The following is a 57,671-nucleotide window of genomic DNA, read 5'->3' on the forward strand; positions in this document are numbered from 1 at the left end:
TGTTGGTTTTGCGGTGGTGATAGTGGTGGGGAAACGCCCGGTTAACCGTTCCGATCCCGGTAGCTAAGCCCATTCGCGCTGATGGTACTGCAACTTGGTGGTTGTGGGAGAGTAGGTGACTGCCGCAATATTCTTTAAGGTGAGGGGTCATTCCACTTCGGTGGGATGGCCCCTTACTTGTATTCACGAGTGGTGTGGTGGGGGAGTGTTTCCTGATTCCAATCAGGGGAGGCTCCTCCACCATTCTTCATTCACGGCTTCGAGATCTCGCAGCGCCTGCGAGCAGGAGATTCTCTCAATTCTGGGCCTGACCATCGGTTGAACTTTCCCAAATTCCTACGCGTGGTTCAGTCCACAATGATGGACTGTCTAGGTAGTGTGGTGGTCACAACACGTAGGAAGGTACCGCTCATGCTCAACCGTCTGCACGATACCCTTAGGCTCCGGACCAACCCGGCGATCTTCTTTTCGTCAGCCGCGGTCATCATTCTGTTCGTGCTCGCCACGATCTTTTTCACTGACGCTCTCGACAGTGGTGTCTCTGTCGCGTCGGACTGGCTGCTGACGAACCTCGGATGGTTCTACATCCTCGGCGTCACCGTCTTTTTGGTCTTCCTCATCTACATAGCCGCATCACGGTACGGTCGGGCCAAGCTCGGCCCGGACAACGAGGAACCGGAGCACTCGAATGGTGCCTGGTTCGCGATGTTGTTTGCCGCCGGCATCGGATCGATCCTCATGTTCTGGGGAGTCGCGGAACCGGTCAGCCACTTCGGCGACCCACCTCGGGGGTCCTTGGGCATCGAACCCGGTACGGTCGAAGCTGCCACCGACGCGATGAACTTCACCTATTATCACTTCACCCTGCATACCTGGACGATCTTCACCCTGCCGGCGTTGTGCTTCGCCTACTTCATTCACAAGAGGAACCTGCCACCGCGTGTGAGCTCCATCTTCCAGCCGATCCTCGGTGAGAAGATCCATGGTCCCATCGGCAAGTTCATTGACGTTGTCGCCATCATCGGAACGGTCTTCGGTATTGCGGTATCTATCGGTCTTGGCACATTGCAGATCAACGGTGGTCTGGCCCAGGTCATCGGCATCCCGGAGAATGCACTTTGGCAGCTCATCATCATCGGCGTGGTCTGCGGCTTGGCGACTATTTCTGTGTCAATGGGTCTGGACAAGGGCATCAAAGTGTTGTCGAACATCAACATCGTGGTAGCTGTCCTGTTGCTGATCTTCATCATCGTCCTCGGGCCCACCTTGTTCATGGCTCGCGGCATCTTCGAATCCTTGGGCACCTACATCCAGACGCTTCCGGAACTGGCACTGTGGAATGACACCTTCGCCGACACAGGCTGGCAGAACACCTGGACGGTCTTCTACTGGGCCTGGACCATCACCTGGTCGCCCTTCGTGGGTATCTTCATCGCCCGGATCTCCCGCGGTCGTACCATCAGGCAGTTCGTCATCGGAGTTCTCGCGATTCCGTCGGCCTTCTCCGTCATCTGGTTCGGAGTCTTCGGATACGCTTCCTTTGACATCGAGTTCAATCAGGGTGGTGGACTCGTCGATCGCGTCGTGGAACAGGGTGATGTCCCTGGTGCGCTGTTCGCATTCCTCGAGCATTACCCGCTAGCTGCGCCAGTGTCCGTTATCGCCATCATCTTGGTGATCATCTTCTTCGTCACCTCGGTGGACTCTGCGGCTCTCGTGGTGGACACGATGAACAACGGTCACGAAGACTTCAATCCGTTGGGGCAGCGAATATTCTGGGCTCTGGCTATTGCCGTTGTCACCGCGGCGCTGCTCGTCTTCTCCGGTTCGGGTGGACTCGAGGCACTGCAGTCGACGATCATCCTCGTCGGGCTCCCGTTCTTCATCATCGCGTACTTCCAGATCTACGCCCTCATGCGAGCGTTGCGTGAGGACGCCGGTGAACTGCCACGAGTGCGAATGCGCAAGTGGAAGAAGGTGCTCCCACCCGAAGAGGTCGAGCGCAGGGCCGATGAAGACGACGTCTTCGCTCATGAATACGACGATGAGGAAGAGGTCGTGACTGCTCCCGAAGCTGTTGAGCCGGCGCCGGAGTTCCGCGACCCCTACATCTCTGAAGATGGAAAGAAGAAGAAACGCTACGGAACGCTGGCCAGTCGAACCGGCAGCGCGAAGAACGAGCCGGATCGTCCGTCCTCATCCGAGTGATCTCTTGAGGTCCGTCTAAGACGGGCAAGGGGCTGGTCATACCTGCGTGCCGGGTGTGGCCAGTCCCTTCTCTATCCACCAACCTGAGCATCGCCGTCCGAACTCGGCTGCTTGGACTGAGGCCCTGGCGATGAGCTTCTCGCCTGACAGATGACGAGGAGGGCCCCGCTTGTCAGCGGAGCCCTCCCAGACGGTCCATCTCCTTGCGTCAGAGCACTGTTCGGTCTCGACCGCTCAGCGCCAGGAGGCGAGGTATCAGGATCCTGATTTGATCATTTCAGCGCACTTCTCACCCATCATCATCACCGTGATGTTGGGGTTGACCGTCGTGATCTCCGGCATGGCCGAAGCATCGACGACGCGGAGGCGGTTGACGCCCTTGACCCGCAGCTGGGGATCCAGCGGCGACGACTGGTCATCGGCGGCACCCATGCGTGCTGTTCCCACCGGGTGGTAGACGGTGTTGTGGGTGCGGGTGATGTAGTCCTCGATCTGCTCATCGGTCTGCACATCCTTGCCGGGGAACAGTTCCTCACCGGCCCACTCGGACATGGCGTCCTGGGCGACGATGGCCCGAGCCTTGCGGATGCCGGCGATCATGACGCGCATATCGTGGCCCTCTGGATCGGTGAAGTACCGAGGGTCGACGTGGGGCTTGTCCCGGAAGTCACGCGAGCGCAGACGCACGGTGCCGCGTGAGCGGGCATGCGTGACATTGGGCGTCAGGCAGAAGGTGTTCTCCGACGTCGGGTATCCCTGACGCAGGGTATGCATGTCGAACGGCACGGAACCGTAGTGCATCATCAGGTCAGGGCGGTCCAGGCCCTCCTCTGTGGGGGTGAAGATGCCGGCTTCCCACCACTGGGTGGAGTCGTCGACCATGGGCTTCTTAGCATCCCAGGCGATGACACCTTCGGGGTGGTCCTGCAGGTGTTCACCGACTCCCGGCGAATCGACGCGAACATCGACACCCACCTCGGCGAGGTGGTCCTTGGGTCCGATTCCGGAGAGCATCAGCAGCTGCGGGGTGTTGATCGCACCAGAGGAGACGATGACTTCCCGCTTGGCTTCGATGCGCTTGGTGTGACCGAAGGCGTTGTTGACGACGTGGACGCCGGTGCAGTTCTCCTGCTCATCGAACTCGAGGACCTTGGCCTGAGTGTCGGTGAGAATCGTGAGATTCTCACGGTCGAGGATCGGGTGCAGGTAGGACACCGAGGAGGACGAACGTGTGCCGTCGGCCTTGCGGTTGACCTGGAAGAAGTTGGCACCGTTGATGACGGTTTCGCCTTCGTTGAACTGAACGCGGGGGATGCCCTCCTGCTCACAGGCGTCGAGCAGGGCAACACCACAGGGATCGTTCGGCGGCACATTCATCAGGTGCACGGGGCCATCGTGACCGTGGTGATCACCGGGAAGCTCGTTGTTCTCCAGCTTCTTGTACAGGCCGAAGGTGTCCTTCGATCCCCACCCGGTGGCGCCGAACTTGGTCTCCCAGTCGTCGAGATCCTCACGCGGTGCCCAGAAGGCGATGCATGAGTTGTGCGAGGAGCAGCCGCCGAGGACCTTCGCCCTGGCATGCCTCATATGAGAGTTGCCGTGCTCCTGCTCCTCGATGGGGTAGTCCCAGTCGAAGCCGGACTCGAGCAGTTCCATCCAGCGGTTGAGGCTGAGGATGACGTCTTCGCCGACATCGGTCGGGCCCGCTTCCAGCAGACCGACGCTGACGTCGGGATCCTCGCTGAGGCGTGCTGCCACAGCTGCACCCGCGGAGCCTCCGCCCACGACGACATAGTCAAAGCTATGAGTTGTTTCCACGTTCCGACTCTCCTTATTTGCTGTGATCGGGGAACCAGCCGGTGACGGCGGGCTCGAGGTTCTGGTAGATGTGCTTGGCTTCCTGGTACTCGGCCAGGCCGGTCGGTCCCAGTTCACGGCCGAAGCCCGACTGCTTGTATCCGCCCCACTCGGCCTGCGGCAGGTAGGGGTGGAAGTCGTTGATCCAGATGGTTCCGTGGCGCAGGCGCTGGGCGACCAGCTGAGTCTTGCCCGCATCCTGGCTCCAGACCGCACCGGCGAGACCGTAGTAGGTGTCGTTGGCGATCTCGACGGCCTCGTCGACCGTGGAGAAGGTCTCTACGGTGACGACAGGACCGAAGGCTTCGTCGGAGACAACGGACATTCCGCGTTCGACCTGGTCGAGGATGGTGGGCAGGTAGTAGTAGCCCTTTTCCAGTTCGCCTTCGCCCCATTTGCCGCCGCAGCGCACACGAGCGCCTTCGGCGACGCCCTTGTCGACATAGGCTGTGACCTTGTCGCGGTGGGCTGCGGAGATGAGCGGTCCGGTTTCGGCGTTGTCATCGAAGGGTCCGCCGAGGCGGATCTGCTGAGCACGTTCGACGAGGCGGTCGACGAACTTCTCGGCGATCGATTCCTCGACGATGAGTCGGGCACCTGCGGAGCAGACCTGACCGGAATGGACGAATGCGGCGTTGAGCGCGTTGTCGACAGCGGCCTCGAAGTCCGCGTCGGCGAAGACGACGTTCGGGTTCTTGCCGCCGAGTTCGAGGGCGATCTTCTTCACGGTTGCTGCTGCGTTGGCAGCCAGCAGGCGTCCCGTGACCAGGCCACCGGTGAAGGAGACCATGTCGATGTCCTCATGTGTCGACAGCGGTGCTCCAGCATCTGCACCGGCGCCGAGGATCAGGTTGCCGACTCCTGCCGGCAGTCCCAGCTCTTCGAGCACCTGCATCGTCAGGATCGCTGTGTGCGGGGTGAGTTCAGCAGGCTTGAGGATGAACGTATTGCCGGCTGCAATGCAGGGAGCGATCTTCCATGCGGCCTGCAGCAGCGGGTAGTTCCACGGGGTGATGAGGGAACAGACGCCGACTGGCTCATGGACGATGCGGCTGGCGACCGTGTCGGTGCCGGCGTCGACGACGCGGCCCGCGTCGTTTGCGGCCAGTTTGCCGAAGTAGTCGAAGCAGTTGGCGATGTCGTCCATATCGATCTCGGACTCGACATAGCGCTTACCTGTGTCGAGTGACTCGGCACGAGCGAATTCTGCTTTGCGTTCCCGCAGGACCGACGCGAACTTGAGGAGAAGATCGCCCCGTTCGCTGGCGGGCACACTTGACCAGACACCCGAGTCGAAGGCGCGTCGGGCGGCAGCGATCGCGAGCTCGGTGTCGGCTGGGCTGGCTTCGTCCACCTCGGCGACGAAGCTGCCGTCGGCAGGATTATGGATCTCTCTGATCCCGCCGTTTTGGGCCGAAACCCACTGTCCATCGATGAAAAGCGTGTTGGGCACGATGTCTCCTATTCCTTGATGGTGAAAATTGCTGAGATTGAGTTTGAGGTTCTCCGTTGCACCACTGCGGGCGGGGAGTCAACGCTGTGCGCATGCCTCCTCTTTCCGCTGGTGGTGACGCTTCCGGAAGCCACGATATGCGAACAAGGGTGTCCTATGCTCAATCGAATGAATCGGATCACAGAATGGGGGCCTCATGGTACGCATATGCGGGTCTGCGCGGTGTTGGATTCCGGTATCTGTCTCCGCAATGGCGGTCCCGGAACTGTTGGCACCTTTGGTGCTGTGCCGAGCCGTCTTCTTCGGTCCTGGCTCAGAAGCCGCGGTGACAATGAGCACAATTGCAGGGAGGGCGATTGCGCAATTGAAAGAGCCGACAATCCCACTGCAATTGCCGAAGTTACGGCTGGGAACGCTGTGCGTGCGCAAGTAAATTGTAATTGCTGATGTAGTTTTGCGTGTCAATAATGCCATTGATGCGGGCGTGCACGAGGAATTGACTCTCATGCTCGAATCCTCCACGCCAGGCTTCATTAATCCCCTACTGACCGCGATGAGATGACCGTACGTCGCCGCAGGCCACTGCCAGCGGGACGTTTCGCCATGATTCTAACAGAGGCGTTGAGTGAGCCCTTGAACGATTGCTCGGCCCGGATTTCTAATAGGGGAGCGTTCCTTCTAACCATTCGCCCAGCGGTCACATGACCGCTGGAGGTTACGGAAGACCCTCAAGCAATTCGGCCTTAACTGCCCGCCTGCGGAGAAAGAGAACTTACCGCGGCCGCTGCCGCTCTTCACCCACCGTCAATACGTGTCCCCACGCACAGGACTCAACCGTTTCGAGTGCACTAGAATGGTGCGGAATCATTGAAAAGACTTTATAGGGAGAATCGTGGCCCCAGGGGATTCGCGAGACAGCCAGCAGAACCGCCGCTCAGACGGCGGGCGCCGCTCAGATCGCGACAGCAATCACAATCGTCGACAGGACTCCACCCAGTCCCGGGACGAGCGCGGGTCACGTAACTCCGATCGTCGTGACGATCGTCGTGGTGGTTACCAGGGCAATCGCGGTAACGATGGTGAGCGTCGTGGTGGTTATCAGGGTAACCGGAGTGAGGGCGGCGAACGTCGTAGCTTCGGTGGAGACCGTCGTGATGATCGTCGTGGCGGTTACCAGGGCAATCGCGGTAACGATGGTGAGCGCCGTGGCGGGTACCAAGGTAACCGGAATAACGACGGTGAGCGTCGTGGTGGTTACCAGGGTAACCGGAGCGAGGGCGGCGAACGTCGTAGCTTCGGTGGAGACCGTCGTGATGATCGTCGCGGTGGCTACCAAGGTAGTCGCAGCAACGACGGTGAACGTCGTGACGATCGCCGTGGTGGTTACCAGGGCAATCGCGGTAACGATGGTGAGCGTCGTGGCGGTTACCAGGGTAACCGCAGTGAAGGCGGCGAACGTCGTAGCTTCGGTGGAGACCGTCGTGATGATCGTCGCGGTGGCTACCAAGGTAATCGCAGCAACGACGGTGAACGTCGTGACGATCGCCGTGGTGGTTACCAGGGCAATCGCGGTAACGATGGTGAGCGTCGTGGCGGTTACCAGGGTAACCGCAGTGAAGGCGGCGAACGTCGTAGCTTCGGTGGAGACCGTCGTGATGATCGTCGCGGTGGCTACCAAGGTAATCGCAGCAACGACGGTGAACGTCGTGACGATCGCCGTGGCGGCTACCAGGGCAATCGCAGCAACGACGGTGAACGTCGCGGTGGCTATCAGGGCAACCGGAGCGAAGGCGGCGAACGCCGTAGCTTCGGTGGAGACCGTCGTGATGACCGTCGTGGTGGATACCAAGGCAACCGGCGCGATGATCGTGGAGGAAGCCGACGTCGTGACGACGGCGGGGGCGACCGCGGAGGCTTCGGTCGGAACAACAACGACCGCAGGGCCACACGATCAACGGATACCGGCGAATACGCACGCGAACAGCGTGCCCGTCGACCGCGCATCCAGGAACCGCCGATTCCCGAAGAGGTCACCGGTAAGGAACTCGACAAAGAGCTTCTTGGTCAGCTGCGTTCCCTTGATAAGGAGAACGCCGCAATGGTTGCCAAACACCTCGTCTCTGCAGGAGGGTTCCTGGACGTCGATCCGGAACGCGCCTACGAACACGCGAAGGCAGCCATGGCCCGTGCGGGTCGCGTCGGCCTGGTCCGAGAAGCCCTCGGCATTGCCGCATATCACGTGGAAAAGTACGACGAGGCAGTTCGCGAACTGCGTACTCACCGACGCATCTCCGGTTCCAACGAGAACATTGCGCTCATCGCCGATGCAGAACGCGGTCGTGAAAAGCCTCAGAAGGCCATCGAACTGTTCGAGTCGGCCGCCGAGCTCGAACTCGACAACGATGCTCGCACCGAACTCGTCATTGTTGCTGCCGGAGCCAAGTCGGACCTCGGTGATCTCAAGGGCGCACGTGCTCTGATCGAGGCGGAAGACTTCACCCAGAAGCCAAGCGGTGGACTAGTGCGACTCATGGCCGCATACTCCGACGTGCTGCGCCTGCACGGCGAAACCGAGATGGCCGATAAGTACGAAGAGCTATCACGTCGCACGGCCAAGGCCACGGGAACACTCTTCGGGGACGAGGAACCAGACCCCAACCTCGGCGTGGAAATCGAGACCGTCGAAGAGATCTCCGATGAGGAACTCATCGAGCCAGGCGATAAAGCTGCGGACGACGCAACACCTGAGTCAGACGCTGCAGCCGAAGGCCAGTCAGCTGACGAGTCAGCCGCTAAGGCAGCAGATGCCGAGGCCGTCGACGCCAGCACAGACAGCCCTGCTGCAGACGAATCCTCTGCAGACGACGCTGAAGCCGTTCAGGTTCCGGCGAAGTCGAAGACGCATGTCTCGGAGAAGGAACTGAAGAAGGTCAAGGTTTCCGAAGAGGAGATCGAAGCCGAACTCGACGAACTGCTGGAGGACGCTGAAGCGGGCGACGCTTCCAGCGCGGAGACTTCAGAAGCCCCAGAGGAATCAGACACGAGCCTCAACGCAGCTGATAACGCGGATCCAGAGGAGCCGGGCGTCTCGTACCGGCTGAGCGGTAATCAGTGACGCCAGTCGCGAACGCAACATCACCAGTCGGTCGACGTGCGCCCGAGGAATCGGGCGCACCGATCGACTGTGTGCTGTTCGACCTCGACGGCGTCGTTTACCACGGGCCTGACCCGATCTCCGGCGCAGTGGAGGGCATCAACTACCTTCACGAGCAGTCCATCCCCGTCAACTATGTGACGAACAACGCCACCCGCACCGCCGAGGTGGTGGCCGAACACATCTCCACGCTGGGAATCAGCACGACACCTACCGAGGTGACCACCTCAGCGCAGGTGCTGGCCAGTCAGCTGGCGGCAAAGTTCGGAACCGGTGCATCCATCTATTTGGTGGGCGCCACTGGCTTAGCCACAGCGCTGGAAGCCGAAGGTCTCAGCGTCACTCGCAGCATTGACGACGCCCCCGTCGCCATCGCCCAGGGCCTCGACCCGGACATCACCTACCAAACGATCGTGGCCGCCTGCGAAGCCATCACGGCAGGCATCGAATGGTGGGCGAGCAACCCCGACTACTCGATGGTCGGGACCCGGAGCCGAGTCCCCGGCAACGGCGCTTTCATCGACATGCTCTCCCAACTCACAGGTGCACAGCCGACCATCGTCGGCAAACCCTCTCCTCACATGATGGAGTTCGCCGCACACCGGATCGGTGCCACCCGCCCACTCATGGTCGGAGACCGCCTCGACACGGATATCGAGGGTGGCAACTCGGCCGGATTCGAAACCGCTCTCGTCCTCACCGGCGTCCACGACATCCATGACGCTCTGCGAGCACGTCCCGGTCTGCGCCCCACCTACATCCTGCCCAGCCTGCGCGGCCTTCCGAAGCTCATCAGGAACAGTGCGCACAGCTCGTCGGCGTGCCGAATCGTCGATGGCCAGCTGCGCCTGGACGAATCTGGCAAGGTCGGGTCCGCCGACGTCGAGGACGCTCTCCGATTAGCATGGGAGGCGATGGACCGCGGCGAGGACGCGGCTCCAGGGAATCTGCCACGGAGGATCCATGACTGAACCGATGCACGAACCACAGCAGGCTGAAGCGTCCAGCCAGGCTGCCGCACCCAGCAGACCTGCAGCGCCGGCACCGACACCGGCCTCAGTCAACGGTGATGTGCCGGTTGAAAACTGGCGTCGCGACCTGGAGCAGATCGGTGACGCCCCCAGCACCGAACGCCACGGACTTCTGTCCACACTGCTCGACGACCTCGATGCACAGGTGAGTTCATTGTGAGCAGACTCGACCGCGCACTGGTCGAACGGGAGCTGATCGCCACACGGTCCCGTGCGGCACGAGAGATCGCTGCCGGACGCGTCAGCATCAACGGCAGAACAGCCGCGAAACCCTCACAGGACGTGACCGAGGCAGACGACATCACTGTCACGGAACCCGACCCCTGGGTGGCACGCAGCGCGCACAAACTCCTCGGCGCCCTCGACTCCTTCTCCATCGCTGACTTCTCAGGCAGGACCGCGCTCGATGCCGGAGCCTCCACCGGCGGGTTCACCCAAGTCCTCCTGCAACGAGGCGCCAAAGAGGTCTGGGCCGTCGACGTCGGCCACGACCAATTCGATGCCGGACTCCGCCAGGACCCACGAGTCGAAGTCCGCGAGGGCCTCAACCTGCGTGAACTGGAGAGCTCGGACGTGCCGCAGGTCGAAGTGGTCGTCGCCGACGTTTCATTCATCTCCCTGCGCCTGCTGTTGGCACCTCTTCTGGCTGCCACACTGCCTGGCGGCGAACTGCTGCTCATGGTCAAACCCCAGTTCGAACTCGCCCGCGGGGCACTGGACAAACACGGCGTCGTGACCACCGTGAGCAAGCGGCGTCGAGCCCTTGACTCCGTCCTCGCCGGCATCGCCGAACACGACGCCCGCGTCGTCGATATCGCGGCCTCCGTGCTTCCCGGTCCCAGTGGAAACCGTGAGTACTTCCTGCGTGTTCGACCAGGCAAAACACGAACCGAGTCCGATAGGCTCAGCGAGGCGGACATCGCAACCCATCTGGACCAGATCATGAGAGGAGAGCCGTGAGCCGACACATCATGGTGCTGCTGCATCCCCAGCGCGAGGAATCAGCAGTGGCAGCAGTGAGCGTGTGGAAGGCGCTCCTCGACGACGGAATCATCCCAGTCGTCTTAGACGAAGAGGTCCTCGACTTCGCCGCACGCAGTTCCCACGCCGGCGTGCAGCAGGAGCTCCTCAGCCGCTGCGAGGTCATCGATCCGGCCGAGCTCGCGATCTGGAAGACCAAATGTGAACTCGTCATCGTCCTCGGCGGCGACGGCACGATCCTGCGCGCGGCCGAACGTTTCCACGGTTCCGGTGTCCCGCTCATGGGCGTCAACTTAGGCCATGTGGGCTTCCTCGCCGAGAGCGAACGTGAAGACCTCGCCGAGGCGGTCCATCGGGCCTCCCAGCGTGACTATCTGGTCGAGGAACGTCTGGCCCTCGACGTCACCGTCTGGCACGAAGGGGAGGCGATCTACAATGCCTGGGCCCTCAACGAAGCCACCATCGAGAAGACGTCGAAGGCACGCATGATCGACGTCGTCCTCGGCGTCGACGCCCGACCCGTATCGTCTTTCGGCTGCGATGGAGTCATCCTGGCGACTCCGACCGGTTCGACCGCGTACGCATTCTCCGCCGGCGGTCCCATCGTCTGGCCCGAGGTCGAGGCACTGCTGCTGATCCCGATCTCAGCCCACGCTCTGTTCACCGAACCGCTCGTCGTCAACCCCGACTCCCGCCTCGGCGTCGAAATCTCTCCGAGCAATCCCGACTTCTCCGCAGTCCTGTGGTGCGATGGGCGCAGAGCCTTGGAACTGCCCGCCGGGGCACGGATCGAAGCCAAGCGTTCACAATCACCGATCAAACTGGCCCGACTTCACACCGGTCCCTTCACCGATCGATTGGTGGCGAAGTTCCGACTGCCCGTCTCCGGTTGGCGGGGACCGATCGAGGAGGCGTAGATGATTTCCGAACTCAGGATCTCCCACCTCGGCGTGATCGCCGAAGCAGAGGTCGAACTCTCCACCGGCTTCACCGTCGTGACCGGTGAGACCGGTGCCGGTAAGACGATGTTCGTGTCTGCCCTGAGCCTGCTCATGGGCCGCAAGGTGGGTGCAGGCGTGGTTCGCAAAGGTGCGGAGAAGGCCGAAGTCGAAGGTATCTTCTCCTCCGTCACCGACTCCGTGCGCTCCCGCATCGAAGAAGCAGGCGGCAGCGCCGAGGACGAAGCGATCATCTCCCGCACCGTGGCGCAGAAGGGTCGCGCCCGCGCCACCGCCGGGGGACGCACCGTCCCGATCTCTGTGCTGACCGAGATCTCCGATGAGCTCATCACCCTGCACGGACAGTCCGAACAGCTGCGGCTCAAAGGCCCAGCCCAACAGCGGCAGCTCCTCGACGCCGCCGGAGGACCCGAACTCGAGGCCGTGGCCGAAAAATACCACGCAGCATTTGAGAACTGGCGCGAGACGCAGACTCGAGTGGCCCGGATCAAGGACAGCACCGCGGCCCGCCGGGAACGCATCCTGTGGCTCAACGGCTGCCTGGAGGCCATCGACAAGATCCGCCCGGTCCCAGGCGAAGACGAAGCCCTGACCGCCCAGGCCGCGAAACTCGGTGCTGCTGCCGAGATCACCCAGGCCGTCGGCAGCGCCCATGACCTGCTGCTGGGCAGCGAACTTGACGATGCCGGCGCCGCCGTCGACCACGTGCACCAGGCGATCAGTGCACTGACCGACGTGGAATCCGCGGATCCGGAGCTGGCCCGCATCAAGGCCGCCCTCAACGACGCGGTTCTGCGCCTCTCCGACTCCGCCGCAGAACTCAGTTCCTACCTGACCGGTTTCGACGAGCTGGGGGAGACCTCACTGGAAGAGACCGAAGCCAGAAGAGCCGAACTGGGATCACTGGCCGCCTACGGTCAGGACGTGGCCGAAGTTCTCGACTTCGAAACACGTTCAGCCCAGGAGCTGGCCGAACTCGAGGCCGATGACCGCGATCTTGGACAGCTTGACGCCGAACTCGACGAAGCCCGCAGCGCCATGGAAGCCGCAGGCCACGCACTGAGCGAGATCAGAACCGCGACCGCGGAGTCCTTCTCTCAGGCCGTGAGTGCAGAGCTGGCAGCCCTGTCAATGCCGAAGGCCAAGGTGACGTTCGAACTCACCGAACGGGAACCGGCATCCCATGGCTGCGATGATGTTCGCCTCACCTTCGCCCCACACGACTCTTCGGTCGGTGACGACATCGGCAAGGTCGCCAGCGGCGGTGAACTCTCCCGAGTGATGCTCGCCATCGAAGTCGTCCGCGCGGCAGAGGAAGCCATTCCCACTTACGTCTTCGACGAAGTCGACGCCGGGGTCGGTGGCAAGGCCGCCATCGAGATCGGCCGTCGCCTCGCGAAATTGGCTGAGAACGCCCAGGTCATCGTCGTCACCCACCTGCCTCAGGTTGCGGCCTGGGCCGACACTCACGTCACGATCGTCAAGGACGACGACGCCGAGACCGTGAAGTCCGGGGTCCGAGAACTCAGCGAAGATGAACGTGTCATCGAACTCTCACGGATGCTCGCCGGAATGGAGGATTCCTCCTCGGCGAAGGCCCACGCAGCCGAACTCCTCGACTCAGCACGGCAGGTCAAGACCGGCTCGGCGGCGCTGACATGAGAGAATGGGCGAACCATGAAAGCGCGTAGAACCAGGGAGAAGCCCACAGTCCCGACCAGGTCTGGCCCGGCTCCTGCCAGACTCGACCGGCGGACGAAAGACCTCACCAAACGGTTGAGCGCAGGCGATATCGCGGTCATCAAACACGGCGATATCGACCGGATCTCTGCCGAGGCGCTCGTGGCCTGCAAACCCGCCGCAGTCATCAACGCGGACAAGTCGATCTCCGGCCGCTACCCCAACCTCGGGCCGGGAATCATCATCGACGCGGGCATCCCTCTCATCGACGCCACCGGCCCTGAGATCTTCGATCTAGTTGATGAGAACTCCGAGATCAGCATCGCCGATGGCACGGTGTTCCTGGATGAGAAGGGGATCGCCACCGGCATCGTCCAAACCGCGGAGACAATCGCGGAGGACATGCACGCAGCCGAAGCCGGAATGAATTCCGTGCTCGTGGACTTCGTCGACAACACGATCGAATACATCCGCAAGGACTCAGACTTACTCTCGGCCGAACTCGTCGTCCCCGATGTGGCCACGAAGTTCGACGGTCGACACGTCCTCATCGTCGTCCGCGGCTACCACTACAAAGAGGACCTCGCGATCCTCGGCTCCTATATCCGCGAATACCGCCCCCTGCTCGTCGGAGTCGACGGTGGAGCCGACGCCATCATCGAAGCCGGATACAAACCCGACATGATCGTCGGCGACATGGACTCCGTCTCCGACACCGCACTGACTTCCGGGGCCGAGATCGTTGTCCACGCCTACCGGGATGGAAACGCACCCGGCACCGAACGCGTCCATTCCCTGGGCGTCGACTGCGTCGCCTTCGCGGCATCGGGCACCAGCGAGGACATCGCCATGCTGCTCGCCGACGACAAGGGGGCAGACCTGATCGTGGCTGTGGGCACACACGACACCGTGATGGAGTTCCTCGACAAGGGCCGCAAGGGCATGGCCTCGACATTCATCACGCGACTGCGGGTGGGCTCGAAGCTCATCGACGCCAAAGGCGTCTCGCTGCTGTACCGACAGCGGATCTCCAACCTGCAGCTGAGCGTCCTCATCATCGCCGGCCTCGTCGCCCTCGGTGTGGCACTGTTCGCGACCGCTGCCGGCCAGACCCTGATCGGACTCATCGGAGCCCAGCTCGACGGAGTCTTCGGATGGATCGGCTCCCTCTTCGGCGGCGACCCTGCTGCATCTTCACAATCTGCCAGCATCATTCAAGGACTGACCAGTGATTGATTTTCGTTACCATCTTGTCTCTCTCGTCTCGGTGTTCCTGGCCCTGGCGGTGGGAATCGTCCTGGGTGCCGGACCGCTGAAGGAACCGATCGGTGAGTCCCTGCAGAGCCAAGTCGACGCACTGCGAGCAGACCGCGATGATCTGCGTGCGAAGATCGATGCGGCCAACGGCAATATCGACAAGCAGAACGACTTCGTGACCTCTGCCGCCCCCGAACTCATCGGCGACTCACTCAAGGGCAAGGACGTCAGCATCATCGGCGCTCCGAAGGCCGACCCCGAGCAGGTCGAAGAGGTCACCAACCGGATCAAGGAAGCCGGTGGAAAGATCGGCGGCGATGTGTCCTTCGTGGACAACACGCTGTCACTGACCGACTCCGCTGATTTCCTCTCGACATTGCGCGACCTGGTGCCGGACCTGCCCAAGGACGATTCCACAGCGCTGCGATCTGCCCTTGTCATCGCATTGACCGGCAACGCCTCGATGTTGGAGAAGGGCAAGGATCGCGACGTCGCAGAGAAGAAGTCCTCGGCACTCTTCGACGCCTTCGTCGACGCGGGTCGGCTGCGCACCGACACCGACCACAAACCGACTCCGCTCTTCGTTGTCGTCGACGATGAGAACTCGAAGCTGGCAGAAGAGACCGAGCCCAGCCCCGATGCCACCGACGACAAAGCCAACCGCACCCTCATCACCGACTTCATCAATTCGCTGACCTCGGACTCGAAGTCCGTGGTCGTGGCCGGTGACGCCGGTTCGGCCCAGAACGGTCTCGTATCCATCCTGCGCACCGAGAAATCTCGGGCCAGCACCGTGGACGGACTCGGACTGGGTGCAGGCGCGGTCATCACCGTCCGCGCCCTCGCCGCTGGTGTGGCCGGGACCCACGGCCACTACGGCTTCTCCAAAGATGCCGAACAGATCATGCCAGGGAAGGACTGAGATGATCCGCTCACTCGTCAGCTCCGCCGTCGCCGGCCTTCTCGGATACACGGCGACCAAAGCAATCCTGTCCTCGAGTCTGCGCACCCACGACAAGGTCGTGCGCACGAATCACGCCGGCAACGACGTCTCACTCGTCGAAGGACCAGCTGTGACTGCTGGATTGGTTGCAGGCAGCCTCCTCATCGAAGCCCCACGACAGCGCGCGGCCACCCTCCTGGTGACCTCCGTTGCAGGAGGTCTGGGCGCGGTCGATGACTTCCTCGAATCGGGGGACTCGAAAGGACTGCGGGGCCACCTCAGCGCCCTGGCGCATGGCCAGCTCACGACCGGCGGGATCAAGGTCATCGGAATCCCCGCGGCCTCGATCGCCGCGGCGACGATTCTGCGCACCGGAAGAAGCCGCCACGGGTGGCTCTCCTCGAACCGAGCATCCGCCGACCAGACCTGGTTCGGTTCGACGCTCGACGTCGTCGTCACCGGAGGAGTCATCGCCGGGACAGCGAACCTGTTCAATCTGCTCGATCTGCGGCCCGGCCGCGCCCTCAAAGCGGGCCTGCTGACGCTGGCCTTCATGCCCCACAAACACGGTCTGACCTGGGCACCCGGGGCGGCCATCGCCGGCAGCAGCGCGGCGGCATGGCCCGATGACCTCGACGGATCGGTGATGCTCGGCGACACCGGTGCCAACGCACTCGGTGCGGTACTGGGTACGATTCTGGTCGAGAATTCGACACCCACGCAGCGTGCGCTAGTTCTTTCCGGCCTGGTGGGTCTCACCCTGCTGAGTGAGAAGGTCTCCTTCACCTCGATCATCGAATCCACCCCTGGACTGCGGGAGATCGACGCCTTCGGTCGCGAGGTCGTGTGAGTAAGCTGGTTCGGGTCTTCGCCTCTGCGGCGCTGCTCGTCTCGGTCATCACCCTGTTCACCCGACTTGTCGGGTTCCTGCGCTGGCTGGTGTTCTCACCCGCGGTGGGCGCCGGGTCGGTCGGCAATGCCTACCAGACAGCGAACCTGGTCCCCAACATCCTCTTCGAAGTCGTCGCAGGTGGTGCACTGGCAGGGGCCGTCATCCCTCTGCTCGCGATTCCGCTGGCGCGAGCGGACAAAGAGACAGCAGGACGGATCGCCTCGGCGCTGCTGACCTGGGCGGTCTCCGTGACCCTGCCGCTGAGCATCATTCTTGCCGTATTCGCACACCCGATTGCAAGGTTGCTGACCGGCACCAACGTTGACGTGCCTGCACAACTTGAGGCCACTGCTGTCTTCTTGCTCATGTTCTCCCCACAGCTCGTTCTCTACGGCATCGGGGCGGTGCTCACCGGTGTGCTTCAGGCGCATCGAAAGTTCATTTGGCCGGCCTTCGCACCGTTACTGTCCAGCCTCGTCGTCATCGGCTCGTATATTGCGTACAGCAACGCCGGTGGAACCGATGGCTCCTGGCAGACGCATATCGGTTGGTTGGGCTGGGGCACGACCATCGGCGTCGCCGCTCTCGCACTGCCCCTGGCGCTGCCGATGCGCACCACAGGATTGCGCATCAGACCCACCTGGAGTTTCCCACCCGGAGTCGCTCGTCGGGCACTGCGGCTGGCCGGAGCAGGCATGGCGGCGCTGCTGGCACAGCAGGCCGCGATGCTTGTGACCATTCTCGTGTCGAACCATTCCGGCGGCACGGGCACTTTCGTTCTCTTCAGCTACATCAACGCCGTATATCTCCTGCCCTACGGCGTCCTTGCGGTGACAGTCGCCACGGTGATCTTCCCCGCCCTGTCGTCCTGGGCCGGTCGGTCGAAGGACCCCGATGCCAGCGCCACGGATCGCGATGCGGCCGGAGTCGGACTGCGACGTCTGACCTCGACGACGACCGCACTGATCATCAGCATCGGCCTGCTGGGCACAGTCATCCTCATCAGTGCGGCAGGGCCCCTGCAGACGTTCTTCACCGCGATCGATAAAGCAGGCGAACAAGGAGACGCGCCTTTCGACTCAATGAGTCTGGCGATCATGGTCATGGCCCTCGCCGTGCCTGGCTGGTGTTTCGTCGCTTGGGGCACCAGAGTGTTCTACGCGCTGGAGCATTCGCGTCATTCAGCGGTGGCGACGACGACTGGCTGGGTGCTGGTCATCGTCGGAATGCTGTTGGCGTTCCTGGTCACCAACGCCGAGGGCGATGACGGACTGACTCTTGTAGCAATCTGCGTCGGCTATGCCATCGGCATGAGCGTCGCCGGAGGCTTCCTGCTGACCTCGATGAGGCGGGTGCTGGGTCCAACCGGGCTCCACAGAGTATTGCGCCGAGGACTTCTGTCATTGGTTGCTGCTGCCCTCGCCTCGGCAGTCGGTGCAGTGGTCTCCCATTGGCTGGCTGGGCCATTCGGCATCGATGCGCTGTCCTCTGTCGCCAACGGTGTGGTCTCCGCACTCATCGGCTGCGTGGTCTTCGCCGCGATCCTCGCCTTCGACAGGGGCTTCATCTCCGAGGTGCGGACGGTGCTCTCCAATCGCCGAGGCGGTCCTGACCTGGCAGAACAGACCGACCCCGCCGTACGGGCCGCCCAACCGACCTCCCCGACCGGGACCGAGTCTGGCGCAGCACCCGATCAAGGCACTGCACCCGAGCGTGAATCCGGCACTTCACCAGAGAATGAGGATGAGAGAGAGGATGAGAGATGAGAATCGTCTACGTGCTCGGAACATCGACAGGGGGAGTCGGCACCCATGTGCGAGCACTGGCCCGGGACGTCGCCGCTGCCGGCCACGAGCTCGGGGTCATCGGACCTGCCTCCACCGACGAACATTTCGGTTTCTCCTCACTGCCTGGAGTCCGCTTCGCCGCACTCGACATGGGCACCGGCATCGGTGTCCGAGACGCGGCTCTGATCCTCCGACTGCGCGAACTCATCGCCGGCTTCGACGCCGACATCGTCCACGCCCACGGCTTCCGTGCCGGTTTCGTGGCCCTGCTGGCGACACGGAGTCTGCGGGCGCGACCGCAGTTCATCATCAGCCTGCACAATCGGGCCAGCGGTCGGAGCCTACGCGGACGAGTCGAAGCCGGCATCGAAACGCTGCTGGCCAAGGGTGCGGACCTGACACTGGGAGCGAGCACCGACCTCGTGGCCCGTGCCCAGGACCTCGGCGCCAGAGACGCCCGGTTCCTGCCCGCTGCCGCACCAGAAGTACACGAGATTCCCGCCGAGGCGGCCGCTGCCACCCGTGCAGGCCTGGCTGAGGAGTTCGGATTCGGACCCGAGGCCGTCCTCGTGCTCGCCGTCGGGCGTGTCGCACCGCAGAAGAACTATCCGCTGCTTGTCAGAGCGTTGGGCCACCTCGCCGAATCGTCGGGGGAGACCTCCAGGACCCCTGAGCTTGTGTTCCTCATTGCGGGAGCAGCCGACCAGAACGTCCTCGACGAGGTGCGCGGACAGTACGAGAACCTCGCGGCCACCTCGGCGGTACCTGCCTTGCATTTCCTCGGCCCCAGAGACGATATCGCCGAACTCAACGCGGCCGCGGATCTCTACGTCCTCACCAGTGTCTGGGAAGCCCGTGCCCTCGTGTTGCAGGAGGCACTGATCTGCGGACAGGCCATCATCGCCACCAGCACCGGTGGCACGACGGAGCTCGTCGGTGATGCGGGCATTCTCGTCGCTGACGATGACGATATGGGCCTGGCCGCAGCCATCGGCGAACTGGCTGCGGATCCCGCTCGCCGGGCCGAGCTGGCCGCGCGAGCTCGGGCCCGCGGAGCCCAACTTCCCGATGAGAGGGAAGTAGCCAAAGAACTGGTGGGCATATACACGGAACTCATGCCCTCCCAGGTAGGGTAGAAGCAGCGTCGATCTAATGAAAAGGATGAGGAAATGAGCGAATCCGGCGAGGTCCACCCACTCAGCGCAGACACGAGAATTCTGCATGTACTCGCCGAAACTACGGGTCCCGTCGTCGAAGTCGCGAAACTCGCAGTGCTCGGGCATCTGCGCGCCGGCTTCAAGGTTGCGGTCGCCGCCCACCGTTCGCTGCTGGGCACATTCGGAGTTCCCGAGGATCTGGCGGACAACTTCCGCGAGATCGAGCTGGCAGCACGACGACGCTTCACCTTGGCAGATCCCAATACCGCATTCACTCTGCACAAGTACTACCAGCACGTGGACATCGTCCACGCCCACGGCCTGCACGCCGCGACGCTCGCCGGCCTGGCCTTCACCGGCCTCCCCGCCCGACTGCACCCGAAGATCGTCGCCACGATCGAGTCCTTCGATGCGGCCGGCGTCATCGAGAAGACCGGCGCCGAGATCGTGGGCCGCACCGCGACCGCGATTCTGGGCACCACCGAACCGGTCGTCGACTATTTCGGGGGGAAGGTTCCCGTGGTCGAACGCGCCGAACTCGTCCACCCGGACATCGACATCGACCTCACCGTCAGGACACCGCGTGCACAGGTGCGCAAGGAACTGGGCGTCGAAGAGGGCACCTGGATGGTCGCCAGCCCCATCGCCCTGCGTGACCACACTGCTCTGGCCACGATCCTCGACGCTGCCGACCAGATCAACACGAAACGACCCGGCCGACCAGTCGTCACGGTCCTCACCGGCACCGGCAAGGACCGGAGCACGATCGAGTCCGCCTTCGCCGACCGCCACGTCATCGTCGCCCCGGCCGGTGACCTCGTCGACGTGGCAGCCGCCGCGGACGTCGTCATCGCCAGTGAGACCATGACCGGGCTCAGCCACGAAGACCTGATGCAGCTGTCGAAGCCAGCGGTCTTCATCGGCAACCCACGACGCGCCGGCATCTGGGGTGCGGCGGCGAAGACCGTTGCCGCCGATGATACGGATGCACTTCTGAGTGAGATCAATCATCTTCTCGATGATCCAGCCGGACGCGGATCCCAGGCTGTAGCCGCCAAGAAGCGCGTCATTGACGTGAACAACGGGGCTGCGATCTCAGCGACCCTGCTTGATCTCTACGCCGAAGTCGCCGAATCGTCAGATTCGTGAGCCGGACTTTGATAGGATCAAATCCCGTGGTGAATCGAACTGGCCCAGGCGGCACAAATACGGCAAAGCACATCTTCGTCACGGGAGGCGTTGCCTCTTCGTTGGGCAAGGGACTGACGGCTTCGAGCCTCGGTCACCTGCTCACTCAGCGCGGACTCTCAGTAGCAATGCAGAAACTGGATCCCTATCTCAATGTGGATCCGGGAACAATGAATCCCTTCCAGCACGGCGAGGTCTTCGTCACCGAAGACGGTGCTGAGACCGACCTCGACATCGGTCATTACGAGCGCTTCCTCGACGTCAATCTGGACGGTGCGGCAAATGTCACGACCGGACAGGTCTACTCCTCGGTCATCGCCAAGGAACGTCGCGGCGCCTACCTCGGCGACACCGTTCAGGTCATCCCGCACATCACCGACGAGATCAAGTCGCGGATGCGGGCTCAGGCCGAACGTCCCATCGATGAGCGTCCCGATGTCATCATCACCGAAATCGGCGGAACCGTCGGTGACATCGAATCCCAGCCGTTCCTCGAAGCCGCACGACAGGTGCGTCACGACATCGGCCGCGACAATGTGTTCTTCATCCACGTGTCTCTGGTTCCCTACCTCGGGCCCTCGGGCGAGCTGAAGACGAAGCCGACCCAGCACTCCGTGGCGGCACTGCGCTCGATCGGCATCCAGCCCGACGCGATCGTGCTGCGCTCCGACCGGGAGCTGCCGGATTCGATCCGCACGAAGATCGCTTCCTCGTGTGACGTGGAATCCGACGCTGTCGTGTCCTGCGTCGACGCTCCCAGCATCTACGACATCCCGAAGGTCCTCCACGACGGAGGCCTCGACGTCTATGTGATCCGTCGCCTCAACCTTCCTTTCCGCGATGTCGACTGGACGAAGTGGGATTGGGTTCTCGAACGCGTCCACAACCCCAAGCACCATGTGCGCATCGGCATCGTCGGCAAATACATCGACCTGCCGGATGCGTACCTATCGGTCACCGAGGCGCTGCGAGCCGGAGGCTTCGCCAATAACGCCAAGGTCAAGGTCGAGTGGATCGCCTCCGATGACTGCGACACCGAGGCCGGTGCCCGTGAGCGTCTGTCCGGCCTCGACGCGATCTGCGTGCCCGGCGGCTTCGGCATCCGCGGTATCGACGGAAAACTCGGCGCACTCGAGTACGCTCGCACGACCGGCATCCCGACCCTGGGTCTGTGCCTGGGTCTGCAGTGCATGGTCATCGAGTATGCACGGAACGTCGCCGGCATCGATGACGCCTCATCGTCAGAGTTCGACCCCGATACACAGGTCCCCGTCATCGCGACGATGGCCGAGCAGCTCTCCATAGTCGAAGGCGAAGGCGATCTGGGCGGAACCATGCGCTTGGGCACCTACGAGGCGAAACTCGACGAAGGAAGTGTCGTCGCGGGAGTCTATGAGTCGACGCTCATCTCCGAACGTCACCGTCACCGCTACGAGGTCAACAACTCCTATCGTGACGATCTGGCCAAGGCCGGTCTGCGCTTCTCGGGCACCTCACCCAGCGGTGAGCTCGTAGAGTTCGTAGAGCTGCCGGAGTCCGTGCACCCCTACTATGTGGCGACTCAGGCTCACCCCGAGCTCAAGTCACGTCCGACCAATGCTCATCCGCTGTTCGCCGGACTCGTGGCAGCGGCACTGAAGGCTCAGAAGTAGTTAGGACTCACGTGAGCGATCTGCGCGACGAAGCCTATACGCCGAATATCACCGCATCCGACGTGGTCTACCACGGGGCAGTGTGGAACATTCGGCGTGAGACCTTCGATCTGCCTGAGGCAACCGGGTTGGTTCGCGACATGATGGCTCACACAGGTGCTGTGGCCATCGCGTGCGTGGATGAGCAGGAGCGGATCCTGCTCATCCAGCAGTACCGCCATCCCGTCCGGGCCAGGCTTTGGGAGGTCCCCGCGGGTCTCCTTGATGTGCCCGGTGAGGATCCCTTCGATGCCGCCCAGCGTGAGCTGGCTGAGGAAGCCGATCTCCGTGCGGCACGGTGGGAAGTCCTCACCGACTCCTGCCTGACCCCTGGCGGCAGCAGCGAATCCATCCGCCTGTACCTGGCCAGGGACTTCGAGCTCATCGCCGACGAGGACCGGCACGAACGCAGCGAAGAGGAAGCCGGCTTCAAATTCCGGTGGGCCAGCCTCGACGAGGCCATGGACGCGGTGTGCGCGGGCGAGATCACAAACTCGATCGCACAGCTGGCAGTCCTGCAGGTGGACCGCATCCTGCGTGCCGAAGCCGCCGGGGAACCCACCCGGACCCGCAGCGTCGATGCACCGCGCCGTCTCATCGACGGCCGTGCCGATGCAGCAGTCGCTGCGGGCACTGCCGAGGCAGACACGGCAGACACTGCCGGCGGCGCTGACCGACCGCGAGCCTGAGGGCTGACCCATGGCCCGGCACGGTGCCGAACTGCTCCCGGAACTGCCGCAGTCCCTGGCGCGTGCCTTCGAAACATACCTGAACTCGCTGCGCTTCGAGCGTGGGCTGTCACGAAACTCCATCGACGCCTATGCCCGTGACCTCGCCAGGTACGGAACCTGGCTGAACGGGCAGGGGATCGGCCGCCTCGGTGAGGTCGAACGGAGCCATGTCGAGGCCTTCGCTCTCCACCTGCACGATGAGAACCTGGCGCCACGGACCCGTGCGCGGGCACTCGTCGCGGTGCGCCGGTTCCACGGATTCGCCCTCGGCGAGGGACTGGCATCCACGGACCCGGCCTCAGAGGTCAGCCCGCCTCAGGAAGGGCTGCGTCTGCCCAAAGCCCTGTCTCTGGACGATGTCGAGGCGATGCTGGCCACGACAGGCGGTGAAGAGCCCGCACAGATTCGGGCGGCTGCACTGCTGGAGCTGCTCTATGCGACGGGCGCACGGATCTCCGAGGCGGTAGGCGTCGACCTGGACGATCTGGATCTCGAGACCAGCCTCGTGCGCCTGTACGGCAAAGGCGGGAAGGAACGGATCGTGCCCTTCGGCTCCCACGCCTCGACAGCGCTGGGCGCCTGGGTGTCACGGACTCGACCGAGCATGGCTGCGAAGGCCAGAACATCGGCCCCGGCCGGTGCCCTGTTCCTCAACGCGCGGGGGACCCGCCTGTCGCGCCAGACCGCGTGGCAGATCGTCAAGGACGCCGGGGAACTCGCCGGCCTGGAGGCCGAGGTGTCTCCGCATACGTTCCGTCACTCCTTCGCGACACACCTGCTGGAGGGCGGGGCCGATATTCGCGTCGTCCAAGAACTGCTGGGCCACGCCTCAGTCACGACCACGCAGATCTATACGAAGGTGTCAGAGGAAACATTGCGGGAAGTGTACGCGACCTCGCACCCCCGGGCACGGTAGGGTTGGAGCAGAGAGCAACGAAAGGTGGCCATCCGAGTGATGAATACGCAACAGGCATTGGATATTCCCAAGTCGAAATCCACTGCACCTGAGCAGCAGGACTTCGACGAACCAGCACCGCTGGACACTCATGGGCCTGCCCGCATCATCGCGATGGTCAACCAGAAGGGCGGGGTCGGCAAAACGACCTCGTCGATCAACCTCGGCGCCTCGCTGGCCGCCTATGGACGCAAGATGCTCCTCGTGGACTTCGACCCGCAGGGCGCCTTGTCCGTCGGTCTGGGCGTCAACCCCTACGATCTCGAAATCAGCATCTACAACCTGCTGATGAATTCGCGGATGGATCCACACGAGGTCATCGTCGGCACCGACTTCGAGAACATCGACATCCTCCCGGCCAACATCGACCTCTCCGCTGCCGAAGTCCAGCTCGTGGGCGAGGTTGCCCGTGAGCAGATCCTGTCCCGCGTGCTGTCCAAGGTCGCCGACGAATACGACGTCATCCTCATCGACTGCCAGCCCTCGCTCGGTCTGCTCACCGTCAACGCTCTGACCGCGGCACACGGTGTCATCATTCCGCTCGAAACCGAGTTCTTCGCCCTCCGCGGTGTCGCACTGCTGGTGGAGACCATCGAGAAGATCCAGGACCGGCTCAATCCCTCCCTCGTCGTCGACGGGATCCTGGCCACGATGTTCGACTCGCGCACGCTCCACTCCAAAGAGGTCATGTCGCGTGTGACGGAGGCCTTCGACGACAAGGTCTTCGACACGGTCATCAACCGCACCGTGAAATTCCCGGACGCCTCGGTCGCTGCCGAACCGATCACGAGTTTCGCCCCCAAGCACGCCGGCTCGGAAGCCTACCGCCGCCTGGCCAGGGAGCTCATCGCCCGCGGAGGCGCGCCCTGAGCGAGACCGTCAGTGAAGGGTTCCAGGTTGAGCTGGAGAACTTCTCCGGTCCCTTCGACCTGCTCCTCGGCCTGATCTCCAAACGTCGTCTCGACGTCACGGAGATCGCCCTCGCCGAGGTGACCGATGAGTTCATCGCCTACACGACCGGCCTGAGCGAACGAGCCGGTGCCAAGGTCGGTTCAAGCCTCGCCGAGATCTCCCAGTTCCTCCTGGTCGCCGCCACCCTGCTGGACCTCAAGACGGCACGTCTGCTGCCCAATGAGGACGGCGAAGAGGAACTCGACCTCGAACTGCTCGAAGCCCGCGACCTTCTCTTCGCCCGACTCCTGCAGTACCGAGCCTATAAGTCCGTGAGCAGATTCTTCGCCGAGGCTATGGCCGCCGGATCGATCAGGGCCCCGCGCAGCGTCGGACTCGAACCGGAGTTCCAGGACGTTCTGCCACCCCTTGAGATCCACATCGGCCCAGGTGAGCTGGCCGGACTCTACGCGACCGTGCTCCAACGTGACCACACGCCCCCGAGCGTCGCGGTCGACCACATCCACCTGCCCCTCGTCAGCGTCTCCGAACAGCGCGGCCACATCCTCAGCCTGCTGCGTGCCGGAGATCTCGACTTCCAGAAACTGCTTGACACCGCCGACAACACGCTGGTCGTGGTGGCCCGATTCCTGGCGCTGCTGGAACTGTTCAAGGTCGGCCTCTGCGACTTCGCCCAGGAGGAGCCCTTGGGCCCGCTGCTCATCTCGCGCACCGAGTCCACCGATGACGGCGTGGATCTGCGCACCGAGGGGGAGTGGGACGGTGATGCCGAACTCGAGGAGCCGGACGGCGCGGCTGAGGTATTGAACGCCGATGTTGAGGCGCTGGGCGACGAGGCCGATAGCGTGCACGATGAGGAAGAGGGACCTGCATGATCGACGATGAAATCCTGGCCGGGATCGAAGCGGTCCTCATGATCAGTGACTCCGCCGTCTCGGCCAATGAGCTAGCCAGCGCCCTCGGGCTCGATGAGGACACCGTCACCGATGCCATCGCCGAACTCAAGGCCGACTACGACGGTGGGGACGGCGGCAGGAGGCAGCGCGGATTCGAGATCCGACTGGTCGCCGGGGGGTTTCGAATCTTCTCTCGCGGGGACTATCACGAGATCGTCAAGGACTTCCTGACCTCGGGGCAGAGCGCGAAACTGTCCCAGGCCGCGCTCGAGACCTTGGCCGTCATCGCATACCGGCAACCGATATCGCGGCCGCGCATCGCAGCCATCCGCGGGGTCAGCGTCGACGGTGTCATCCGGACTCTGCTCCTGCGCGGACTCATCGTCGAAGCGGGGAAGGAAGAGACCACCTCGGCGCTGCTCTACACCACCACTCACCAGTTCCTCGATGCGCTGGGAATGAACAGCATCGATGACCTGCCGGAGATCGCTCCGTACCTTCCCGAGGACTCAGATGTCGCCGAATTGGGAGCTGACAACTCAGAAGTTCTGGCCTCTGTCGAAGATGAGATGGGCGATCTCGACGACGAGATGTCACGAGTTGACGATTGATTTGAGAGAATGGAGTTTATGAGTCCATACCGTGATCCCCGAGCGCCAGGCGGGCGCAACAATCGTCCGACCCGAAAACAGCGTTCCAGCACCTCATCCAAGGGGGGCAAACACGTGCCGACCGGCACGGGCGATAAGTCAGATGCCCATGTCAGCGGGGGTGTGAGACTCCAAAAGATCCTCGCCGAGGCGGGCCTAGGCTCACGTCGTGCATGTGAGCAGCTGATCCTCGACGGACGGGTCGAAGTGGACGGTTCCATCGTGACCGAACTGGGCACCCGAATCGACACCGAAACCCAGGCCGTGCACGTGGACGCAGTGAGAATTTCGACACAGACCAAGAAGGTCTACCTCGTGTTGAACAAACCGGCCGGAGTCGTCTCCACGATGAGCGATCCGGATGGTCGACCCTGCCTGGCCGATTACGTGAAGAATCACGTCGAGCGTCTCTTCCACGTCGGACGACTCGACACCGAGACCGAGGGCCTCATCCTTCTGACCAATGACGGGGAGCTGAGCAACCGACTGGCTCACCCGCGCTACGAGATCCCGAAGACCTACCTTGCTCAGGTCAGGGGACAGCTGGCCAAGGATGTGAGCTCGCGTCTGAAGGCCGGCATCGACCTCGACGACGGCTTCGTCAAGGTCGACGCGTTCAAGCTCGTGGACTCGACGCCAGGCAAGTCCGTGGTGGAACTGACCCTGCACTCGGGGCGTAACCGGATTGTGCGCCGACTCCTCAAGGAGGTCGGCAATCCCGTCGAGCGTCTGGTGCGGACCAAGTTCGGTCCCATCACGTTGGACGAACAGCGACAGGGCAAGATCCGCCCCCTGCGTTCGGACGAGATCGGCGAGCTATTCGAGGCCGTCGGCTTGTGAGAATCCACATCATCGGCACCGGTTTGCTGGGCGCAAGCCTGGGACTAGCGCTGAGTGCACAGAAGTACCAGGTCAGCCTCGAGGACACCTCACCGACGGCCCAGCAGCTGGCAGCCGACCTGGGTGCAGGGACGGTCGCCTCCGAAGTCACCGATGCCGAGGATCCGCAGATCGTCGTCATCGCCACCCCACCCGACGTTGCGGCCCACACCATCGCCACAGCGTTGGCGACCTACCCGAATGCCACCGTGACAGACGTGGCAAGCGTCAAGACCAGCCTGCTCGAATCGGTGCGCGAACTTGTCGAACGCAGCGATCTCGACCGCTACATCGGGTGTCACCCGATGGCCGGTCGGGAGAAGTCGGGAGCGATCGCCGCCCGGTCGGACCTATTCACGGCTCGACCATGGGTGATCTGCTCGGATGAGGACACACCACAGGACCGCCTCGGCGAGATCGTGGCCATGGCGGAAGCCACCGGTTCCTCGGTCATCCACCTCGATCCACGCATCCACGATGCCGCGGTCGCGAAGGTTTCCCACGTGCCGCAGGTCATCGCCTCACTGGTCGCCTCCCAGCTGCGTCATGCGCCACTGGAAGAGGTCGCACTGGCAGGGCAGGGGCTGCGTGACGTGACTCGGATCGCCGCTTCCGATCCACGGTTGTGGACGCAGATCCTGGCCGGGAATTCCGAGGAGATCCGCTCCGTACTGCTGGATCTGCGGACCGAGCTCGACGAAATCATCACGGCTTTGGAACTGGGTCCGGGATCGACCGGTGCGTTGGCCAGGGCCATTGCGTTGGGCAACGAAGGGCACGAGCGGATCCCGGGTAAGCACGGACAGGCGCCGACCAAATATGCTGTAGTTACGATCCTGGTTCCCGACACCCCGGGAACCCTGGCCACACTGTTCAAGGACATCGGTGACCTGAACATCAACGTCGAGGACTTCCGGATGGACCACGCGCCGGGGCAGAAGCTCGGAATCGTCGATGTCTCCGTGGTGCCGGCCACCCAACAGGAACTTGAAATCGGTTTGTTGTCGAAGGGATGGCAGATTCCCGAATCCGCCATCGAGAAAGAGGGAATTGCATGAGCGTCGTCGCCATTGACGGACCAAGCGGGGTCGGCAAGTCGAGCACCGCGAAGGAAACGGCCCGCCGATTGGGCTACAGCTACCTCGATACGGGTGCCATGTATCGCGCGATGGCTTGGCTGTGCCTCAACCGGGGCGTGACCGACCCGGTCGACGTCCTCGAACAGGTGCGCGGGGTTGATCTGGAGATCTCCATCGATCCGGACGAATTCTTCGTCTCCGTCGACGGAATCGACGTCAGCGAGGAGATCCGTGAACCCGAGGTCTCGGAGAACGTGCAGACCGTGTCTGCCGTCGTCGACGCCCGCGAAGAGCTCATCGACATGCAGCGGACCATCATCGCAGGCGCACCCGAAGGCATCGTCGTCGAAGGCCGTGACATCACGACCGTCGTGGCTCCGGATGCCGAGGTTCGCATCCTCATGACCGCCCGTGACGAGGTCCGCGTGGCCCGTCGAGCCAAGGAGCTCCATGGCAACGCTGACGCCGAGGCTCTCGCCGCCACCCAATCCCAGGTCACCGGCCGTGACGCCAAGGACTCAGCGACAACGAGTTTCCTGGAAGCCTCCGAAGGCGTCTACACACTCGATACCAGCGACATCGATTTCGACCAGGTGGTCGAAACGGTGCTGCAGCTGGTGAAGGACTCACAATGACTGAATCAGAATTTCACGAGAACCCGGATGAGCATCTGGCCGAACGTCTCGAGAGCATCAGCGACGAAGAAGCCGAGAAGAGGGCGACAGCCCTCGAAGCTGGCCTCCAGAGCTATGACCTCGAAGATGAGGACCGGGCACTGCTCGACGCCTACGGCTTCGACGTCGAGGAAGAAGAAGCTCGGGGTGCTGACCCTGTCCTGGCTGTCGTCGGTCGACCCAATGTGGGCAAATCGACCCTGGTCAACAGGATCCTCGGCCGCCGCGAAGCCGTGGTCGAAGACGTTCCCGGAGTCACCCGTGACCGGGTGAGCTACCGGGCGGAATGGAACACCAAGGAATTCACCCTCGTCGACACCGGTGGATGGGACTCGGATTCCAAGGGCATGGCCTCTCGCATCGCGATCCAGTCTGAGATTGCGGTCGATATGGCCGACGCTGTGGTCCTCGTCGTGGATGCCACGACCGGACCGACCGCGACCGATGAACTGGTCGTGAAGATGCTGCGGAGGAAGAAGAAGCCCGTCATCCTCGCCGCGAACAAGGTCGATGACGAACGCGGCGAGCTCATGGCCGCCGAGCTCTGGGGCCTGGGCCTGGGACAGCCGTGGACGGTGTCCGGGCTGCACGGTCGCGGAGTTGCTGACCTCCTCGACGAGGTGCTCAACATCCTGCCCGAGGTCTCTGCCGTCGAAACCCGGGTCGAAGAGGGCGGACCACGCCGAATTGCCTTGGTGGGCCGCCCGAATGTCGGAAAGTCCTCCCTGCTCAACCAGCTGATGGGCTCCGACCGTGTGCTCGTTGACAATGTCGCAGGCACCACCCGCGACCCGGTCGACGAACTCATCGAGCTGGGTGACAAGCAGTGGCGTTTCGTCGACACAGCCGGCATCCGCCGTCGTGCACATCAGGCCAGTGGCGCTGATTTCTATGCGGCTCTGCGTACGCAGACAGCGTTGGAGCGCGCCGAGCTGGCTCTCGTCCTCCTCGAGGTTCAAGAACCGCTGAGTGAGCAGGACGTCCGTATCGTCACAACCGCCGCCGAGGCTGGTCGTGCCGTGGTCCTGGCGTTCAACAAATGGGATCTGCTTGACGACGAACGTCGCTACTACCTCGAACGCGAGATCGAAAAGGACCTGGCACACGTGGCCTGGGCCCCGCGAGTGAACATCTCCGCTAAAACGGGTCGCCATGCCGACAAGCTCGTACCCGCGATGGAGACGGCACTGGAGGGATGGGACACACGCATCCCCACAGGTCGACTCAACGCCTTCCTCGGCGAACTGGTCGCCGCGAATCCCCACCCCGTGCGTGGAGGCAAGCAGCCCAGGATCCTGTTCGGGACCCAGGCACAGTCTCGTCCACCGAAGTTCGTGCTCTTCACCTCCGGTTTCCTCGATCCGGGGTATCGTCGTTTCATCGTGAGGCGTCTGCGTGAGACGTTCGGGTTCAAGGGAACCCCCATCGAGGTGTCGATGCGCATCAGGGAGAAGCGGAAAGGGCGCTGAGTGAGCGTTGAGGGGCAGACCCACGAACAGCCGCAGGCGCTGACTTCGGAGCAGCGCCCCTGGCATGCGAGCCAGCCTGCCAGGGTACTCGTCATCGCACTGACGATTGCCGGTCTCGCATATGCCCTGATGTTCTTCAGAGGACTTCAGGACATCGTCGCTCCGGTGTTTCTGGCGCTCAACTTCTACATCGTCGTCTACCCGCTGCAGAGGTACCTGACCCGGCTGAAGGTACCGCGTGCAATCGGTGCCACCATCTCGGTCCTCATCGTGCTGGTGATGATCTTCGGCTTCTTCGGGCTCACAGCGTGGTCTGTCGCCGAACTCGTGATCCTCATCCCCAGCTACGGGGAACGGCTCGTTGCCACCTATCAGAGCGCCTTGGCGTTCCTGTCCGATATCGGTGTCACCTCCTCGGTGCTCGAAGCGCAGTTCAAGCAATTCAACGTCAAATCCCTCATCGACGCCGTCTACCCGCTGTTGACCAACGTCTCAATGGTTGCGGGCCTGCTCACCACTGTGGTGATGGCGGTGTTCTTCGTGGCCATGGATTCCATGGGCATCGACAAACGTATGCTGATGCTGCTCGACGCCAAGCCCTCGCTCTCGGCCTCACTCGGCGGCTTCGCCCGCGGCGTCCGACGTTACTGGATCGTGGCGACGGTCTTCGGTCTCATCGTTGCTCTTCTCGACGTCATCGCTTTGGCGATCATCGATGTGCCGCTGATCTGGGTGTGGGGTGTGCTCGCGTTCCTGACGAACTACATTCCGAACATCGGTTTCGTCATCGGCCTCATTCCTCCAGCACTGCTCGCGCTCGTCGATGGCGGCTGGCAGGCGGGCTTGTGGGTCGTGATCGCCTACAGCGTGCTCAACTTCGTCATCCAATCGATCATCCAACCGAAGTTCACGGGGGAGTCGGTCGGAGTCACCCCACTGGTGTCTTTCCTGTCGCTGCTGTTCTGGGTGTGGGTGCTCGGATGGCTCGGTGCACTCCTCGCACTGCCTGCGACACTTCTGTTGAAGGCGCTGCTCATCGACGCGGATCCGAAGGCGAAATGGGTGAACATTCTGCTCGCTTCGGACCCGGGAACCGCGAACACATCGACGAAGGTCCCTCCGGTGTCACCAGCGTCCGAAACATTGGGCGACACCCTTGGATCGCCTTTGGAGAAGTCTGATTCGGAGGGTTCGGCGGACTCGGCGGGTGAAGGTTCGGCGGCTGAGGATGAAGCCTCGACGACGACCCCGGTCGAAGGCGAGCAGGACACGTCCAAGCCCACGAGCTGACTCGAAGTGTCGGCAGGCGAAGTCGCCGGCAGACGCTACCGTGCCTCCGACTGTTCTAGGTCTCAGGTACAGGGACCAGATACAGGGACGAAGAATTGTTCGATCGATTACGTCATGACTCTCGCCTCGTATGCTGTGAGTGGTTAGCATGAGGTATGGCGACCTTACTGAATATTCATCCTGAGAACCCACAGAACCGAATGATCGACAAGGCCGTGGAGATTCTGTGGAACGGCGGACTCATCGCCTACCCCACAGACTCGGGCTACGCATTGGGCTGCGCTTTGGACAATAAGTCCGGAATCGAACGGATCACCCGAATCAGACAACTGGACGCGAAGCATCACTTCACACTGATGTGCCGAGACTTCGCACAGTTGGGGCAGTTCGTCATCGTCGACAACTCGGACTTCAGGGTCATCAAGTCAATGACTCCGGGACCCTACACGTTCATCATGAAGGCGACGAAGGAAGTTCCACGTCGCATGATGCACGCCAAGAAACTCTCGGTCGGCGCACGCATTCCGCAGAATGTGACAGCTCTGGCTCTCGTCGAAGCAATGGGCGAACCCATCCTGTCATCGACCCTGCTGCTTCCCGGCGCCGAGGACCCGCTGACCCAGGCAGACGACGTCGTCGATCAGATCGGCCACGAACTGGACGTCGTCATCGAATCCGGAGTTCCGGGAAACGTCCCGACCTCCGTCATCGACTTCACCGGACGGGAACCAGTCGTGGCACGAGTCGGGGCGGGAGACGTCTCACGGTTCGAATGAGCCGCAGCGTTCCTTCAACCTAAGCCAGCGGCGATTCGACCTGTGTTGCTCCGTCACGTTCGCGGAGCATCACAGGTCGAAGTCGTCAGCGAGCTGATTGCGTGGGGAGCCGTGTGCGGGCTGTTTGCGTACGCGGGCTGTTTGAGCACGCGGGCTGTTCGCGCACGCCGCGCTCACAATCCCAGGTAGGCCGCCTGCACTTGCGGATTGTCGAGCAGCTTCTCGGCATCACCGGCAAGCACGACCCGTCCTTCTGCCAGCACATATCCACGGTGAGCGATTGCCAGTGACGCCTTCGCATTCTGCTCACTGAGCAGCACGCCGATTCCGTTCCTGTTGATCTGTGCGATCGACTCGAGCACCTGCTCGACAACCAGGGGAGCCAGTCCCATGGACGGTTCGTCCAAGATCAGCAGACTGGGGTCTGACATCAGCGCACGACCGATCGCCACCATCTGCTGCTGTCCACCGGACAGGGATCCTGCCGGTTGGGCTGACTTCTCCTTCAGAATAGGAAACAGCTCGAGCACTTCGCTCAGGATCTCCTCGGTGCGGGTGCGGTCCCTGTGCGGGTACGTGCCTAACCGGAGGTTCTTCTCCACCGACATCTTCCCGAACAGGTGTCGCCCCTCGGGACAATGTGCGATGCCGCGTTTGACGATGGTGTTCGGGCGCGTTCGTTGGATCGTCTGCCCGTTGTATTCGATCGTTCCCGAACGAGTGCGCAGAAGTCCGCTGATGGTCTTGAACAAGGTGGTCTTTCCCGAACCGTTGGCACCCAAGATCACCGTCAACTCACCGGGCTGGGCAGTGATGCTCACCCCGTGCAGCACGTTGGTCGCGTCATACCCGACGCTTATGTTCTCCAGCGAGAGCATCAGTTCTCCTCATTCTGGGTCGATCCCAAGTAGGCGCGAATCACGTCCGGATTGCTCTGGATCTCCGAGGGGGAGCCGATCGCCAGCTTCTGACCGTGATCGAGAACGAGGATCGTGTCCGCAAGCCCCATAATCATCGACATCTTGTGTTCGACCAGCAGCACCGACACCCCGCGACCGGGCAGGGAGCGAATGAGATTGCCGAAGTCCGTCGTCTCCTCCTCGGGGATGCCTCCAGCCGGTTCATCGAGGAGTATCAGTTCGGGCTCGGTTGCCAAGGCCATGGCGACAGCTGTGCGCTTCTGCACTTCCTGCGGGACATTAGACGCCAGATCGTGGCGGAATTCGGAAACACCGCAGAATTCGAGTGCCTCGAGAGCTTTGTCATGGTTGAGTGCGGATTCGCGGCGATGTCGCGGAGTATGGAAGATCGCGTCGAAGACATTGGACTTGGAACGGACGATGCGACCAGCTAGGACGTTTTCCAACAGTGTGGAGTCGTCGAAGAGGTGCGTCGTCTGGAATGTTCGTGCGATTCCTCCGCTGACCGAGTTGTGCGGTGACGAGTGGGTGATATCGCGACCGTTGAAGGATACGCTCCCAGCGGTGGGGCGGTAGAACCCGTGGATGAGGTTGAACAGCGTTGACTTGCCGGCCCCATTCGGGCCGATCACGGCAGTGATCTGTCCTTCCTGCACATCAAGATCGACGTTCTTCACGGCATCGAGTCCGCCGAAGCGTTTTCCGAGGCCTCTGATTTCGAGCAGCGTCACTTCTCCTCCTCCTCGGTAGTGGTGATGGTGTCTGCAGCAGTTCCCCGGCGACCAGCAGCGTCGGTGCCGGTCGAACCCCTAGCAGGAGTGGATCCGTTTGCCTGGTCAGAGTCGTTCGCTCCAGCAGAACCATCCTTGCGGGCAGATCCGATTCGTCGCTTTCGCGCTCGCTTGTCGATGAACCCTCCCAGATACCCCACGATTCCACGGGGCGCGAAGATCACAAGAGCGATGATGATGGGGCCGAGCACGATGAACCGGTAAGCCTGGAAGTCTTGGAAGAGTTCGAACAGGAAGGTCACGATCATGGTGCCCACGAGCGGTCCAGCGACGGTGCCCATTCCTCCGACCAGGATGAACATCAGGAACTCGAAGGTCTTGTCTACGGTTGCAGCGTCCGGGCCGATGAAGCCGACGACGGAGGCGTAGAGGCCACCGCCGATGCCGCCGAAGAAGGCCGATGCGGCGAAGGCGAGTTGTTTGCTCAGCCCCACATTGACGCCGATCGCATCGGCAAGGTCTTCGCTGGTTCGGATCGTCAGCAGCGTGCGCCCCACACTCGAGCGACGGATCGCGTAGGTGATGTAGACACTTGCCAGCAGGATGATGAAGACGAGATAGAACATCGCCGTCGGATTGCTGAAATCTACGATGTCCCCAGCCTCGGGGAATTTCACATTGTTGACGCCGGAATGGGCGTGCGTCACCGACTCCCAGCGACTGATGGTCAGGTAGATGATGAAGCCGATGGCCATCGTGAAGATGGCGAAGTACTCGTCTTTCGTTCGCAGGGCGATCAGACCGGATAGGTACCCGATGGCAGAGGTGCCGACCACGCCGACGACGAAGGCCTGCCAGAACGGCCAATCGAAATCGGTTGTCAGCAAACCGACTGCATATGCACCGATACCGAAGAAGCCGCCCTGGGCCAGCGACAGCTGTCCCGTGAAGCCGAGGATGATGTTCATTCCGTAGACGGCGATCGCCGAACACAGGCCGATGGTGATCACGCGCATGATGTAATTCTCATCGCCGAAAGCCACCGGAGTCAGGGCGATGATGAGAAGCACGGCTAGGGTTCCGAGGATGCGGGGATTCTTCAGCGCATTCATCGCTGCACCGCCTTTGCGAACAGGCCCGTGGGTTTGATCGCAAGCACCGCCACCAGAACGACGAAGGCCACTGCTTCGCCGACAGCCGAAGAGATGTACGTCGAGGTCATCGTCTCCGCTATCGCAAGAGCGAAGCTGCCGACGATGGCACCTGGCAATGATCCGAGCCCGCCGAGGATGATGATTGCGAACACCTTGAGGTTGAGCGAGTCACCCATCGTGGGGGAGAGGAGGTTGATGGGAGACACGAGGCCGGCCGCGATGGTGACCAGAAGCGCGGACAGACCCAATGTCAGCATTGAGACCATGGCGGGGTTGATTCCGACCAGAGCCGCGCCGGTTCTGTCCTGCTCGATGGCTTCAATCGTCTGACCATGGATGGAGCGTTTGATGAACCAAGTCAGCAGAGAGAGCACGACGATCGCAGTCACGATGATCACGATGCGCTGTGCGGAGATCTCGGCGCCCAGAATATGCAGGCTTCCGGAGATCGGTGTCTCCATTCGTCGGAAGTCGGCGCCCCAGATCGCCTGTGCTACGGCCTGGAAGAAGAACATGGCGCCGATGGCCGCAATCATGTGATGGGTGTGCGGAGAGTTGCGCAGAGGGTGGAAGACCAAGCGTTCGAGCAGCACGCCGAGGACGAACAGGACGAGTGCTGCAATGCCGATGGCGGCCACATAGGGAACACCTACAGTGGTCAGAAAGAAGTACGTGACATAGGCGCCGAGCATGTACAGCGAACCGTGCGCGAGGTTGGGTATGCGCAGGACGCCGAAGACTAAAGTGAGACCGATCGCGGCAAGGCAGTACACACCGCCGAGCGCAACGCCGTTGAAGAGCTGTTGGATGAAAAGGGTCATGAAGCGAATCCTCACAGGACGTCAGACGGCGCCACAGCGGGGTATGAAGCTCATACCCCGCTGCGGGAAGCGCCGACAATGGTGACTAGACGGTGGTGACTACTTGGTGTCGGATACCTGGTCGACGGGAACCTTCGTGTACTTCTCGTCCTTGTTCAGATAAGTGATATCCAGGTCGGGGTTGACCAGATGGCCCTGATCCGAGATTTCGGTTGGGAAGCCGTTGACCTTGTACTTGTCATCGACCTTGCTGAGGGCGTCGGGCACTGCAGCCCGGATCTTTTCCGGATCGCTGGTTGTGCCTGCGACTTCCATAGCCTTGGCGATGATGGCGATGCTCTGATAGTTCAGCGCAGTCTCACTGGTCGCCACCTTCTTGTCACCGGCAACTTCCGCGAAATGCTTCAGGAAGTCTTTTGTACCCGGATCCTTGTATTCTTTGACGGGAAGCACCCCGACGGAGTTCGTCAGGTTCTTGAGCTTAGTCACGGTTGCCATCTCGTCGAGCTTCGCCTGGTCCATCACGAGGAAGCTGCCCTTGAAGCCCTGCTTCTTCGCCTCTTCCATGATCAGCGCGGTCGGCTGCGAGGGACCACCGACGAAGATGCTGTCCGGTTTTTCGGACAGGGCCTTCGAGACTGGGCCTGCGAAGTCAGACACGGTGGCGTAGTCAATGCTGTTGTCAGCCCCGATCTTGCCGTTCGCCTTCTTCCACTCGTCCGTGATCGCCTTCGTCCACTGCTGACCGTATTCGCTCTGGGTGCCGAGGAAAGCCAGCTTCTTCCCGCCGTGCTTCATTCCCTGTTCGGTGAACGGCTTGGCATACGACTCGAAGTTCGGCGGAATCATCATCGTCAGCGGATTGTCGGACTGCACGATTGCAGGATCCGAGGTGTACGCGGAGATCATGAACTTCGATCGCCCATCGTTGATCTGCTGGATCGCTTTGATTGCGCCGGCATTGGGGGAGACGACGACTGGGGCTTTGTCCTGATCTGCCAGTCGCTGTGCGTTGCTGGCCGCTGTGGACGGCGCATACTTGTCGTCGAGTGACTTGAGCTCGATGGTGACCTTCTTCCCATCGACTTCGAGCCCGTCCTTGTTGAGATCGTCGACAGCCATCTGAAGGCCCGTCTGAACGTTCTCTCCGTAGGCAGCGCCGCCGCCGCTCAGGGGGCCTGTATAGCCGATGACGACCGACTTCATCACCGCCGGAGTCGCCGCTTCCACCGCCCCCACCGCACGCGCCGAGTGCCAGTGCAAATGTGCCGATGACGGCCGCAGCAAGCACAGGACGGCTCGCCCTTCTCGGGATTGAGGTCATCTTTTCTCCTTTGAAAAGTGAGACGGAGCGACAGTGCTCCTCAAAATTGTCGGGATGCCTGAACGGAAGCCCGGAGCCTATCTGAACGATTATTCGATTGAGGCTTAGAATGGAACCTATACATCATCAAATGTGATGTCAATCGCTTTATAGAAATCTCTGATTCTGCTCTCGGCGTTACCGCGCTGCAACCTGGTCCGCTGCGCGGGTGCTTCTGCAGTGGTCTTTGTCGGAGTCGCCGGAGCTCGGACGGTCGCCGGAGCTCGGACGGTCGCCGGACGCAGGTCAGTCGCCGGACGCAGGTCGGTCAGGGAGCGAACGGAAGGCGGTAGGAAGCAGAGTCGAAGCAGGGTGGAGGCCGAGCGCGAGCCGAGATCCCTCTTTTTTTGAGCAAACAATCGTTCAGTAACTTTTGTGGTCTATTGTGGAAGCTGCGAGAGGGAGATCCAGGTCACTCTCGCCGCAATCTAACCACGAACCATCATTTCGGAGGAAAATCGTCATGACTCGGACAGCAATCGTCACTGGCGGCGGCCGCGGCATCGGAGCCGCTATCGCCCAGCGCCTGGCATCGGACGGAATGAACGTCGCGATCCTCGACATGGGCCCTACTGAAGACTCGGTCAAGGCTGTCGAATCCGCAGGTATGAAGGGGCTGGGAGTAGATACCGATGTCTCTGACGAAGCCTCCGTCGAATCCGCTGTGAAGACTGTCGCAGAGACTCTCGGTGCACCAACCGTTCTCGTCAACAACGCCGGCATTCTTCGGGATAATCTGCTCTTCAAGATGACCCACGAGGAATTCCAGAAGGTCCTCTCCGTTCACCTCGGCGGGGCGTTCCTGATGACCAAGGCCGTCCAGTCATACATGGTCGAAGCGAAATTCGGGCGCATCGTGTCGATGTCGTCGACATCCGCACTGGGCAACCGCGGTCAGACGAACTACTCTGCAGCCAAAGCAGGGATCCAGGGGATGACTAAGACGTGGTCGATTGAGCTCGGCAAGTTCGGAGTCACCGCCAATGCGATTGCCCCCGGTCTCATCGAAACTGACATGACCAAAGCCACCGCAGAGCGCATGGGCGTGAACTATGAGGACTTCATCGCAGCAGGAGTCGGACAGATTCCTGTGGCGCGCACAGGCAAGCCCGAAGACATTGCTCACACAGCATCATTCCTCGCCTCCGAGGGTGCCGGCTTCGTTTCCGGACAGGTCATCTATGTGGCCGGAGGCCCGAAGGACTGACCCGGAGCGAAATCTGGTCCCACCACCATCGCGGCGAACTCAGGTCCGACGCACCTCACTGAAGAAAGGCTCGTCATGCGCGAAGCAGTCATCGTCTCCACCGCCAGAACTCCGATCGGAAAGGCGTACAAAGGGGCGTTCAATAACACTCAGGCCCAGGAATTGGCGGGCCATGCCATTTCCCACGCAGTCTCACGCGCGGGGCTGGAAGGAGGCGAGGTCGAAGACGTCGTCTTCGGTGCCGCACTCCAGCAGGGCAGCCAGTCCACCAACGTCGCTCGGCAGGCGGCACTGCGAGCAGGTTTCCCCACAACAGTCCCCGGTATGACGATCGATCGTCAGTGCTCCTCGGGGCTGATGGGAATCGCGACCGCAGCGAAGCAGATCCTCTTTGACGGTCAGGAAATCGCAGTCGGCGGCGGCGTTGAGTCGGTATCGCTGGTGCAGAACGACAAGATGAACATGTACCGGGCGCAGGACCCATGGCTGGTCGAGCATGTTCCCGGAATCTACTACCCGATGCTCGCCACCGCCGAGGTGGTCGCTGAGCGGTATGGCATCAGTCGTGAAGCGCAGGACGAATATTCGCTGTCCTCGCAGCAGAGGACCGCAGCCGCTCAGGAGGCCGGCCGCTTCGACGATGAGATCGTGTCGCTGCCGACGACGAAGATCGTCGTCGACAAGGAGACGAAGGAAACCTCGACTCAGCAGGTGACCCTCGAGCGTGACGAGGGCAACCGCCCCTCGACGACGTTGGAGAGCCTGGCGGGGTTGAACCCTGTGCTCAAGCCCGGCGATGCGTCGAAGGTTCCGAGCATCACTGCGGGCAATGCCTCGCAGCTGTCCGACGGCGCTTCTGCATCGGTGCTGATGTCGAGTGATGAGGCGAGCCGCCGAGGTTTGGAGCCGCTGGGCATCTACCGAGGTATGGCAGTGGCCGGCTGTGATCCCGACGAAATGGGGATCGGGCCCGTCTTCGCTATTCCCAAGCTGCTCAAGGCGCAGGGGCTCTCGATTGATGACATCGGACTGTGGGAACTCAACGAAGCCTTCGCGGTGCAGGCACTTTACTGCCGTGAACGTTTGGGGATTGATCCTGAGAAGTACAACGTCGACGGTGGCGGTATCTCTGTCGGTCACCCGTACGGAATGACCGGTGCCCGTCTTGTCGGTCACGCGCTCATTGAAGGTCGTCGTCGGGGAGTCAAGTATGTCGTCGTCACGATGTGCATCGGCGGAGGTCAGGGCGCTGCAGGTCTCTTCGAAGTCTGCTGAGCCAATGTAGCCGGCTGAAGCAACATCATCTGGCGAGCCGTCAGAAGGGCGGTTGCTCACCTGTGTCCCAGAACCACTGCTTTGTGTTCTGAGCGGGCTGGCTGGAGAAGGGGTCGACGTATTCGGCCCAGCAAGGGGACTGGCCTTCCCCTGCAGGATCAGTCGTCGACTGCGCAGTTTGTGACTGCGTGGTCGGCGGCTTTTCTTCTGCCGTCGCGGACTTCTTCTGTCGGTCGTCTTGTCTCGGGGGAGCCTTCGCATCAGAAGGGGCAGCTCTCCTCGAGGAAGCAGCTTTCGTCGGGGCGTCAGCCGGTGGTTGGGTGGCTCCTGGCGGTGGTACATCTGTCGAGCACGCAGCCGGCGGTGGGGCGGTCGTTTGAGGTGGGGGTGTCGCGAAGTACTTGACGAAGAGCTCGGCGTGCTCGACATTGATCGGATTGTCGGGCGGTATGACCTCGGTGGTGATTCCGTGTCTGAAGATGTATTCGAGCCGCCCAGGTTCGGTCATTCTGACTGAGAACTTCCGGTCCGTCTTCGCCTGGTGGTGGAGTTTGCAGAGGTTGTGCAGGTTCCCGAATCGGGTGTGGCCACCGGTCTTTGGGCTGGCGTGGTCAAAGGGAATGATGTGGTCGACTTCTGTGAGCTCGGCACGTTGGGTGCATCCGGGCATCGTGCAGTTCATCCACTGGGCTGCCAGGGGCTGGCGGATGCTGTTGGGGATCGTGTAGCTGGTTGCCTTTGCGTCGAGTGGCGTGCCGGTCGCCGGATCGGTGAGGATACGTGTCCATGTCGATGCATACGCGGCGAGCCTGCGCGCCATGTCAGCTGGAAGTGGAGAACCGTCAGGAAGCATCCCGGCCAAATCGCACACATCTGCCTTTTCAGTGTCTACGGGTGGGGATTCGCTGTTGCTTTCCGTCTCCGGTGTGGGAGAAGCTGCTGCGCTTGCATCGTCACCGGAGGCGCCGAGGACTTCGCTGAGCAGCGTGAGCATAGGGACGGTGATCGTCGTCCGAGCCTGATGGGAGAGCCAGTATTCGTGGGTGGGTAGGTCGAGGAGAACCTCGTAACTGACGGCACATGATGATCCGTCATGCGGGGGTGAGGAATCAGCGTCGAACGGTGTCTGCGGATCGGCTCCTGGTGGCCAGAAAGCTTTACCGGGTGCCGGTCGACTGTTGTTCATGGCTTCGAAGAAGCGCGGGTCGCGCAGCCAGTAGTCGGACCCGGCCTGTCCCTGACTGGCAGTATGTTCCTGGCTGTCGCCGTCGGCCGGTGCTGACGTCTCGTCGCTCATCTGTCCGAAGGTTCGTTCGATGTAAGCGAGCATCGATTCCTCGGGCGACATAGGGACACCGTCAGGTCCTGCGAACAGGCCATCGATCGGAAAATCCGTGCTTGATGTGTCCCCGGTCGTGGTGTTGTTACTGGTGATGCGAAGTTTCAGCTGGGGTCGAGTGCGAGTGAGTATGTCGAACATCAGCGCATCGATGCCGCGATCATCGTCGAACTTCTCGTCCGGGTTCAGCTGGTCGTCGAATGCTTCGATGTTTCCCTTGTAGACGGCTCGAGCGAATGCTTCGACCCTCCTGTAGCAGGCGTGGAGTTCTGGAGCTGGCCCGGTGAGAGTGAGATAGGCGGTCCCGTCATCGCCCGTGCTGATGTCGACCCGGCGGCGGACCGCAACCTTCTCAATGGTTTCCTGTGCTGGTTGAGTCGCCGCGATCTTCAGTGCGAGAGAGCGCTTGAACGTTTCGATTGTGATGTCTGCTCGCCTGTCGGCGAGGTAGTCATCAATGCTCGGCAGGTACCGGAACGCGACGTCTCTGCAACGACGGGTCACGAAGGCGACATGTTCGATGGTGAAATCACCATCGATGCAACGCTGGTGGAACTTCGGAAGTCCGTGCACCAAAGTCATCGCAGAGGTGATGTGCTTATAGGCTCCCGACGTGGTGGCGCCGAGGAGTGTCGAATACTCGCAGATGTCTTCAGCCCAGGCGTATTGATGCGTCCAGCCATTGAACGTCGACGAGGGTTTGAATGCCGGGAAGTCTGGAAGCGGCTCCGGATACTCTCGAGCATCCCGCTGCTCACGACGCATTCTGCGGCCAGCTCCGCGGTCCTTCTTTCGGCTCGGGGCCGACGAGGCGCTCGGGGCCGACGAGGCGCTCGGGGCTGACGAGGTGCCCGAGGCTGACGAGGTGCCCGAGGCCGACGAGGTGCCCGAGGCCGACGATGTGCTCGAAGCTGACGGAGTAGAGACAGTGGGAGATTGTTCGCCTACGGACGCAGCAGTCCCGCGATTCGCAGTCTCGCCGTCACTAGCTTCGTCACCTGCATTGTCGTTACTGTCAGCGCCGTCGTTACCATCAGCCCTGTCCTCGCTTGCTGTGCTGGCTGCGTCGGCGCTTGCCGTGGCACTCGTTGTAGAACCGTTGCGGGTGCGTTTACGGCAGCGACGAAGAACGGTCTCCGCAAGAGACGCGAAGTCGTAGGGAATCGTCAGGTCGGGGCCGGCAAGTCCGAGGTAGTGCGCAACCTCGCGGACGAAGATGCCGCTGGTGGCATCCAGCGCAGCAAACTGGGCCTGGTCGCTGCAGGCGTAGACGGCTGAAAGGTCCCTGAACGGGGAGTCCTCGTCGATATCGAGGCAACGGCCACTGGAGGCTGACGAACTGGTGTCGACCGAACGCGCACCGGAGTCCGAACTGTCGTCGTTCATGTGCTTCATTGCGTTGCCCCCTCTCCACTGCTCTGTGAAGTGCGTGTGATGGCATTGGCACCTATCTGCAGTATATCTGGTAATAGAACCGATAGATAGAGAGATTCGAATAAATAAAGAAAGAAAATAGAAATTTCGCTCGAAACTCAATATCGAGTGACCTCTATAGCATCGCGAAAAGGTGCTTGTCGATGACTATCACCATCTAGATGTGCTTGTTGTTATATGATCTCATTCGGCACTGATATGGAGGGCAGAGCCCCGATTCGTTAGACTCGGTCTGTGGCAGCGATCGACAAAGACATTCTCCGACTGGCACTTCCGGCCCTCGGAGCGCTGATCGCCGAACCCATCTTCCTGCTCTCTGACACGGCCATGGTCGGCCACCTCGGCGCCGGTGCTCTGGGATCGTTGGCGATCGCGTCGACGATCCTGCAGACCGTCCTCGGACTGATGATCTTCCTCGCCTACGCCACGACTCCTCGGGTCGCCAGGCGAATGGGTGCTGGGGATCGCCCCGGTGCCATCAATGCGGGCTTCGACGGTATCTGGCTCGCTCTGTGCACCTCGGTGGTGCTCTTGGTCATCGGATTGCCCCTGCTCAAGCCACTGATCGCCGCGTTCGAGCCCGGCTCCGAGATCGCCGAGGGCGCACACTCCTACCTCGCCATCTCCTGGTGGGGACTGCCCTTCATGCTCGTCGTCATCGCCGCCACCGGGCTGCTGCGCGGGCTCCAGGACACGCGCACACCACTCATGGTGGCGGCGGGCGGATGCATCGCAAACATCGGGTTGAACGCGCTCTTCATCTACGGCCTCGACATGGGCGTCGCGGGCTCCGCGCTGGGCACCGTGATCGCCCAAGCCGGCATGTGCTCCGTCTACGTGGTGATTTCGATCAGAGGCGCACGACGATTCCACGCCACGCTCCGGCCCGACTGGTCCGGGGTGCTGTCCTCGGCGAAGACCTCCGGGTGGCTGTTGGTGCGCAATGCGTCCCTGCGCGCAGCACTGATCATCCTCATCTTCCTTGCCACGGCCATGGGAACGACCGAGCTCGCCGCAATCCAAGTCGCCCAGAGCCTCTTCTTCGCCCTCGCGCTCGCCCTCGACTCACTGGCCATCGCCGGCCAGGCCCTGATCGGACTGCAGCTGGGCGCACGGAAGGTCGACGCGGTGGCCGCGATCAATCGCAGGCTGTGTCTGTGGGGCGTCGTCTTCGGCATCGTCGTCGGACTCATCCTCTTCGCAGGTGCCGGAATCATTCCCAGCGGCTTCTCTTCGGACCCGGCTGTCGTCGCACTGATGACGAGCCTGCTTCCCGTGCTCGCCCTGAGCATGCCCATCGCCGGCTATGTCTTCGTCCTCGATGGTGTCCTCATGGGAGCCGAGGACGCCAGATATCTCGCTCTGGCACAATTGGTTGCAGTGGCCGGATATGCGATTCTGCTGATTCCGATCGTCCTCTACTGGCCCGGTGCTCTGGGACTGTGGGCTGCGTTCTGCATTGGCTTCGTCGGCCTCCGTGCGCTGACTTTGGGATGGCGCGTGCGCAACCGCAGGTGGATCGCTCGGGCGGTCGAGAAAGGAACCTCATGAACGAACGTCAGAATCAGGAGCCCGCCGAGGTGGGCCGCCGGTCCGCACTCAAATCGAGGATCCGTCCGTTGAGCGCGCAGACCCCGGACGAGGTGTTTCTGCCCTTCCTCGACCTGTGCTTCAACTGGTCGATGGACAAACCGCGGATTGAGGTCGACGAGCTCCGCGAGCGTGACGATGCAGCCTTCTACTTCAAGGACTGGGGACGCGACGGTGACATCGCGGTCGCGGCCTATGCGAAGGCCCCGAACGGAAGAGAATCCTCCGAAGACTCCGCTGCCGGGGAATCCGCCCCAGAGATCGTCGGTCTCGCGTGGCTGCGGCTGGCCGCATTCGATGCCGTGATCGAGAAATCGAACGAGGCCACCAGCACCACCGCCGGCACCACCGGCACCACCGCCGAGGTGGGGTCGCGGTTCACCGGATACGGCTGGGTGGCCGCGGACATTCCCGAACTGTCGATGGCGGTCCTGCCCGAGCACCAGTCCCAGGGCATCGGCGGCATGCTCCTCGAAGTCGTGTGCACATTGGCGAAGATGAGCGGATTCCCTGCCGTCAGCCTGTCGGCCGAAGACGGAAACGGCGCGGCTCGCCTCTACCACGACCACGGATTCGTCACTGTTGGACGCAATGGGGATGCAGACATCCTCGTACGTCAGCTCAAGTAACCGAGCCAGGGCCGGACAACCTCGGCGAGGCTACAGCCGGACAACCTCGGCGAGGCCGAAGTGTCGAGGAGGACGTCCTACAGGGGTGCGTCTCGGACCGTGAACATCTTCATTAGGGTGAATGCACTTCATTATTCTTAAGCCGGAGCATGACGAGACGCAGATGTCCGTGATAGAGCTGAACCACGGGCATTTAGCACGTCGCCCGCACGATTTTCAATGATGAAATGATGAGGAGAACGCCAATGGTCACAGTCTTCAAGAACGCCAAGGTCTTCGACGGAACCAGGTTCCTCGCCGGGCTGCGAGATGTCGTCGTCGACGGGGGAGTGATCTCTGCGATCACCGAGGGCGGTCAGGGCTCACATGATGCCGGTGACAGCTATGTCGATTGCGCCGGCCAGACGATCATCCCCGGCGTCATCGACGCCCACGTGCATCTGATGAGCACAGGCGCCAACAACTCTTCGTCGTTCCATGATCCGTTCTCGCTGCAGTTCTACAACTCCGTTCAGAATATGGAGAAGACGCTCAAGGGTGGGGTGACGACCGTGCGCGATGCCGGTGGCACCGACCTCGGCGCGAAGGTTGCTATCGAGTCGGGCGTCGTCCGTGGGCCTCGCCTGTCGATCGCGATCAACATCATGTCCCAGACGGGTGGGCATGGCGACTTCCACTTGGTCTCCGGCGCCGATTCTCCGTTCCTCGCCCCACACCCGGGCCGGCCCTCAGGCGTGGCCGATGGGCTCGAAGGCGTGCAGCGCAAGACTCGCGAGCTCCTACGGGCCGGCGCCGATCACATCAAGATCTGTTCGACCGGTGGTGTGCTCTCACCGCGAGATGATCCTCGACACTCCCAGTTCACCGAGGCGGAGATCGCCGTCATCGTCGCCGAGGCGGCCGCCCAAGGTGCGCACGTCATGTCCCATGCCCAGGGCGCACCAGGAATCAAGAACGCCGTCCGCGCAGGAGTGCGCTCCATCGAACACGGCATCTACCTCGACGACGAAGCCATCGACCTGATGCTCGAGGCCGGCACCTTCCTGGTCCCGACCCTGCAGGCTCCGCAGGCAGTGATCAAGGCTGCCGAGGCTGGTTCGGCCCTGCCCCAGTCCGTGGTCGACAAGGCCCACTCGGTCATCGAGGCTCACTATGAGTCGATCGCGAAGGCCCATGAGGCGGGGGTCAAGATCGTGATGGGCACCGATGCTGGTGTCGGCCCGCATGGTGAGAACCTGGAAGAGATCAGTCTCCTCGCGGGAGTCGGCCTCTCCACGACTGAAGCACTCGCAGCCGGAACGTCCGTCGCAGCAGAACTCCTGGGCCACGACAACGTCGGCCGGATCGAAGTGGGGGCGCTCGCCGACCTCGTGGTCATCGACGGAGACCTCAGCACCCAGGACGTTAAGGGGATCGAGTCCCGAGTGAGCTCGGTGCACCTGGGCGGCGAGCTCGTCTGAGGCGAGACTTCCGGCGGCTGTGTACCGGGAGGCGAGAGGACGCCAGGTGAGGGCAGACTAACCTCACCTGGCGTACAATCGTGGCGTGAGCAATCGAAACCATCCGTGCAGCGCCAAAGGCCGGGACGACGAGTCACGATGAACCCTCTGAATTGGTCATTTCCCATCGTCGTCACCTGGCTCATCCTGTTCGGCATCATCCTGGCCCGCGCAGGCGGAACGTTCCTGCTGGGACGATTGGCGCGCAGAGGCATCCGAAAGATCGAACGCATCGATAGGATCATGTCCGGCCCGAAATACCGGAAAGCTGAGGCCGCGATCGAGCGTTATGGCGCACCGGTGATCGCCCTGAGCTTCCTCATGATCGGGGTGCAGACCGTGCTCAATCTGGCTGCCGGAACCAGCGGCATGAGCTACCGTCGCTATCTGCCCGCGCTCGTCGTCGGCGGTTCGCTGTGGGCACTGATCTATTCGACGGTCGGACTCATCGGCTTCAAGGCCTTGGCCACCGCCTACCAGGCTGAGCCTGGACTGACGGTCGGATTGGGTGCCTGCTTCGTGCTGGCCATTGCCGGCCTGCTCATCGGGCTGAAGAAGAAGGACGCGCAGACCGAGCCCGCCGCCGATAGCCCGGCGTGACCAGGCCACCCCGGCACAGCCTCGGCGGATTCAGTCGCGCGGATGTACGGTGAGCTCCTCCGTCATGTCCTCCAGCTCGATTCCCTTCGTCTCGGGCACCTTCCACCAGACGAAGAAGAACGAGAGCATCGCGAAGAACGCGTAGAAGCCGTAAGCGAAGGTCAGGCTGATATCGGCGAAGATCGGGAATGTCGTAGAGATCGCGAAGTTCGCGATCCACTGGGCTGCGGCAGCCACAGCCAGGGCACCGGCACGGATCCGGTTGGGGAACATCTCGCCCAGCAGCACCCACACCAGAGGGCCCCAGGTGGCACCGAATCCGACAACGAAGACATTCGCTGAGATCAGCGCGATGATCGACCACGGAGCACCCAACTGAGCACTGGTGGTGCCATCGGCCGCGGTGGCGAGTTCGGCGAACGAGAACGACACCGCCATCATGGCCAAAGAGATTCCCATCAGGAACGAACCGACCAGCAGCATTTTGCGACGCCCGACCTTGTCGACGAGAAGAATCGCCACGATCGTCACGACGATGTTCGTCACCGAGGTGATGACGGAGGTCAAAAGGGCACTGGACTCATCGAATCCGACCGACTTCCACAGCGTCGTCGAGTAGTAGAAGATGACGTTGATGCCGACGAATTGCTGGAAGACGGACAACAGGATTCCGATCCAGACGATCGGCTTGAGGCCGAACCGTTTGCCGATGAGGTCTTTGAAGGACTCTTTGTCTTCGCGTCGGATCGAGTCGCGGATCCGTTCGATAAGAGAATCGGTGTCGGTGACTCCGGTGAAGACACGCAGAACTCGTGCGGCCTCATCTTCTTTGCCACGGGCAACCAGGAACCGTGGGGACTCCGGAAGGCCGAGAGCCATGAGCCCGTAGACCAGAGCCGGCAGCGCCTCGACCATGAACATCCAGCGCCAGGTCTCGATTCCGAACCACAGAGGATCGGCGGCTCCGCCGGACAGCGAGGCCAAAAGCGCATTCGACAGGAGGGCCGCGAAGATACCGGTCACGATCGCCAGCTGCTGCAGCGAACCGAGGCGACCGCGCACCCGGGCGGGGGACACCTCGGCGATATAGGCAGGAGCGATGACGGATGCGGCACCCACGCCGAGCCCGCCGACCATACGCCAGATGATGAGATCCGTGACCCCGAAGGCCAGTCCCGAGCCGATGGCGGAGGCGAAGAACAGGGCCGCGGCGACGACCATGACCGGGAGTCTGCCGTAGCGATTGGCCAGAGAGCCCGCGAACCACGCACCAAGTGCGCAGGCCAACAGCGCCGAGGAGACCGCGAACCCCTTCAGCCCGGCACTGAGGGCGAACTCCTCGGCCAGGGCGTCGACGGCGCCGTTGATGACAGCCGTGTCGAAGCCGAAGAGGAACCCGCCCAGCGCAGCGGCCAGCGAGATTCCGACGATCCGGGAGTTCACCCGTTCTCGACCGTGCAGTCTGACTTCTGCGGACGATTCGTTCTGAGACAAGCGGGTCTCCTCCTGAGGATGACATTCGGCGCACGGGGCGAATGTGATGTCGATGAGCTGCACCCCCACGCTATGCCACCGACAAGCTGTTGAGCACGCGACTGTCCGAGACGTGGGTCACTGCGGGGATTGGATCCGATTGTCAGTAGAGTGGTGCCACGTCAACGTCGACGAGCTCGGTGGAACTCGTCATCACCAATATGAGAAAGGGACCGCCGGATGGCTGTTGCCTGGTGGAGTATTCTCCCGTTCGTTCTGCTGTTGGGTTGCATCGCGGTCCTGCCGCTCATCCCGGCCACTGAGAAGATCTGGGACCGCAACCTCGTCAAGCTCATTGTGGCGTTGGTCCTCGGTGTTCCCATCGCCGTGTGGTTCGTCATCGGCGGAGCCGGTTTCACCGTCTCCGAAGCCTTGGTGGAGTACTTCCAATTCATCGTCTTGGTCGGCAGCCTGTTCGTGGCCTCGGGAGGAATCTTCCTCGTCGGCGACATCAAGGCCACGCCGAAGAACAATACGATCTTCTTGGCGATCGGCGGAGTGCTGGCATCGTTCATCGGCACTACTGGTGCGGCCATGCTCCTCATCCGGCCGATCCTCAACACCAACCAGGACCGCAGACACCGGACCCACACTGTCGTCTACACGATCTTCATCGTGGCCAACTGCGGCGGACTCCTGACCCCGCTGGGGGACCCGCCCCTCTTCCTCGGGATGCTGCGCGGGGTTCCGTTCGAATGGACCTTCGGACTGTGGCCCTATTGGCTGTTCGTCAATGCGCTGCTCCTGATCAGCTTCTACGCCCTGGATCGCAAGATGTATGCGAAGGAGCCCGCCGAGGGGCTGGCGAAGGATGCGGAGTACGCCACCAAACTGGGGCTGCGCGGGGCGAGCGGACTCGCCTTCCTCGCCGTCATCATCATCGCCGTCGCGTTCATCCCCTCGATCGACATGCATGCGGTCGAATCCGGACATGCAAGCGTGTCCCAGTACGTTCCCTGGCGTGAGCTCGTCATGCTCGCAGCGGCCATCGCATCATTCCTCTTCGGAGACCGCGGTGCCCGCTTCAACCTCAACAAATTCACGTGGGCTCCGATTCTGGAAGTCGGAGCACTGTTCATCGGCATCTTCCTCACGATGATGCCCGCACTGGCCTATCTTGGCCAGATCGCACATCGGATCCCGCTCAATGAGATCTCCCTGTTCGTATTCACCGGTGGTCTGTCCTCGGTGCTCGACAATGCTCCGACCTATGTGACTTTCTTCGAAATGGCCTCTCAAGTGCCGGGAGAGCCACGGGTGGCCGGCGTCGCCGAGACTCTCCTGATCGCGGTGTCCCTGGGTGCAGTCATGGGCGGAGCTCTGACCTATATCGGCAACGGCCCGAACTTCATGGTGAAATCCGTCGCGGATTCGGCCAACGTGGAGATGCCGAGCTTCGGCGGCTATGTCGGGTGGTCGATGGTCCACCTGGCCCCGATCCTGGCTGCGATGGTGCTGCTGTTCATGACCGACGGTGTGTGGTGGAAGCTGCTCGGCGTTCTGGTGACCCTGCTCGTGCTCGGGCGGGCCAGTCTGAATGTGCGGGAAGGCAGACTTGAGTCGAAGAAGGGAGCGAGCTCGAACGACCGGGCCAGTGAGCCCGGCGAATGAGCCATCGGCCCAACTCCGGTGTACGCCCGCTTGCCGGCGTCGGACTCTACTTCGGCTGCAACGGCCTAGTGTTCGCGGCGCTGCTGCCGTGGTATCCGCTGCTGGTCGAGCGGCTGGGACTGAACTCCTGGGAGTTCGGGTTCGTCGTCGCATCGTTCGCGCTCGGTGCGATCGTCTCCTCTGTTGCACCAGCACACCTGATCTCACGGTTCGGGGCCAATACCGTCGTCATCGGCGGTACCGTCCTGTTGGGGCTGTCTGCTGCGGCCACCGCGTGGTCCGTCAACGGTCTGATGATGGCCGTGTGCCTCTTCTTCGTCGGCTTCTTCGATGCGATCGTGGATGTGGCCCAGAACGTCGTCGGCATCGGGGTGCAGGAGAGCCAGTCGCGCGTCATCCTCTCATCCATGCATGCGCTGTGGAGTCTGGGCGGACTCGTCAGTGGCGCGGCCGCCACGGTTGCCGCGGCAAATGGCATGGATATGAGGGCGTACCTGGGACTGATCATGGTGGTGTCCATCATCGTGATCATGGTCGCACGTCGGCTGGTCGGAGACGCCGACGCTCGCAGTCATCCAGAGAACTCCGGTGGAGCTGACGGCACCAGTGCTGATCACGGCGCCGAGGCAAGTGCTGACGCAAGTGAGACAGCAGGTGCCAAGCGACCCAGTTCGAAGCGTGCCATCCTGCTTATGGCCCTGCCGTTGGCCGTCGTGGCAATCTGTGGGACGGCGGTCGAAGATATCGCGAACAACTGGTCCGCGATCGCCGCGGTGGAATTCGGCGGTGTACCCGTAGCCACTGCCGGGATCGCATTCAGCGTGGTCATCGGCAGCCAATGCCTTGGTCGCTTCAGCGGCGACCTCCTCGTCCAGCGTTTCGGTTCCGGTCGGATAGCTCGCCTCGGGGGAGGTCTCATCGCGGTTGGTGGGATTGGTGTCGTCGCCGCCACCGAGCCGGTTCTGCTGTTGGCAGGTCTTGCCTTGATGGGATACGGCTCAGCGACGCTTGTCCCGGGCGCGCTCGGGGCAGCAGCTCACATTCCGGGTGTGGGGCGGGCCGGCGGCGTGACCCTGGTCAACTGGATCATGAGGGGCGGCTATCTGGGGACCAGCCCGTTGGTCGGAATCATCGCCAGCATCGGCAGTCTGCGCTGGGGGCTGTCACTGCTGATCGTCATCGGTGCAGTCACAATGATCTTCGCCGGCCGGCTCGGAACTGTGCCGAGGCGGTCGGACTGAGAGTCGCGTGTCGCGTTACAGGTCAGAACGTGTGCACGATGTCGTGAGACATACCCCTGAAAGTGTGCACGATGACGTGAGGCAGGACCGGGTCAGAAATGAGAATTGTGCCGCGACATCGAGTGAACGATGTCGCGACACATTCCCCCGCAAGCGGGAGGTACCCCCTCATGGTCGGGCTAGCGGGATTTGAACCCACGACCTCTTCACCCCCAGTGAAGCGCGCTACCAAGCTGCGCTATAGCCCGTTTCCGTGCTGCTTCGGAAAGCAACGAGGCCCAGCCTATAACGATCATCGGCGAAGTGCCAAAATTGCGTTTCGTGACCTTGAAAAAACGGGTATCATCCCAGGTAGTCACGTGAGAGACAGGCGCGAGCCTGTGCTGGTCCCGAGGATCGGTAACATTTCTGTTTCGTGATTGTTATGAAACCACCTCAGGCGGCTATGCTTGGAGGACCAACAAGCTAAGAGGAGTTGACATGGCAAACCTGGATTATCCAGTGTCCTTGCGATACTCGCGCGACCACGAATGGGTCGAGACCACGGAAAACAGTGCAGTTGTCCGTGTGGGTATCACCGATTTTGCCCAGGAACAGCTGGGTGACGTCGTGTATGTCGATCTTCCTGAAGTCGGAGATAAGACCACTGCTGGAGAGTCCTGCGGCGAGGTCGAGAGCACGAAGAGTGTGTCCGATCTCATCGCACCCGTGTCCGGTTCGATCACGGAAGTCAACGAAGGACTCGATGACGCTCCTGAGACCGTGAATACCTCCCCGTTCCAGGACGGATGGATGTATCTCGTCGAACTCAGTGATCCGGAGCAGGTCGAGGCCCTGCTGGACAGCGAGCAGTACCAAGAGCTCATTCAGAGCGAGGAGGCGTAATGTCGCAGAATAACGATCAAGGTCGTCCCAACCCCTCGCAGTCCTGGTATGACAACGGTCAGGTGCCGCAGTCGAAGAAGTTTCCCTTCGGTGCCGGCAACGGTGACGAAGGCACAGGGCCCGAGACACGCCATAACCAGCAGGTTGACCCTAACGGTCAGACCGGTGGCGGCAGTCAGGGTAACGGTCAGCAGTACTATGCGCCGCCGCAGTCACAGGGCGGTCCAGTTCCGCAGGAGACTCCGCCCTACGGTCAGCAGCCCGTGAACAACGGCCCCCAGGCACCCCAGTACGGCAATGCCCCGCAGCAGAACAGCGGTCAGCAGGGTCAGTATCCTCCGCAGGGCAATCAACCCCAGGGTGGCGGATATGCGCCGCAGGATCCCTACGGTGCGAACAATCAGCCGCAGTACGGCAGCCAGGGTCAGAACCCGTACAACGGGAATGGTCAGGGACAGCAGTACCGCAATGAAGAGCCAGCCTCCGGTGATTCCGGCAGCCAGCAGTTCCAAGGAATTCTGGATCCGCATACCGGAGAGATCCATCCCGTACCCGATCTCGAAGGTCTCCAGGACACGGATGCACTGCTCGTCGTCGTCTCGGGCCCAGACTCGGGTTCGCAGATTCTGCTCGACACCGATGTGGTGACCGTGGGTCGCAGCCCGAACGCTGACATCTTCCTTGACGATGTCACAGTGTCGCGCAAGCACGCTGAATTCATCCGGACTCCGAGTGGTTTCACGCTTCGTGACACGGGTTCGCTCAATGGGACCTATGTGGGCCGTCAGCTGATCGATTCCATTGAACTGCAGAACGGAGCCGATGTGCAGATCGGCAAGTTCCGGATGATTTTCCAGCAGCGTCCGCGCTCCTGACCGGGGGATAATGTCAAATATCGAAGTTGAGGTTGTTGGTGTTCGCATCGAGATGCCAGCCAACCAACCGATCCTTTTGCTCAAGGCAACCGAGCCAGCCCGTTATCTGCCCATCTGGGTGGGGGCGATCGAAGCGAATGCACTCTCGATTGCGCAACGGGGCCTGACCCCGCCGCGACCGATGGCACACGCGCTTCTGCTCGACACCCTCGAAGCATATGAAGCGTCATTGGCCGATGTCACGATCACCGGCCGTGACGGTCAGATCTTTCTGGCTGAACTTCATACGAACGACGGAAAGTCGATCTCGGCGCGACCCTCCGACGCGGTGACCCTGGCCCTCACGGCCCAGTGTCCCGTCTACGTCGACTCTGAACTTCTCGAAGAGTCCGGAATCGAAGCTCCCGAGGCAGACGAAGAGGAAGTGGCCCAGTTCCGGGACTTCCTCGACAACGTCTCGGCCGAGGACTTCGAAACCGGTACCGAAACATCATGAAAGAACGATTGTGAGCTTCCATATCGATCCGGTATTCGCCAACAGGAACAGCGCCCCAGCGGGCACAAACGATCTCAGCGGTCTTGACGACTGGCGTGAGATGGATCCGCAGCAGCAGCCGACCTATCTCGATGGACAGGCGCTCGGCGATGCACTGACCAATCTGAGCAACTCTCCGCCACTGATCTTCGCGGGTGAGGCAGACGTGCTCAAGCAGCGTATTGCGGCGGCTTCCCGTGGTGAGGCCTTCGTCCTCGCAGGGGGCGACTGCGCCGAGTCATTTGCCGGCGCTCAAGCCGACAAGATCCGAGCCAGAGTTCAGACCGTGCTGCAGATGGCAGCCGTGCTCACCTACGGCGGTTCGATGCCGGTCGTCAAGATCGGTCGCATGGCAGGCCAGTTCGCCAAGCCCCGTTCCGCTGACATGGAGACGCGGGATGGTGTCACACTGCCTTCGTACCGAGGCGATATCGTCAACGGCTATGAATTCACCGAAGAGTCACGCCGTCACGATCCTGCACGACTTCTGCAGGGTTACCACGTCTCAGCTTCCACGCTCAATCTCATCCGTGCCTTCACCCAGGGTGGTTTCGCGGACCTGCGCCTCGTCCATGAGTGGAATCGCGGGTTCCTGACGTCCAACCCCGGTTACCAGCGCTACGAGCAGACTGCGCGCGAGATTGATCGTGCCATCCGCTTCATGGACGCTTGTGGAGCTGACTTCGATGGATTGAAGACCACAGAGTTCTATGCCGCTCACGAGGCTCTTCTGCTCGAATACGAACGTGCACTGACCCGGATCGACTCCCGCACCGGCCAAGCCTACGATGTGTCCGGACACTTCCTATGGATCGGCGAACGTACCCGCGACATCGACGGAGCCCACGTGGACTTCTTGTCGAAGGTGCGTAACCCGATCGGCGTCAAGCTCGGTCCGACAGCCACTGCCGATGAGGCTCTGGCGCTGGCAGAGAAGCTCGACCCGGATGCTGAGCCTGGTCGTCTGACCTTCGTGACTCGCATGGGAGCAGGCAAGATCACCGAGGCGCTGCCGAAGCTGCTCGCAGGAGTCGGCGACCGTCTGCCGCACGTGACCTGGGTCTGCGATCCGATGCACGGCAACACCATTACCTCGAACACCGGATACAAGACCCGCCGGTTCGAAGATGTCATGGCCGAGGTGGAGGGCTTCTTCACCGCGCATCAGAACGCCGGAACTATTCCTGGCGGACTGCACATCGAGCTCACTGGTGACGACGTCACCGAGATCATGGGCGGAGCGACCGAGATCGACGATGAGGGTCTGCGCCGTCGCTACGAGACGCTCGTCGATCCTCGACTCAACCACGACCAGTCGCTGGAGATGGCCTTCCAGGTCGCGGAGTACCTCACCCGTCGCAACTGACGGGACAGCGAGTTCGCGACAGAGTGGGTCGGTGACAGCGAGTCGGCAGACGTCGACCCATCTGCGCAGACAGCAACGAAATCGGTGGCCGTGCGATCACATCGCATGGCCACCGATTTCATTCACTCGCACGAAGAACCCCGCACCAAGTCAGTCAGCTGAGTGACCGGGTCACTTGTCCTGCTTCTTGTCCGTGTCCTTCTTGCTGTCTTTTTTGCTGTCCTTGCCGTCGTCCTTCTTCTTCTCATCCTTCTTGTCGTCCTTGGACTCTTCCTTCTTCTCTTTGCCCTTTGAGACACGGACGATGATGAGGGAGTCAACGGGCTTCGCCTCGGAGCTCTTGGGCCACTGTGAGACGATCTTGCCCTTGGGCACGTCGTCGGAGAAGACTTCGTCCCTGCCGACACGGAATCCGCGTTTGGCCAGAGTGGCATAGGCGGCGTCGAAGGTCAGGCCCTCGACATTGGGCACGGGGGTCGGCTTGACGCCCTTGGACACGACCAGATCAACTTTGGTGCCCTTGGACAGGTCCTCGCCGGATTTCTTCGAGGCGGAGATGACGTCGTCTTTGTCGACCGAGTCGCTGTACTTCTCATCGACCTTGCCCACCTCGAGGTCTGCCTTCTTCAGCGCGGCCTTCGCGTCGTCGGTACTGAGGCCCTTGAGTTTGGGAACCGCGAACATCTCTTCGCCCTTGGACACTACGACCGTGACGGTTGATTCCGGTGGAAGTTCAGATCCGCCGACTGGGTCGGTGCCTATGACGACTCCGGCCGGGACGCTGTCGTCGAAGACTTCCTTTGGCTGCGCATCGAGACCGGTGTCCTCAATCTGCGAGGTCACCTTGTCCAGGTCTTTGCCCGCTAACTGAGCAGGGACGATCGAGGTGGGCGCGGGCATGTTCGCAATGACCAGCCAGGCCACAAGAGCAAGGACGAGTATCGCGGCACCGATGGTCGTCGCCAACCGTCTTCTGCGCCGACGGGTCACCGCTGCACTCGCCGAGGTTGTTCCTGCAGCGGCCGCGATCGCGTGCTCCTCGTCGGAGTCGTCTTCACCGTGTTCGGGTTCGTCGTCAGCAGCGTCAGCCTTAGCCGCGGCAGCCGCACCAGCTGCACCAGCTGCACCAGCTGCACCGACGGCAGCCGCACCAGTTGCACCGACGCCTGCCGCACCAGCGGCTGCGACAGCGGCAGCTGAGTCAGAGTCCTGGTCGCCGTCAGAGCCGTCCGCTTCGGCGCCCTGGCTTGCTCCGTCCTCGTCGGTCTCGAGATAGGGGATCTCGTCTGTGCGTGATCGTTTCTCCTTCGGAGCTTCAGCTCCGAGATCGATGCTTGCCGTCAGTGCGGGGGAGTGCTCACCCGGTACGACATTGGGATCGCCGAGGTCGAGTTCGCTTTCGCTCATCTCGGATCGCGCCTCAGCGAGGGCAAGGCGGAATTCTGCGGCATCGTCGGGACGGTCATTAGGGTCCTTGGACGTTGCCCACAGCACCAGCGCATCGAGGCGCGGACTCAGGCCCTCGACCTGGTCCGATGGGGGTGGCACTGAATCGTGGACGTGGCGGTAGGCCACCTGGATGGGGACCTCATCCGTATAGGGCTGCATCCCGGTGAGCATCTCGTAGAACATGATGCCGACCGTGTAGAGGTCGGTGCGGATATCCGCACCTGCCCGTGTGACGAGTTCGGGCGCCACATACCCGACGGTGCCGATCAGAGTCTTGGTCGTGGTCGCGGTGGTGACAGCGCGTGCCAACCCGAAGTCGGCGAGTTTGACCTGACCGTCGGTGCCGAGGAGGACATTGTCGGGTTTGAGGTCTCGATGGATGATTCCGGTGGAATGGACCGCCTCGAGTGCTGCGAGGATCGCGTCGAGGACGACTATCGCCTGCCGGGGAGTGAAGGTGCCTCGGTGTTTGAGTTCGCGGCGCAGGGTCACAGATGGCAGGTACTCCATCACGAGATAAACTGTGTCGCCGTCGCGAGCCTGATCATGGATGGCGACGAGGTTCGGGTGGGTCAGTCGCCCGGCATTGATGGCCTCGCGTCGGAACCGCTCGACGAAGGTCTCGTCGCTGATGAGGTGGTCATGCATGACTTTGATCGCGATCTCACGGTCCAGACGCAGATCTGTGCCGCGGTAGACCATGGCCATTCCACCGCGCGCGATCTTCGCATCGATACGATAGCGGTCGTTGAGAACGGTGCCGATGAGTGGATCCGGGCGGGAACTCATAGCGCCTCCTGCATTCGCTGTCGCTGCATTTGAACGGCGCGGACGAAGGCCTTCGTCTCGGGCAGCAATCCATCGGATCTCACGGAACGCAAGTCCTGGTAGTAGCCGGCAAGTGCCTCGTTCTCCGATTCGGCGGTTTCGACCAGCCATCCCAGTATGACGGTTCCCGCCACGATGTTGTCGGCGAGGTCTAGGAGGTCGAGGCTGCGGCCGACGATGTCGCTCGCCCACCTGCCCGAGCGAGGGGTGACCTGCATGATGCCGATGGCGTTTCCG

At 62.0% G+C, this 57,671-nt stretch carries 49 protein-coding genes, 1 tRNA gene and 1 rRNA gene (1 of these 51 running past the window's edge); 38 read left to right on the forward strand and 13 right to left on the reverse strand.

The features are described from left to right. Positions 1–9 precede the first annotated feature (9 nt). Positions 10–128: ribosomal RNA gene (gene rrf / locus INT29_RS00005) — 5S ribosomal RNA — on the forward strand. A 283-nt stretch (positions 129–411) separates the two neighbouring features. Continuing rightward, the gene (locus INT29_RS00010) at positions 412–2,208 is read left to right on the forward strand and encodes a BCCT family transporter (RefSeq protein WP_009883059.1); all 1,797 of its coding nucleotides are present in this window, start codon (positions 412–414) and stop codon (positions 2,206–2,208) included. A gap of 255 nt (positions 2,209–2,463) precedes the next feature. On the opposite strand, the gene INT29_RS00015 is transcribed toward INT29_RS00010, so the two are convergent. From INT29_RS00015 to INT29_RS00025, 3 genes are all read right to left on the reverse strand, one after another. Then, complete coding sequence (locus tag INT29_RS00015; protein WP_096146992.1) at positions 2,464–4,026, reverse strand: GMC family oxidoreductase; 1,563 nt, start codon at positions 4,024–4,026, stop codon at positions 2,464–2,466. A 13-nt stretch (positions 4,027–4,039) separates the two neighbouring features. After that, complete coding sequence (locus INT29_RS00020) at positions 4,040–5,518, reverse strand: aldehyde dehydrogenase family protein (RefSeq protein ID WP_096178453.1); 1,479 nt, start codon at positions 5,516–5,518, stop codon at positions 4,040–4,042. A 1,015-nt stretch (positions 5,519–6,533) separates the two neighbouring features. After that, positions 6,534–7,367: a hypothetical protein gene (locus INT29_RS00025; protein ID WP_193070376.1), complete on the reverse strand. Its 834-nt coding sequence runs from the start codon at positions 7,365–7,367 to the stop codon at positions 6,534–6,536. Between the two features lie 249 nt (positions 7,368–7,616). Between INT29_RS00025 and INT29_RS00030 the strand changes: the two genes are divergently transcribed. From INT29_RS00030 to INT29_RS00145, 24 genes are all read left to right on the forward strand, one after another. Then, complete coding sequence (locus INT29_RS00030; RefSeq protein WP_101574759.1) at positions 7,617–8,633, forward strand: tetratricopeptide repeat protein; 1,017 nt, start codon at positions 7,617–7,619, stop codon at positions 8,631–8,633. After that, the gene (locus tag INT29_RS00035; RefSeq protein ID WP_193070377.1) at positions 8,630–9,643 is read left to right on the forward strand and encodes an HAD-IIA family hydrolase; all 1,014 of its coding nucleotides are present in this window, start codon (positions 8,630–8,632) and stop codon (positions 9,641–9,643) included. The genes INT29_RS00030 and INT29_RS00035 overlap by 4 nt, the downstream gene beginning before the upstream one ends. Next, positions 9,636–9,863, forward strand: coding sequence for a hypothetical protein (locus INT29_RS00040; protein ID WP_193070378.1), 228 nt, complete (start codon positions 9,636–9,638; stop codon positions 9,861–9,863). The genes INT29_RS00035 and INT29_RS00040 overlap by 8 nt, the downstream gene beginning before the upstream one ends. After that, entirely contained in the window at positions 9,860–10,663 is an 804-nt protein-coding gene (locus INT29_RS00045) for a TlyA family RNA methyltransferase (protein ID WP_193070379.1), read from the forward strand. The genes INT29_RS00040 and INT29_RS00045 overlap by 4 nt, the downstream gene beginning before the upstream one ends. Next, positions 10,660–11,601 (forward strand): NAD kinase, encoded by a 942-nt coding sequence (locus INT29_RS00050; RefSeq protein WP_193070380.1) that lies wholly within the window; start codon positions 10,660–10,662, stop codon positions 11,599–11,601. The genes INT29_RS00045 and INT29_RS00050 overlap by 4 nt, the downstream gene beginning before the upstream one ends. After that, entirely contained in the window at positions 11,602–13,305 is a 1,704-nt protein-coding gene (gene recN, locus INT29_RS00055; RefSeq protein ID WP_101574763.1) for a DNA repair protein RecN, read from the forward strand. 15 nt (positions 13,306–13,320) lie between these two features. Next, positions 13,321–14,559 carry a putative cytokinetic ring protein SteA gene (gene steA, locus INT29_RS00060; protein WP_193070381.1) on the forward strand — a complete coding sequence of 413 codons (1,239 nt, stop codon included), beginning with the start codon at positions 13,321–13,323 and terminating at the stop codon, positions 14,557–14,559. After that, positions 14,552–15,502 (forward strand): copper transporter, encoded by a 951-nt coding sequence (locus INT29_RS00065; protein ID WP_193070382.1) that lies wholly within the window; start codon positions 14,552–14,554, stop codon positions 15,500–15,502. Before steA ends, INT29_RS00065 begins: the two co-directional genes overlap by 8 nt. Position 15,503: 1 nt before the next feature. Next, positions 15,504–16,373 carry a hypothetical protein gene (locus INT29_RS00070; protein WP_101574766.1) on the forward strand — a complete coding sequence of 290 codons (870 nt, stop codon included), beginning with the start codon at positions 15,504–15,506 and terminating at the stop codon, positions 16,371–16,373. Next, a complete protein-coding gene (gene murJ / locus INT29_RS00075; protein ID WP_193070383.1) occupies positions 16,370–18,181 on the forward strand; it encodes a murein biosynthesis integral membrane protein MurJ in 1,812 nt (603 codons plus the stop codon). The genes INT29_RS00070 and murJ overlap by 4 nt, the downstream gene beginning before the upstream one ends. Continuing rightward, a complete protein-coding gene (locus INT29_RS00080; RefSeq protein ID WP_193070384.1) occupies positions 18,178–19,338 on the forward strand; it encodes a glycosyltransferase family 4 protein in 1,161 nt (386 codons plus the stop codon). Before murJ ends, INT29_RS00080 begins: the two co-directional genes overlap by 4 nt. Positions 19,339–19,371: 33 nt before the next feature. Continuing rightward, positions 19,372–20,508 (forward strand): glycosyltransferase, encoded by a 1,137-nt coding sequence (locus INT29_RS00085; RefSeq protein ID WP_193070385.1) that lies wholly within the window; start codon positions 19,372–19,374, stop codon positions 20,506–20,508. Between the two features lie 8 nt (positions 20,509–20,516). After that, positions 20,517–22,199, forward strand: coding sequence for a CTP synthase (locus tag INT29_RS00090; RefSeq protein WP_226831622.1), 1,683 nt, complete (start codon positions 20,517–20,519; stop codon positions 22,197–22,199). Between the two features lie 11 nt (positions 22,200–22,210). Next, complete coding sequence (locus INT29_RS00095; protein WP_257930277.1) at positions 22,211–22,927, forward strand: NUDIX domain-containing protein; 717 nt, start codon at positions 22,211–22,213, stop codon at positions 22,925–22,927. A gap of 10 nt (positions 22,928–22,937) precedes the next feature. Further along, complete coding sequence (gene xerD / locus INT29_RS00100; protein ID WP_193070387.1) at positions 22,938–23,885, forward strand: site-specific tyrosine recombinase XerD; 948 nt, start codon at positions 22,938–22,940, stop codon at positions 23,883–23,885. Between the two features lie 39 nt (positions 23,886–23,924). Further along, entirely contained in the window at positions 23,925–24,794 is an 870-nt protein-coding gene (locus INT29_RS00105; protein WP_101574772.1) for a ParA family protein, read from the forward strand. A 59-nt stretch (positions 24,795–24,853) separates the two neighbouring features. After that, positions 24,854–25,711 carry a segregation and condensation protein A gene (locus tag INT29_RS00110; protein WP_257930280.1) on the forward strand — a complete coding sequence of 286 codons (858 nt, stop codon included), beginning with the start codon at positions 24,854–24,856 and terminating at the stop codon, positions 25,709–25,711. Continuing rightward, complete coding sequence (gene scpB / locus INT29_RS00115) at positions 25,708–26,343, forward strand: SMC-Scp complex subunit ScpB (RefSeq protein WP_193070388.1); 636 nt, start codon at positions 25,708–25,710, stop codon at positions 26,341–26,343. Before INT29_RS00110 ends, scpB begins: the two co-directional genes overlap by 4 nt. 114 nt (positions 26,344–26,457) lie before the next feature. Continuing rightward, positions 26,458–27,222, forward strand: coding sequence for a pseudouridine synthase (locus INT29_RS00120; RefSeq protein ID WP_319020805.1), 765 nt, complete (start codon positions 26,458–26,460; stop codon positions 27,220–27,222). Beyond that, a complete protein-coding gene (locus INT29_RS00125; protein ID WP_193070390.1) occupies positions 27,219–28,319 on the forward strand; it encodes a prephenate dehydrogenase in 1,101 nt (366 codons plus the stop codon). The genes INT29_RS00120 and INT29_RS00125 overlap by 4 nt, the downstream gene beginning before the upstream one ends. Beyond that, positions 28,316–28,975: a (d)CMP kinase gene (gene cmk / locus INT29_RS00130; RefSeq protein WP_193070391.1), complete on the forward strand. Its 660-nt coding sequence runs from the start codon at positions 28,316–28,318 to the stop codon at positions 28,973–28,975. The genes INT29_RS00125 and cmk overlap by 4 nt, the downstream gene beginning before the upstream one ends. Then, positions 28,972–30,483, forward strand: coding sequence for a ribosome biogenesis GTPase Der (der, locus tag INT29_RS00135; protein ID WP_101574776.1), 1,512 nt, complete (start codon positions 28,972–28,974; stop codon positions 30,481–30,483). Before cmk ends, der begins: the two co-directional genes overlap by 4 nt. Then, a complete protein-coding gene (locus INT29_RS00140) occupies positions 30,484–31,773 on the forward strand; it encodes an AI-2E family transporter (RefSeq protein ID WP_101574777.1) in 1,290 nt (429 codons plus the stop codon). A 155-nt stretch (positions 31,774–31,928) separates the two neighbouring features. Next, positions 31,929–32,549: an L-threonylcarbamoyladenylate synthase gene (locus INT29_RS00145; protein WP_101574778.1), complete on the forward strand. Its 621-nt coding sequence runs from the start codon at positions 31,929–31,931 to the stop codon at positions 32,547–32,549. Between the two features lie 173 nt (positions 32,550–32,722). On the opposite strand, the gene INT29_RS00150 is transcribed toward INT29_RS00145, so the two are convergent. From INT29_RS00150 to INT29_RS00170, 5 genes are all read right to left on the reverse strand, one after another. Beyond that, entirely contained in the window at positions 32,723–33,427 is a 705-nt protein-coding gene (locus INT29_RS00150) for an ABC transporter ATP-binding protein (protein WP_193070392.1), read from the reverse strand. Continuing rightward, entirely contained in the window at positions 33,427–34,200 is a 774-nt protein-coding gene (locus INT29_RS00155) for an ABC transporter ATP-binding protein (protein ID WP_101574780.1), read from the reverse strand. Before INT29_RS00155 ends, INT29_RS00150 begins: the two co-directional genes overlap by 1 nt. Then, positions 34,197–35,312 (reverse strand): branched-chain amino acid ABC transporter permease, encoded by a 1,116-nt coding sequence (locus INT29_RS00160; RefSeq protein ID WP_193070393.1) that lies wholly within the window; start codon positions 35,310–35,312, stop codon positions 34,197–34,199. Before INT29_RS00160 ends, INT29_RS00155 begins: the two co-directional genes overlap by 4 nt. Beyond that, complete coding sequence (locus INT29_RS00165) at positions 35,309–36,175, reverse strand: branched-chain amino acid ABC transporter permease (protein WP_193070394.1); 867 nt, start codon at positions 36,173–36,175, stop codon at positions 35,309–35,311. Before INT29_RS00165 ends, INT29_RS00160 begins: the two co-directional genes overlap by 4 nt. A gap of 99 nt (positions 36,176–36,274) precedes the next feature. Further along, complete coding sequence (locus INT29_RS00170; protein WP_319020806.1) at positions 36,275–37,405, reverse strand: ABC transporter substrate-binding protein; 1,131 nt, start codon at positions 37,403–37,405, stop codon at positions 36,275–36,277. 596 nt (positions 37,406–38,001) lie between these two features. Between INT29_RS00170 and INT29_RS00175 the strand changes: the two genes are divergently transcribed. Beyond that, complete coding sequence (locus tag INT29_RS00175; RefSeq protein WP_101574784.1) at positions 38,002–38,745, forward strand: SDR family oxidoreductase; 744 nt, start codon at positions 38,002–38,004, stop codon at positions 38,743–38,745. A gap of 75 nt (positions 38,746–38,820) precedes the next feature. Then, on the forward strand, positions 38,821–40,020 hold the full coding sequence (locus tag INT29_RS00180) for an acetyl-CoA C-acyltransferase (protein WP_193070395.1): 1,200 nt from the start codon (positions 38,821–38,823) through the stop codon (positions 40,018–40,020). Between the two features lie 40 nt (positions 40,021–40,060). Here the strand turns inward: INT29_RS00180 and INT29_RS00185 are convergent, their stop codons facing one another. Beyond that, a complete protein-coding gene (locus INT29_RS00185) occupies positions 40,061–42,745 on the reverse strand; it encodes an HNH endonuclease signature motif containing protein (RefSeq protein ID WP_226841488.1) in 2,685 nt (894 codons plus the stop codon). 282 nt (positions 42,746–43,027) lie between these two features. Between INT29_RS00185 and INT29_RS00190 the strand changes: the two genes are divergently transcribed. The 4 genes from INT29_RS00190 to INT29_RS00205 all read left to right on the forward strand — a co-directional run bounded on the left by INT29_RS00190 (position 43,028) and on the right by INT29_RS00205 (position 47,111). After that, entirely contained in the window at positions 43,028–44,344 is a 1,317-nt protein-coding gene (locus INT29_RS00190; RefSeq protein WP_193070396.1) for an MATE family efflux transporter, read from the forward strand. After that, positions 44,341–45,012: a GNAT family N-acetyltransferase gene (locus tag INT29_RS00195; protein ID WP_193070397.1), complete on the forward strand. Its 672-nt coding sequence runs from the start codon at positions 44,341–44,343 to the stop codon at positions 45,010–45,012. The genes INT29_RS00190 and INT29_RS00195 overlap by 4 nt, the downstream gene beginning before the upstream one ends. A gap of 245 nt (positions 45,013–45,257) precedes the next feature. Beyond that, a complete protein-coding gene (locus INT29_RS00200) occupies positions 45,258–46,472 on the forward strand; it encodes a metal-dependent hydrolase family protein (RefSeq protein WP_193070398.1) in 1,215 nt (404 codons plus the stop codon). 138 nt (positions 46,473–46,610) lie between these two features. Next, positions 46,611–47,111, forward strand: coding sequence for a DedA family protein (locus INT29_RS00205; protein ID WP_193070399.1), 501 nt, complete (start codon positions 46,611–46,613; stop codon positions 47,109–47,111). 30 nt (positions 47,112–47,141) lie between these two features. On the opposite strand, the gene INT29_RS00210 is transcribed toward INT29_RS00205, so the two are convergent. Continuing rightward, a complete protein-coding gene (locus INT29_RS00210; protein WP_193070581.1) occupies positions 47,142–48,572 on the reverse strand; it encodes a sugar porter family MFS transporter in 1,431 nt (476 codons plus the stop codon). A 252-nt stretch (positions 48,573–48,824) separates the two neighbouring features. Between INT29_RS00210 and INT29_RS00215 the strand changes: the two genes are divergently transcribed. Continuing rightward, positions 48,825–50,255 (forward strand): sodium:proton antiporter, encoded by a 1,431-nt coding sequence (locus INT29_RS00215; RefSeq protein ID WP_101574790.1) that lies wholly within the window; start codon positions 48,825–48,827, stop codon positions 50,253–50,255. Further along, the gene (locus INT29_RS00220) at positions 50,252–51,496 is read left to right on the forward strand and encodes an MFS transporter (RefSeq protein WP_193070400.1); all 1,245 of its coding nucleotides are present in this window, start codon (positions 50,252–50,254) and stop codon (positions 51,494–51,496) included. The genes INT29_RS00215 and INT29_RS00220 overlap by 4 nt, the downstream gene beginning before the upstream one ends. Before the next feature lie 171 nt (positions 51,497–51,667). On the opposite strand, the gene INT29_RS00225 is transcribed toward INT29_RS00220, so the two are convergent. Beyond that, positions 51,668–51,744: transfer RNA gene (locus tag INT29_RS00225), tRNA-Pro, on the reverse strand. Positions 51,745–51,976: 232 nt separating this feature from the next. On the opposite strand from INT29_RS00225, the gene gcvH reads away from it, so the two are divergent. Genes gcvH through INT29_RS00245 form a run of 4 tightly spaced genes read left to right on the forward strand, consistent with a single transcriptional unit; the run spans position 51,977 to position 55,157 of the window. Continuing rightward, positions 51,977–52,381 carry a glycine cleavage system protein GcvH gene (gcvH, locus tag INT29_RS00230; RefSeq protein ID WP_101570465.1) on the forward strand — a complete coding sequence of 135 codons (405 nt, stop codon included), beginning with the start codon at positions 51,977–51,979 and terminating at the stop codon, positions 52,379–52,381. Then, positions 52,381–53,256 carry an FHA domain-containing protein gene (locus tag INT29_RS20715; RefSeq protein WP_180958922.1) on the forward strand — a complete coding sequence of 292 codons (876 nt, stop codon included), beginning with the start codon at positions 52,381–52,383 and terminating at the stop codon, positions 53,254–53,256. The genes gcvH and INT29_RS20715 overlap by 1 nt, the downstream gene beginning before the upstream one ends. Before the next feature lie 10 nt (positions 53,257–53,266). Beyond that, positions 53,267–53,752, forward strand: a complete 486-nt coding sequence (locus INT29_RS00240; RefSeq protein WP_101570464.1) for a bifunctional nuclease family protein — start codon at positions 53,267–53,269, stop codon at positions 53,750–53,752. A 10-nt stretch (positions 53,753–53,762) separates the two neighbouring features. Further along, a complete protein-coding gene (locus INT29_RS00245; protein WP_101570463.1) occupies positions 53,763–55,157 on the forward strand; it encodes a class II 3-deoxy-7-phosphoheptulonate synthase in 1,395 nt (464 codons plus the stop codon). Positions 55,158–55,328: 171 nt separating this feature from the next. Here the strand turns inward: INT29_RS00245 and INT29_RS00250 are convergent, their stop codons facing one another. Together INT29_RS00250 and INT29_RS00255 are read right to left on the reverse strand one after the other, a co-directional pair. Next, a complete protein-coding gene (locus tag INT29_RS00250; RefSeq protein WP_193070401.1) occupies positions 55,329–57,395 on the reverse strand; it encodes a protein kinase domain-containing protein in 2,067 nt (688 codons plus the stop codon). Next, positions 57,392–57,671: the 3' portion of a LysM peptidoglycan-binding domain-containing protein gene (locus INT29_RS00255; protein WP_101570461.1), read on the reverse strand. The gene runs 809 nt beyond the window's last position; only the last 280 of its 1,089 coding nucleotides appear in the window; its start codon lies beyond the right edge, outside the window; the stop codon is at positions 57,392–57,394. The genes INT29_RS00250 and INT29_RS00255 overlap by 4 nt, the downstream gene beginning before the upstream one ends.

The organism is Brevibacterium sp. FME37 (assembly GCF_014897485.1).
GTDB lineage: Bacteria > Actinomycetota > Actinomycetes > Actinomycetales > Brevibacteriaceae > Brevibacterium.

Bases quoted from the DNA above. Each gene is read 5' to 3' on its own strand.
- INT29_RS00195 (WP_193070397.1), top strand. From the start codon at position 44,341: ATGAACGAACGTCAGAATCAGGAGCCCGCCGAGGTGGGCCGCCGGTCC.
- gcvH (WP_101570465.1), top strand. From the start codon at position 51,977: ATGGCAAACCTGGATTATCCAGTGTCCTTGCGATACTCGCGCGACCAC.
- INT29_RS00105 (WP_101574772.1), top strand. From the start codon at position 23,925: ATGAATACGCAACAGGCATTGGATATTCCCAAGTCGAAATCCACTGCA.
- INT29_RS00180 (WP_193070395.1), top strand. From the start codon at position 38,821: ATGCGCGAAGCAGTCATCGTCTCCACCGCCAGAACTCCGATCGGAAAG.
- INT29_RS00240 (WP_101570464.1), top strand. From the start codon at position 53,267: ATGTCAAATATCGAAGTTGAGGTTGTTGGTGTTCGCATCGAGATGCCA.
- INT29_RS20715 (WP_180958922.1), top strand. From the start codon at position 52,381: ATGTCGCAGAATAACGATCAAGGTCGTCCCAACCCCTCGCAGTCCTGG.
- INT29_RS00150 (WP_193070392.1), bottom strand. From the start codon at position 33,427: ATGCTCTCGCTGGAGAACATAAGCGTCGGGTATGACGCGACCAACGTG.
- INT29_RS00220 (WP_193070400.1), top strand. From the start codon at position 50,252: ATGAGCCATCGGCCCAACTCCGGTGTACGCCCGCTTGCCGGCGTCGGA.
- INT29_RS00030 (WP_101574759.1), top strand. From the start codon at position 7,617: ATGGTTGCCAAACACCTCGTCTCTGCAGGAGGGTTCCTGGACGTCGAT.
- INT29_RS00200 (WP_193070398.1), top strand. From the start codon at position 45,258: ATGGTCACAGTCTTCAAGAACGCCAAGGTCTTCGACGGAACCAGGTTC.
- INT29_RS00175 (WP_101574784.1), top strand. From the start codon at position 38,002: ATGACTCGGACAGCAATCGTCACTGGCGGCGGCCGCGGCATCGGAGCC.
- INT29_RS00040 (WP_193070378.1), top strand. From the start codon at position 9,636: ATGACTGAACCGATGCACGAACCACAGCAGGCTGAAGCGTCCAGCCAG.
- cmk (WP_193070391.1), top strand. From the start codon at position 28,316: ATGAGCGTCGTCGCCATTGACGGACCAAGCGGGGTCGGCAAGTCGAGC.
- INT29_RS00205 (WP_193070399.1), top strand. From the start codon at position 46,611: ATGAACCCTCTGAATTGGTCATTTCCCATCGTCGTCACCTGGCTCATC.
- INT29_RS00085 (WP_193070385.1), top strand. From the start codon at position 19,372: ATGAGCGAATCCGGCGAGGTCCACCCACTCAGCGCAGACACGAGAATT.
- scpB (WP_193070388.1), top strand. From the start codon at position 25,708: ATGATCGACGATGAAATCCTGGCCGGGATCGAAGCGGTCCTCATGATC.
- INT29_RS00165 (WP_193070394.1), bottom strand. From the start codon at position 36,175: ATGACCCTTTTCATCCAACAGCTCTTCAACGGCGTTGCGCTCGGCGGT.
- INT29_RS00080 (WP_193070384.1), top strand. From the start codon at position 18,178: ATGAGAATCGTCTACGTGCTCGGAACATCGACAGGGGGAGTCGGCACC.
- INT29_RS00250 (WP_193070401.1), bottom strand. From the start codon at position 57,395: ATGAGTTCCCGCCCGGATCCACTCATCGGCACCGTTCTCAACGACCGC.
- der (WP_101574776.1), top strand. From the start codon at position 28,972: ATGACTGAATCAGAATTTCACGAGAACCCGGATGAGCATCTGGCCGAA.
- xerD (WP_193070387.1), top strand. From the start codon at position 22,938: ATGGCCCGGCACGGTGCCGAACTGCTCCCGGAACTGCCGCAGTCCCTG.
- INT29_RS00160 (WP_193070393.1), bottom strand. From the start codon at position 35,312: ATGAATGCGCTGAAGAATCCCCGCATCCTCGGAACCCTAGCCGTGCTT.
- INT29_RS00215 (WP_101574790.1), top strand. From the start codon at position 48,825: ATGGCTGTTGCCTGGTGGAGTATTCTCCCGTTCGTTCTGCTGTTGGGT.
- steA (WP_193070381.1), top strand. From the start codon at position 13,321: ATGAAAGCGCGTAGAACCAGGGAGAAGCCCACAGTCCCGACCAGGTCT.
- recN (WP_101574763.1), top strand. From the start codon at position 11,602: ATGATTTCCGAACTCAGGATCTCCCACCTCGGCGTGATCGCCGAAGCA.
- INT29_RS00010 (WP_009883059.1), top strand. From the start codon at position 412: ATGCTCAACCGTCTGCACGATACCCTTAGGCTCCGGACCAACCCGGCG.
- INT29_RS00185 (WP_226841488.1), bottom strand. From the start codon at position 42,745: ATGAACGACGACAGTTCGGACTCCGGTGCGCGTTCGGTCGACACCAGT.
- INT29_RS00070 (WP_101574766.1), top strand. From the start codon at position 15,504: ATGATCCGCTCACTCGTCAGCTCCGCCGTCGCCGGCCTTCTCGGATAC.
- INT29_RS00145 (WP_101574778.1), top strand. From the start codon at position 31,929: ATGGCGACCTTACTGAATATTCATCCTGAGAACCCACAGAACCGAATG.